The 47,323-nt window shown below is 65.7% G+C and carries 48 protein-coding genes and 1 pseudogene; 24 read left to right on the top strand and 25 right to left on the bottom strand.

Going from position 1 to position 47,323, the window contains the following annotated elements:
- A pseudogene (locus tag GEU84_RS18705) lies at window positions 1-470 on the bottom strand (heparinase); the annotation flags it as partial.
- A 109-nt stretch (window positions 471-579) separates the two neighbouring features.
- Window positions 580-1,845: an RsmB/NOP family class I SAM-dependent RNA methyltransferase gene (locus GEU84_RS18700; protein WP_152825325.1), complete on the bottom strand. Its 1,266-nt coding sequence runs from the start codon at window positions 1,843-1,845 to the stop codon at window positions 580-582.
- A gap of 71 nt (window positions 1,846-1,916) precedes the next feature.
- Here GEU84_RS18700 and GEU84_RS18695 point away from each other — a divergent pair, with 71 nt between their 5' ends.
- Window positions 1,917-2,096 (top strand): DUF1674 domain-containing protein, encoded by a 180-nt coding sequence (locus tag GEU84_RS18695; RefSeq protein WP_152825323.1) that lies wholly within the window; start codon window positions 1,917-1,919, stop codon window positions 2,094-2,096.
- A 184-nt stretch (window positions 2,097-2,280) separates the two neighbouring features.
- On the opposite strand, the gene GEU84_RS18690 is transcribed toward GEU84_RS18695, so the two are convergent.
- Together GEU84_RS18690 and dapB are read right to left on the bottom strand one after the other, a co-directional pair.
- Entirely contained in the window at window positions 2,281-2,637 is a 357-nt protein-coding gene (locus GEU84_RS18690) for a dihydrodipicolinate reductase (protein WP_152825321.1), read from the bottom strand.
- A gap of 118 nt (window positions 2,638-2,755) precedes the next feature.
- Complete coding sequence (gene dapB, locus GEU84_RS18685) at window positions 2,756-3,571, bottom strand: 4-hydroxy-tetrahydrodipicolinate reductase (protein WP_152825319.1); 816 nt, start codon at window positions 3,569-3,571, stop codon at window positions 2,756-2,758.
- A gap of 99 nt (window positions 3,572-3,670) precedes the next feature.
- On the opposite strand from dapB, the gene rbfA reads away from it, so the two are divergent.
- From rbfA to GEU84_RS18660, 5 genes are all read left to right on the top strand, one after another.
- The gene (gene rbfA, locus GEU84_RS18680; protein ID WP_152825317.1) at window positions 3,671-4,099 is read left to right on the top strand and encodes a 30S ribosome-binding factor RbfA; all 429 of its coding nucleotides are present in this window, start codon (window positions 3,671-3,673) and stop codon (window positions 4,097-4,099) included.
- Entirely contained in the window at window positions 4,080-4,826 is a 747-nt protein-coding gene (locus tag GEU84_RS18675; RefSeq protein WP_152825315.1) for a phosphodiester glycosidase family protein, read from the top strand. Before rbfA ends, GEU84_RS18675 begins: the two co-directional genes overlap by 20 nt.
- 51 nt (window positions 4,827-4,877) lie before the next feature.
- On the top strand, window positions 4,878-5,783 hold the full coding sequence (truB, locus tag GEU84_RS18670; protein WP_152825313.1) for a tRNA pseudouridine(55) synthase TruB: 906 nt from the start codon (window positions 4,878-4,880) through the stop codon (window positions 5,781-5,783).
- Window positions 5,784-5,965: 182 nt separating this feature from the next.
- On the top strand, window positions 5,966-6,472 hold the full coding sequence (locus tag GEU84_RS18665; protein ID WP_152825311.1) for a DUF1643 domain-containing protein: 507 nt from the start codon (window positions 5,966-5,968) through the stop codon (window positions 6,470-6,472).
- 77 nt (window positions 6,473-6,549) lie between these two features.
- Entirely contained in the window at window positions 6,550-7,440 is an 891-nt protein-coding gene (locus GEU84_RS18660; RefSeq protein WP_152825310.1) for an alpha/beta fold hydrolase, read from the top strand.
- 26 nt (window positions 7,441-7,466) lie between these two features.
- Here GEU84_RS18660 and GEU84_RS18655 read toward each other — a convergent pair whose 3' ends face one another.
- Window positions 7,467-8,540: a calcium-binding protein gene (locus tag GEU84_RS18655; protein WP_174539992.1), complete on the bottom strand. Its 1,074-nt coding sequence runs from the start codon at window positions 8,538-8,540 to the stop codon at window positions 7,467-7,469.
- A gap of 295 nt (window positions 8,541-8,835) precedes the next feature.
- On the opposite strand from GEU84_RS18655, the gene rpsO reads away from it, so the two are divergent.
- From rpsO to GEU84_RS18625, 6 genes are all read left to right on the top strand, one after another.
- Window positions 8,836-9,105: a 30S ribosomal protein S15 gene (rpsO, locus tag GEU84_RS18650; RefSeq protein WP_152825306.1), complete on the top strand. Its 270-nt coding sequence runs from the start codon at window positions 8,836-8,838 to the stop codon at window positions 9,103-9,105.
- Between the two features lie 171 nt (window positions 9,106-9,276).
- Window positions 9,277-11,415: a polyribonucleotide nucleotidyltransferase gene (gene pnp / locus GEU84_RS18645; RefSeq protein ID WP_152825304.1), complete on the top strand. Its 2,139-nt coding sequence runs from the start codon at window positions 9,277-9,279 to the stop codon at window positions 11,413-11,415.
- A gap of 83 nt (window positions 11,416-11,498) precedes the next feature.
- Window positions 11,499-12,731, top strand: a complete 1,233-nt coding sequence (locus tag GEU84_RS18640; RefSeq protein ID WP_152825302.1) for an AAA family ATPase — start codon at window positions 11,499-11,501, stop codon at window positions 12,729-12,731.
- 166 nt (window positions 12,732-12,897) lie between these two features.
- Window positions 12,898-14,343: a D-amino acid dehydrogenase gene (locus GEU84_RS18635; RefSeq protein ID WP_338144835.1), complete on the top strand. Its 1,446-nt coding sequence runs from the start codon at window positions 12,898-12,900 to the stop codon at window positions 14,341-14,343.
- Between the two features lie 124 nt (window positions 14,344-14,467).
- On the top strand, window positions 14,468-15,664 hold the full coding sequence (locus GEU84_RS18630; RefSeq protein WP_152825299.1) for a GTP-binding protein: 1,197 nt from the start codon (window positions 14,468-14,470) through the stop codon (window positions 15,662-15,664).
- Entirely contained in the window at window positions 15,661-15,939 is a 279-nt protein-coding gene (locus GEU84_RS18625) for a DUF6525 family protein (RefSeq protein ID WP_152825297.1), read from the top strand. Before GEU84_RS18630 ends, GEU84_RS18625 begins: the two co-directional genes overlap by 4 nt.
- On the opposite strand, the gene GEU84_RS18620 is transcribed toward GEU84_RS18625, so the two are convergent.
- The gene (locus tag GEU84_RS18620; RefSeq protein ID WP_152825296.1) at window positions 15,915-16,268 is read right to left on the bottom strand and encodes a hypothetical protein; all 354 of its coding nucleotides are present in this window, start codon (window positions 16,266-16,268) and stop codon (window positions 15,915-15,917) included. The two genes, GEU84_RS18625 and GEU84_RS18620, sit on opposite strands and share 25 nt — an antisense overlap.
- Before the next feature lie 122 nt (window positions 16,269-16,390).
- Window positions 16,391-17,047, bottom strand: coding sequence for a redoxin domain-containing protein (locus tag GEU84_RS18615; RefSeq protein WP_152825295.1), 657 nt, complete (start codon window positions 17,045-17,047; stop codon window positions 16,391-16,393).
- A gap of 251 nt (window positions 17,048-17,298) precedes the next feature.
- Here GEU84_RS18615 and GEU84_RS18610 point away from each other — a divergent pair, with 251 nt between their 5' ends.
- The 3 genes from GEU84_RS18610 (at window position 17,299) to GEU84_RS18600 (ending at window position 20,526) form a co-directional block, all read left to right on the top strand.
- Window positions 17,299-18,204: a glycosyltransferase gene (locus tag GEU84_RS18610; protein WP_174539991.1), complete on the top strand. Its 906-nt coding sequence runs from the start codon at window positions 17,299-17,301 to the stop codon at window positions 18,202-18,204.
- Window positions 18,205-18,207: 3 nt separating this feature from the next.
- The gene (locus GEU84_RS18605) at window positions 18,208-18,987 is read left to right on the top strand and encodes a sulfotransferase family 2 domain-containing protein (RefSeq protein WP_152825293.1); all 780 of its coding nucleotides are present in this window, start codon (window positions 18,208-18,210) and stop codon (window positions 18,985-18,987) included.
- Between the two features lie 84 nt (window positions 18,988-19,071).
- Window positions 19,072-20,526 (top strand): aldehyde dehydrogenase family protein, encoded by a 1,455-nt coding sequence (locus GEU84_RS18600; protein ID WP_152825292.1) that lies wholly within the window; start codon window positions 19,072-19,074, stop codon window positions 20,524-20,526.
- A 289-nt stretch (window positions 20,527-20,815) separates the two neighbouring features.
- On the opposite strand, the gene GEU84_RS18595 is transcribed toward GEU84_RS18600, so the two are convergent.
- Genes GEU84_RS18595 through GEU84_RS18580 form a run of 4 tightly spaced genes read right to left on the bottom strand, consistent with a single transcriptional unit; the run spans window position 20,816 to window position 23,611 of the window.
- Window positions 20,816-21,475 (bottom strand): pseudouridine synthase, encoded by a 660-nt coding sequence (locus GEU84_RS18595; RefSeq protein ID WP_152825291.1) that lies wholly within the window; start codon window positions 21,473-21,475, stop codon window positions 20,816-20,818.
- Window positions 21,468-22,361 (bottom strand): homocysteine S-methyltransferase family protein, encoded by an 894-nt coding sequence (locus GEU84_RS18590; protein ID WP_152825289.1) that lies wholly within the window; start codon window positions 22,359-22,361, stop codon window positions 21,468-21,470. Before GEU84_RS18590 ends, GEU84_RS18595 begins: the two co-directional genes overlap by 8 nt.
- Before the next feature lie 30 nt (window positions 22,362-22,391).
- Window positions 22,392-23,159 (bottom strand): GFA family protein, encoded by a 768-nt coding sequence (locus tag GEU84_RS21500; RefSeq protein WP_174539990.1) that lies wholly within the window; start codon window positions 23,157-23,159, stop codon window positions 22,392-22,394.
- A complete protein-coding gene (locus GEU84_RS18580) occupies window positions 23,159-23,611 on the bottom strand; it encodes a GAF domain-containing protein (RefSeq protein WP_152825287.1) in 453 nt (150 codons plus the stop codon). The genes GEU84_RS21500 and GEU84_RS18580 overlap by 1 nt, the downstream gene beginning before the upstream one ends.
- Before the next feature lie 225 nt (window positions 23,612-23,836).
- Here GEU84_RS18580 and GEU84_RS18575 point away from each other — a divergent pair, with 225 nt between their 5' ends.
- The 3 genes from GEU84_RS18575 (at window position 23,837) to GEU84_RS18565 (ending at window position 26,394) form a co-directional block, all read left to right on the top strand.
- On the top strand, window positions 23,837-24,172 hold the full coding sequence (locus GEU84_RS18575; RefSeq protein ID WP_152825791.1) for an STAS domain-containing protein: 336 nt from the start codon (window positions 23,837-23,839) through the stop codon (window positions 24,170-24,172).
- Window positions 24,162-24,599: an ATP-binding protein gene (locus tag GEU84_RS18570; RefSeq protein WP_152825285.1), complete on the top strand. Its 438-nt coding sequence runs from the start codon at window positions 24,162-24,164 to the stop codon at window positions 24,597-24,599. The genes GEU84_RS18575 and GEU84_RS18570 overlap by 11 nt, the downstream gene beginning before the upstream one ends.
- A 217-nt stretch (window positions 24,600-24,816) precedes the next feature.
- Window positions 24,817-26,394 carry a gamma-glutamyltransferase family protein gene (locus GEU84_RS18565; RefSeq protein WP_152825789.1) on the top strand — a complete coding sequence of 526 codons (1,578 nt, stop codon included), beginning with the start codon at window positions 24,817-24,819 and terminating at the stop codon, window positions 26,392-26,394.
- Between the two features lie 164 nt (window positions 26,395-26,558).
- Here GEU84_RS18565 and hspQ read toward each other — a convergent pair whose 3' ends face one another.
- Entirely contained in the window at window positions 26,559-26,885 is a 327-nt protein-coding gene (hspQ, locus tag GEU84_RS18560; RefSeq protein WP_152825787.1) for a heat shock protein HspQ, read from the bottom strand.
- A 228-nt stretch (window positions 26,886-27,113) separates the two neighbouring features.
- Between hspQ and GEU84_RS18555 the strand changes: the two genes are divergently transcribed.
- On the top strand, window positions 27,114-27,695 hold the full coding sequence (locus GEU84_RS18555; RefSeq protein WP_152825283.1) for a transglycosylase SLT domain-containing protein: 582 nt from the start codon (window positions 27,114-27,116) through the stop codon (window positions 27,693-27,695).
- 33 nt (window positions 27,696-27,728) lie between these two features.
- Here the strand turns inward: GEU84_RS18555 and GEU84_RS18550 are convergent, their stop codons facing one another.
- The 4 genes from GEU84_RS18550 to GEU84_RS18535 form a co-directional block, all read right to left on the bottom strand.
- Window positions 27,729-28,331, bottom strand: coding sequence for a LolA family protein (locus GEU84_RS18550; RefSeq protein WP_420899293.1), 603 nt, complete (start codon window positions 28,329-28,331; stop codon window positions 27,729-27,731).
- 350 nt (window positions 28,332-28,681) lie between these two features.
- Complete coding sequence (locus tag GEU84_RS18545) at window positions 28,682-31,948, bottom strand: DNA translocase FtsK (protein ID WP_152825281.1); 3,267 nt, start codon at window positions 31,946-31,948, stop codon at window positions 28,682-28,684.
- Window positions 31,949-31,960: 12 nt separating this feature from the next.
- A complete protein-coding gene (locus GEU84_RS18540) occupies window positions 31,961-33,139 on the bottom strand; it encodes an aminotransferase class I/II-fold pyridoxal phosphate-dependent enzyme (RefSeq protein ID WP_152825783.1) in 1,179 nt (392 codons plus the stop codon).
- A gap of 136 nt (window positions 33,140-33,275) precedes the next feature.
- Window positions 33,276-34,604 (bottom strand): amidase, encoded by a 1,329-nt coding sequence (locus GEU84_RS18535; RefSeq protein ID WP_152825279.1) that lies wholly within the window; start codon window positions 34,602-34,604, stop codon window positions 33,276-33,278.
- A gap of 79 nt (window positions 34,605-34,683) precedes the next feature.
- On the opposite strand from GEU84_RS18535, the gene GEU84_RS18530 reads away from it, so the two are divergent.
- Window positions 34,684-35,910: a UbiH/UbiF/VisC/COQ6 family ubiquinone biosynthesis hydroxylase gene (locus tag GEU84_RS18530; protein WP_152825277.1), complete on the top strand. Its 1,227-nt coding sequence runs from the start codon at window positions 34,684-34,686 to the stop codon at window positions 35,908-35,910.
- A 184-nt stretch (window positions 35,911-36,094) separates the two neighbouring features.
- Here the strand turns inward: GEU84_RS18530 and GEU84_RS18525 are convergent, their stop codons facing one another.
- From GEU84_RS18525 to trxA, 3 genes are read right to left on the bottom strand one after another with little or no spacing between them, the layout of a single operon-like run.
- Window positions 36,095-36,274, bottom strand: coding sequence for a Trm112 family protein (locus GEU84_RS18525; protein WP_152825275.1), 180 nt, complete (start codon window positions 36,272-36,274; stop codon window positions 36,095-36,097).
- A complete protein-coding gene (locus tag GEU84_RS18520) occupies window positions 36,271-36,933 on the bottom strand; it encodes an LON peptidase substrate-binding domain-containing protein (protein ID WP_152825273.1) in 663 nt (220 codons plus the stop codon). Before GEU84_RS18520 ends, GEU84_RS18525 begins: the two co-directional genes overlap by 4 nt.
- Window positions 36,934-36,993: 60 nt before the next feature.
- A complete protein-coding gene (gene trxA, locus GEU84_RS18515; protein WP_152825271.1) occupies window positions 36,994-37,908 on the bottom strand; it encodes a thioredoxin in 915 nt (304 codons plus the stop codon).
- A gap of 258 nt (window positions 37,909-38,166) precedes the next feature.
- Between trxA and GEU84_RS18510 the strand changes: the two genes are divergently transcribed.
- Window positions 38,167-39,012 (top strand): fumarylacetoacetate hydrolase family protein, encoded by an 846-nt coding sequence (locus GEU84_RS18510; RefSeq protein WP_152825269.1) that lies wholly within the window; start codon window positions 38,167-38,169, stop codon window positions 39,010-39,012.
- Window positions 39,013-39,127: 115 nt separating this feature from the next.
- Window positions 39,128-39,766: a GDSL-type esterase/lipase family protein gene (locus tag GEU84_RS18505; RefSeq protein WP_152825267.1), complete on the top strand. Its 639-nt coding sequence runs from the start codon at window positions 39,128-39,130 to the stop codon at window positions 39,764-39,766.
- A gap of 105 nt (window positions 39,767-39,871) precedes the next feature.
- Here GEU84_RS18505 and GEU84_RS18500 read toward each other — a convergent pair whose 3' ends face one another.
- The 5 genes from GEU84_RS18500 to GEU84_RS18480 all read right to left on the bottom strand — a co-directional run bounded on the left by GEU84_RS18500 (window position 39,872) and on the right by GEU84_RS18480 (window position 43,950).
- Window positions 39,872-40,162 carry a hypothetical protein gene (locus tag GEU84_RS18500; RefSeq protein ID WP_152825265.1) on the bottom strand — a complete coding sequence of 97 codons (291 nt, stop codon included), beginning with the start codon at window positions 40,160-40,162 and terminating at the stop codon, window positions 39,872-39,874.
- Window positions 40,152-41,204 carry a hypothetical protein gene (locus GEU84_RS18495; RefSeq protein ID WP_174539989.1) on the bottom strand — a complete coding sequence of 351 codons (1,053 nt, stop codon included), beginning with the start codon at window positions 41,202-41,204 and terminating at the stop codon, window positions 40,152-40,154. The genes GEU84_RS18500 and GEU84_RS18495 overlap by 11 nt, the downstream gene beginning before the upstream one ends.
- The gene (locus GEU84_RS18490; RefSeq protein ID WP_338144834.1) at window positions 41,201-41,605 is read right to left on the bottom strand and encodes a DUF4383 domain-containing protein; all 405 of its coding nucleotides are present in this window, start codon (window positions 41,603-41,605) and stop codon (window positions 41,201-41,203) included. Before GEU84_RS18490 ends, GEU84_RS18495 begins: the two co-directional genes overlap by 4 nt.
- Window positions 41,602-43,074, bottom strand: a complete 1,473-nt coding sequence (locus GEU84_RS18485) for an FAD-binding protein (protein ID WP_152825263.1) — start codon at window positions 43,072-43,074, stop codon at window positions 41,602-41,604. The genes GEU84_RS18490 and GEU84_RS18485 overlap by 4 nt, the downstream gene beginning before the upstream one ends.
- Before the next feature lie 87 nt (window positions 43,075-43,161).
- Window positions 43,162-43,950, bottom strand: coding sequence for an exodeoxyribonuclease III (locus GEU84_RS18480; protein WP_152825261.1), 789 nt, complete (start codon window positions 43,948-43,950; stop codon window positions 43,162-43,164).
- Between the two features lie 71 nt (window positions 43,951-44,021).
- Here GEU84_RS18480 and GEU84_RS18475 point away from each other — a divergent pair, with 71 nt between their 5' ends.
- Complete coding sequence (locus GEU84_RS18475; protein WP_152825259.1) at window positions 44,022-45,248, top strand: MFS transporter; 1,227 nt, start codon at window positions 44,022-44,024, stop codon at window positions 45,246-45,248.
- A 146-nt stretch (window positions 45,249-45,394) separates the two neighbouring features.
- Here GEU84_RS18475 and GEU84_RS18470 read toward each other — a convergent pair whose 3' ends face one another.
- Window positions 45,395-46,081: a response regulator transcription factor gene (locus GEU84_RS18470; protein WP_152825257.1), complete on the bottom strand. Its 687-nt coding sequence runs from the start codon at window positions 46,079-46,081 to the stop codon at window positions 45,395-45,397.
- A gap of 151 nt (window positions 46,082-46,232) precedes the next feature.
- Here GEU84_RS18470 and ribA point away from each other — a divergent pair, with 151 nt between their 5' ends.
- Window positions 46,233-47,321: a GTP cyclohydrolase II gene (gene ribA / locus GEU84_RS18465; RefSeq protein ID WP_152825255.1), complete on the top strand. Its 1,089-nt coding sequence runs from the start codon at window positions 46,233-46,235 to the stop codon at window positions 47,319-47,321.
- The last annotated feature ends 2 nt before the right edge of the window (window positions 47,322-47,323 follow it).

Raw genomic sequence — 47,323 nt, 5'->3', positions numbered from 1 at the left:
CGGGCCAGCGCGCGCAAGAAAACCTCTTCCGCCGCCGCATCCTTGGCCGTCAGCAGCAGCGTGGCGTGGTTGATCCAGCGGATCACCCGCCGCCCGGCCAGATCGGGCGTCCAGCCCGGCCCCCGGCCCGCGCCATAGCGCGCGATCCAGTCCCAGGTCCAGGTCTGCGCGCAGATCCGCGCCGCCGAATCGCCCAGCGCCGCCAGATCATCCAGCCAGGCAAAGCCCTGCGCCTCGACGCCAAAGGCGCTGCCCGGCGGGGCCACCGCCCATAGCGTTTCACCCCGGGTCTCGATCATCTGGCCTGCCAGCAGCACATGCCCGGCCACAAGCTGCTTGCCGCGTGCAAAAAGCCCGATGGTGCGCGGCTCGGGAGGTCGGTCAAACGCGGTCATCGGGCGCGCAATGCCCGCGCGCCGCGCCTCCCACCGGTTCAGCAGCCGGGTTTTCCGCGCTGCAAACCCTGTCATCTGGGTTACGCCTGCCATGCCTTACCCGCCCTGCCCGATCCTCGCCCGGTTCCGGGTCGCTGCGGCAAAACCATAGCGCCCGTGGGGCAGACTGTCACCCAAAACCGGGCTACAGGGGCTTTTGCAGGCAAACCATGAAAAATCCGTCCATCCCGCCCCGGTCAGCCCAGTAATCGGGCCGCAGCCGCAACCCGCCGCCCGCGCCCGCCCATTCCGGCGGCACAAAGGGCAGCGCCACAGGCTGCACCACAAGGCCGGGATGCCTGGCCAGAGCGGCCGCAAGCTGCGCCTCGCCCTCCTCCGGCAGCAGGGAACAGGTGCAGTAAACCAGTCGCCCGCCCGGGCGCAGCAGCACCAGCGCCCGGTCGATCATCTGCGCCTGCAAAGCCACAAGGTCAGGCAATTCGCTGCCGTCCTTCACAAAGGGCAGATCGGGGTGGCGGCGAATCGTGCCGGTGGCCGAACAGGGCGCATCCAGCAGCACCGCATCAAACAGCGCATCCGGCTGCCAGTGCAGCACATCGGCGGCGATGACCGTCGCTGAAAGCCGGGTCCGCGCCAGATTCTCGCGCAGCCGCGCCAGACGCGGCTCGGATATGTCCACCGCTGTGACCACCGCCCCCGCCGCCGCCAGTTGCAGCGTCTTGCCACCCGGCGCGGCACAAAGATCGGCCACCGCCTCGCCCGCCTGCGGTGCCAGCAGCCGCACCGCCAGCGCCGCCGCCGCATCCTGCACCCACCACGCGCCCGCATCATAGCCCGGCAGTTGCGACACCTGCGCATGGCCCGACAACCGCAGGCTGCCGCTGGGCAGCAGCTCCGCCCCTTCAATCTCCACCGCGTCTTTCACCGTCAGATCCAGCGGCGCGGGGCGGGCCTGCACCGCCTCGATCGCGCTGACCACATCGCGCCCGTATTGCCCGACCAGCGGCTTGCGCAGCCACAAGGGCAGGCGCTGCGGCGGCAGGGCGGCAAAGGGCGCGGGCAGATCGACCACCTTGCGCAGCACGGCATTCACCAGCCCGGTCAGATGCCCGGTGCGGTTGCCGTGCCGCGCCAGATCAACCGCCGCATTCACCACGCCATGCGCGGCGGCACCGTCCACCACACGCTCCACCAGCGCCAGCCGCAGGATGTTGCGCACCGTCAGCGGCGGTTTCTTGCGCAGATGCGGGTCAAGCAGCCGGTCCGCCTGTTCGACATGGCGCAGCACCGCCAGGGCCAGCCGCTGCGCCCGGGCGCGTTCCTGCGGCGGAAGGGCCACCAGCGGGCCGTGACTTGCCGTCAGCAGTTGCGCCAGCAGCGCGCCCTCGCCCAGCACGGCATCCAGCAGCGCCACCGCCGCCGCCCGGGCCGACATCACTTCACCCGCCATTGCCGCACCGCCTTGTCCATGATCCCGCGCGGCGTATATCATGACCCGCACCGGCACAAGGAAACCCTGCCATGACGGACCAGACCCAAGCCCCGCTGCCCGCCGCCGCCCTGCGCGCACTGGCCGAGGCCGAGGAACGCCGCAAACAGGCGCAAGAACCGGCCATGCCCAAGGAACTTGGCGGGCGCAACGGCCCCGAGCCCGTGCGCTACGGCGACTGGGAAAAAAAGGGCATCGCCATCGACTTCTGATGCCGGGGCCACGCAGACGTGCAAGGCACCCGGCCTGCGCCGCCTTTTTCTGTCCCTAAATATCCCACGGGGGGGCCGGGGGGCGTGAAGCCCCCCGGCCTTTGCCCGGATCGCCGCAAAGGCAGTCCCGCCGCGCCCCACAATGCGGCACGGCAAGCCACCCCCGGCAAGCGACCAGACCGGCCTACTTCAGCCGCAGGTCGGCATAGTCGCCCTCGCCCTCGTCAGAGATGAACCGCACTGTGGCGCCATCGGTCTGAACCACCTGGCAATTCGGCCCCAGATCCTGCTTGCCGAAGTAAAGATCACGGCAGAACAGGCCCGCGTTCCAGCGCCATGCGCCGGTCACGGGCTTGCCGAAGGCGCTGCCCGTGATGGCACCGTCGGGCGTGACCTCCAGCGTGATGCCCATGCGGGTCAGCGCCTTGCCGCCCACCAGACCCACGAAATCCGACTTGTCCTGCACCCGCGCCAGCCCCTCGGCGGCGACCGGGGCCGCAAGCCCTGCGCAAATAGCTACAACAACAGCCGTTCTGATCATGGCGCACCCGCTTTGGTTCCGGCACTGACGACGCAGCGCGCATTCGAGTGGTTTTTACGCAAGACAAGCATCACTGGATGAAGGCGGGGTTAAAATATCCCGCCAGATCACGCCGAGTTTACTCCGAAAGCCCCAGCACATCCAGCATGTCGTATTCGCCGGGCTTCTGCCCCTGCCCCCACAAAGCCGCCCGGAGCGCGCCGCGCGCAAACACGCTGCGGTCGGTGGCAATGTGGCGCAGCACGACCCGCTCGCCATCCGCGGCAAAGATCACGTCATGCTCGCCCACGATGTCACCGCCCCGGATGCTGGAAAAGCCGATGTCGCCCAGCCGCCGCACCCCGGTGATGCCGTCGCGCCCCGCATCGCGCACCGCCGCCAGATCGACACCGCGCCCGTCCGCCGCCGCCTGCCCCAGCATCAGCGCGGTGCCCGAGGGCGCATCCACCTTTCTGCGGTGATGCGCCTCCACCACCTCGACATCCCAGTCGGCATCCAGCGCCTGCGCCACCTTTTTCGTCATCTGCACCAGCAGGTTGACCCCCAGGCTCATGTTGCCCGCCCGCACGATCACCGCATGATGCGCGGCCCATGCGATCTTGTGCAGATGCTCGGCCTCCAGCCCCGTGGTGCCGATCACATGCACCGCGCGGGCCTGCGCCGCCAGTGCGGCAAATTCCACCGTCGCGGCGGGTGCGGTGAAATCAAGCACCGCCTGCGCCCGGGCAAAAGCCTCCAGCGGGTCATCGGTTGCCACAACCCCCACGGCCGCCCCGCCCATCGCCTCGCCCACGTCACGGCCGACCCAGGCATGGCCCGCCCGTTCGACGCAGCCCACCAGCCGCGCCCGGTCTGATGCCAGAACGGTGCGGATCAGCATCTGCCCCATGCGCCCCGAGGCCCCGGTGATCACGATACCCGGCAGATCAGTCATCACGCACCCTTTCGCTGTTTCCGCCGCTTTAGCCGGTTCCCGCGCGCGGCGCAAAGCCCGCCGTTGCACCGGCCCCGCAAACACCCTACATGGCTGCGCATGGCACAAAACCGCACCACCCCCGGCCCCGGCACCACGCAGCGCCAGCTTCGCGTCGGCGAACTGATCCGTCGCACGCTGTCTGACCTGCTGATCCGGGGCGAGATTCACGACCCCGACCTGAACCGCTTTTCGATCACCGTGGGCGAGGTGCGGCTGTCGAACGATCTGAAGATCGCCACCGTGCATGTGATGCCGCTGGGCGGCAAGGATGTCGATCTGGCCATCGCCGCCCTCAGCCGCAACAAATACGAATTGCGCCGCGCCGTGTCGAAATCGCTGACGCTGAAATACGCCCCCGACCTGCGCTTTCGCCCCGATGACACATTCGACCGGCTGGACGAAACCCGCCGGCTGTTCGCCGATGAGACCGTGCAGCGCGACCTGAAGGCCGGGCAGGATGATGACGATGCGGCGGCTGACAGCTAAGCTGCTGCGCGCGCTGCTGTTGTGTCTGCTGCCTGCCGCTGCCGCCGCGCAATCGCCCTGCCGCGACATGGCGTTTGAGGGCGCGTCCTACACGATCTGCACCGTTCAGGCGGGCGATGACCTGCGCCTGTTCCAGACCGCCCCCGACGGCAGCCCCTATGGCACGTTCGACCGGGTGAATGACGCGCTGGCCGCCAGTGGCCAGACGCTCGGCTTTGCGATGAACGCGGGCATGTATCACCCCGACCGCGCCCCGGTGGGGCTGATGGTCGAAAACGGCCAAAGCCGCGCGGGGCTGGTCACGGCAGCAGGCCCGGGGAATTTCGGCCTGCTGCCCAACGGGGTGTTCTGCATCGCCACCCGCTTCAGCGTGACCGAGTCGCGCCGCTTTGCCAGCGATGCGCCTGCCTGCCGCTTCGCCACGCAGTCCGGCCCCATGCTTGTCATCGACGGAGCCCTGCACCCGCGCTTTCTGCCCGACTCGGATTCGCGCCATATCCGCAACGGCGTGGGCGTGGGCGCCGGGGGCAATATCGCCATGTTTGCCATCTCCAACACCCGCGTCAGCTTTCACCAGTTCGCCCGGCTGTTCCGTGACGGGCTGGGCCTGCCCGATGCGCTGTATCTCGACGGCAGCATTTCGCGGCTCTACGCCCCGGCGATGAAGCGCTTTGACCGGGGCTATCCGATGGGGCCGATAGTGGGGCTTGTCACCCCCGCCGGTTGACGGCCCGCCCGTGCTTCGCTAGCAGACGCTCTTTCGCTGCAAGGGTGCATCATGGGACGCAAACGCAAGGGCCGCGCGGTATCGGGCTGGCTGGTGGTCGACAAACCCGCCGGCATCACCTCGACCTCGGTGGTCAACAAGGTCCGCTGGGCCTTTGACGCGGCCAAGGCCGGGCATGCGGGCACGCTGGACCCTGCCGCCACCGGCGTTCTGGCCGTGGCCCTGGGCGAGGCGACCAAGACCGTGCCCTACATCACCGACGCGCTGAAATGCTACCGCTTCGTCGTCACCTTCGGCGCGGCCACCACCACCGACGATGCCGAAGGCACGGTCATCGCCACCTCCGACGCCCGACCCACGGATGACGCGATCACCGCCGCCCTCACCGCCTTCCGGGGCGAGATCATGCAGACCCCGCCGCAGTTTTCCGCCGTCAAGGTCGATGGCGAACGCGCCTATGACCTGGCGCGCGAGGGTGAGGATTTCGAACTCGCCGCCCGCCCACTGTGGGTCGAAAGCCTGGAACTGACCGCCCGCCCCGATGCCGACCATGCGGAGCTGGAGATGGTCTGCGGCAAGGGCGGCTATGTGCGCTCCATCGCCCGCGACCTCGGGGCCGCACTGGGCTGCCTCGGCCATGTGCAATGGCTGCGCCGCACATGGTCAGGGCCTTTTGACGCCGCACAGGGCATATCCCTGGAAACGCTGGACGCATTGGCGAAAACCGAGACGCTGGATGCCTATCTGCACCCGCTGGAAAAGGGTCTGGCCGACCTGCCCGAACTGCCTTGCACCCCCGAAGGCGCGGCCCGCCTGAAGAACGGCAACCCCGGCATGGTCATCGCCTCCACCGCCGAGTATGGCGACGAGGCCTGGGCCAGCTATCAGGGCCGCGCCGTGGCTGTAGGCATCTACAAGGCGGGCGAGTTGCACCCCTCCCGCGTGTTCAATGACTGACAGCGCCCCTCGTGATGGCAGAGGCCTGCGGCGCGGATATTTTTGCCAGTAAGAATGGGCTTTTCGGCTCGCCCCCCAGAAAAGGGGTGCATGACCCCATACCATGCAGAACGCCCTGTCGATTTCTTGCTGGCCCAAATATCCTCGCCGAAGGCCAGCAACGCCAACAACCCGAGACACAGATGATCACCCGCAGCCACACCAAGGGCGACGCCCCCTCCACCGCCGTCTATTCCGATTGCGAGCGGTATCGCTACTTGCTGACGCGGGTGTGGGACGCCGCGGGGCCAAAGGCGCTGTTCGTGATGCTGAACCCCTCGACCGCCACCGAATACCAGAACGACCCCACGGTGGAACGCTGCGAGCGGCGGGCGCGGGCGCTGGGGTTCGGGGGCTTCCGCGTGACCAACATCTTTGCCTGGCGCGACACCGACCCGAAAAAGATGCGCGCCGCAGCCGATCCGGTGGGTGCGGACAATGACGCGGCGATTGCCGATAGCGCACTCTGGGCCGACCGGATCATCTGCGCCTGGGGCAGCCATGGGGCACATCTGGGGCGGGGTGCCGCCGTCGCGGCGCTGCTGCGCGCCACCGGGCGGCCGCTGCACCATCTGGGGCTGAACCGGGATGGCCAGCCGAAACACCCGCTGTATATCGGCTATGATCGGCAGCCCGAACGCTGGATCTGAACGCTTTCCCACTGCGCGGCCTTGCCTGCGCAGCGCGCCCCGGTCCATCCTCGGGCCATCGCAACGAAGGCGCTCGCATGACCACGATCCCCGGCTTTACCCGCCACCGCATCGCCACCAACGACATCCACCTGTCGGTGCAGGAGGCGGGCCTTGGCCCACCGCTGATCCTTCTGCATGGCTATCCGCAGAACGGCCTGTGCTGGAGCCGCGTCGCGCCCGAATTCGCCCGGCATTTCCGCGTGCTGATCCCCGATCTGCGCGGCTATGGCCACAGCGACGCGCCGCCCGACGATGCAGGCCATACCGCCTATTCGAAACGGGAAATGGCGCGCGACATCATCGGGCTGCTGGACGCCCGGGGCATCGGCACCTCCATGGTCCTGGGCCATGACCGGGGCGCGCGCGTGACCTACCGGCTGGCGCTGGATCATCCCGCCCGCGTCAGCCGCATCGGCATCATCGAGATTGCCCCCACCGCCGACTACTGGGCCGCCTGGAATGCCGAAATGGCCATGGCCGCCTATCACTGGACCTTTCTGGCGCAGCCCGCGCCGCTGCCCGAACGCATGATCAACGCAGATCCGGTGGCCTATCTGGACTGGACGCTGCAAGGCTGGACACTGGCGAAATCGCTGGATGCCTTTCCGCCCGAGGCGCTTGCAGCCTATCGCGCGCAGGCCCGCGACCCCGCCCGCATCGCCGCCATGTGCGCCGACTACCGCGCCGGGGCCACGACCGACCGCCGCCATGATCAGGCCGATCTGGCCGCAGGCCACCGCATCGCCGCCCCGCTGCGCTTTCTCTGGGGCCGCCACGGCTTTCCCGCCCGCACCGGCGACCCGGCCGGCATCTGGCGCAAATGGGCCAGCGATGTCACCGATGCCGCCTGCGAAAGCGGCCATTTCGTGATGGAGGAAAACCCGGCTGCGGTGCTGGATACATTCGTGCCGTTCTTCCAAGGCTGATGCGTGGCCGGGCCGCCTGATGCGCCTCAGGCCGCCGCCAGCCGGATCAGCCCCGGCGTCAGCCCCGCGCCGCCCTGCACCAACGCCAGCGGCAACCCGTCCAGCAGTACTGTCACGTCATCCGACCCCGGCTCACTCAGCAGCGTGACCACGGGGTTGGGGTGGGCCGCAGCATCATAAAGCACCAGAATCTCATCCTGCGCCGCGTCGAAATCGTCGATCCGCGCCACATCGCCCGAAGTGTCGCCCAGCGTGAACACATCAGCCCCGCCGCCACCCGACGCAATGTCGCCCGCGCCCAGCACAAGCCAGTCGTCACCCGCGCCGCCATTCAGATAATCCACCGCCGCTTGACCGTCAGGGTCCAGCCCCGACAGCGTGTCATCGCCGTCATTGCCATCCAGCGTGTCAGTCCCCGCGCCGCCTGTCAGCAGGTCATCGCCAAAGCCCCCCGCCAGCCAGTCATCACCGGCATCGCCGCGCAGGCTGTCATCGCCGGAGCCGCCCAGCAGCGAATCATCCCCGCCACCGCCCGCCAGATCGTCCCGCCCGGCATGCCCCGCAAGCTGGTCATCGCCCAGGTTGCCGCGCAGCCGGTCATCGCCCGCATTGCCATCCAGCACATCGTCGCCGCTGCCGCCGCGCAGTGTGTCTTGCCCCGCGCCGCCATGGGCATGGTCCTGCCCCGCGCCGCCGATGATGCGGTCATCGCCGCCCTGCCCGGCCAGCAGATCGTTGCCCACACCGCCGCGCAGCGTGTCCTGCCCGCCGCCAGCGGTCAGCACATCGTCGCCCTCGGTGCCATTCATGCGCCTGTCAGGGTCAGGCCTGTCGGGCAGGTCATCCGACCGGGGCTGACCGTCAAAACCCGAAGCCTGACTGGTATCAACGGCTTGCACAGGCGCATGCGGCGTGGTTCCGGCGCTGTCGGCCCCGGCATCAGTCAGGTCGCCCGCCGGGGGGGCGTCTTCGGTTTCGGTCTCCGGGGCATCGGTTTCGGTGCTGTCGTCAGCCTCTGCACCCTTGCCAGCGCGCACCAGCACCGCATCGGCCGCGACACCGGCAAACAAGGCCCCCAGCAATCCCAACATGCCCAGCATCGCAACCCCTTCCCCGCGCAACCGGCGCATACCACTGCGCCGTTAACCATGAAACGGCCTAAGCCTTTGCCTTCAAACAAGATTATTCACAACATCATGGCAGAAAAACGGCACGAGCGCCAGCCCCGCCTGTGGGCCGCCACCATCCGGCCGCCCGGGCATGCGGCGGAATTGGCGCTTTTCTTTTCGGGCGGTTTCTCCTATACGCGCGCATCCGGTAGACCTGCCGGATGCTCAAGGGCCCTGCTGGACGACATCCCGGCTTGTGCCGTCACACCCAACCATGGAGATCCCGATGTCGATCACCGTCGAAGAAAAAGCCCGCCTGATTTCGGAATACGCGACCAAGGAAAACGACACCGGCTCGCCCGAAGTGCAGGTGGCTATCCTGTCCTCGCGCATCGCCACGCTGACCGAGCATTTCAAAAGCCACAAGAAGGACAACCACTCGCGCCGTGGCCTTCTGATGATGGTGGCCCAGCGCCGCAAGCTGCTGGACTACCTCAAGGGCAAGGACGACGCCCGCTATGCCGCGCTGATCGCGCGTCTGGGCCTGCGCCGCTAATCTGACAGGACGCGCCCCCTCGGGCGCGTCTTTCCTTTCGGGCCGCAGGATGCGGCATGTTCCCCCAGCGGGCTTCATGGGGCGGGCAGACGGCAACAGCGAAGCCACGGGCATGCGGCCCGTACGAAACCCGGGTTGGCGGAGGGTCCGTCAGCCAAGCTAGGAAAAGCAATGTTCAACGTTACGAAAAAATCGATCGAATGGGGCGGCGAGACGCTGACCCTGGAGACGGGCAAGGTTGCCCGTCAGGCCGACGGTTCGGTCATCGCCACTCTGGGCGAGACCTCTGTGATGGCCAACGTCACCTTCGCCAAATCGGCGAAAGCCGGGCAGGATTTCTTCCCGCTCACCGTGCATTATCAGGAACGCTACTATGCTGCCGGCAAGGTGCCCGGCGGCTTTTTCAAGCGTGAAGCCCGCCCGTCCGAAAAAGAAACCCTGACCTCGCGCCTGATCGACCGTCCGATCCGCCCGCTGTTCGTCGATGGTTTCCGCAACGAAGTGCTGCTGATCGTCACTGTGCTGTCGCATGATCTGGTGAACGAGCCCGACATTCTGGCCATGATCGCCGCATCCGCCGCGCTGACCATTTCCGGCGTGCCCTTCATGGGCCCCATCGGTGCGGCCCGCGTCGGCTTTGTGAACGGCGAATATGTGCTGAACCCCGATGTCGATGACATGCAGAAACTGCGCTCGAACCCCGACCAGCGGCTTGATCTGGTCATCGCCGGCACCAAAGACGCCGTGATGATGGTGGAATCCGAGGCTTACGAGCTGTCCGAGGCCGAAATGCTGGGCGCCGTGAAATTCGGCCATGCCGCGATGCAGCCGGTGATCGACCTGATCATCGACTTTGCCGAAGACGCCGCGAAAGAGCCCTTCGATTTCCAGGCTCCCGATTATTCGGCGCTTTATGCCAATGTGAAGGCCGCGGGCGAAACCGCCATGCGCGCCGCCTTCGCCATCCGCGACAAGCAGGAACGCACCAACGCCATCGACGCCGCTGCGGATGTCATCAAGGCCGCCCTGTCGGACGAAGACCGCGCCGATGCCAACCTTGGCGACGCGATCAAGAAGCTGGAAGCATCGGTGCTGCGCGGCGACATCATCAACGGCGGTGCGCGCATCGACGGGCGTGATACCAAGACCGTCCGTCCCATCGTCTGCGAAACCGGCATCCTGCCGCGCACCCATGGCTCGGCCCTGTTCACCCGTGGCGAAACGCAAGGTCTGGTCGTGACCACGCTGGGCACCGGCGAGGATGAGCAGATCATCGACGCCCTGCACGGCAACAGCCGGTCGAACTTCCTGCTGCACTACAACTTCCCGCCCTATTCAGTGGGTGAAGTTGGCCGTTTCGGCCCGCCCGGCCGCCGCGAAATCGGCCATGGCAAACTGGCATGGCGCGCGTTGCAGGCGGTTCTGCCCGCTGGCACCGATTTCCCCTACACGATCCGTGTGGTGTCGGAAATCACCGAGAGCAACGGTTCCTCCTCGATGGCATCGGTCTGCGGCGGTTCGCTGTCGATGATGGATGCCGGTGTGCCGCTGAAAGCGCCGGTCGCCGGTGTGGCCATGGGCCTGATCCTGGAAGATGACGGCCGTTTCGCCGTGCTGACCGACATTCTGGGCGACGAGGATCACCTCGGCGACATGGATTTCAAGGTGGCAGGCACCGCTGCGGGCATCACCAGCCTGCAGATGGACATCAAGATTGCGGGCATCACGCCCGAAATCATGGAACAGGCGCTGGAACAGGCCAAGGATGGCCGCATGCACATCCTGGGCGAGATGGCCAAGGCGCTGACCTCGGCGCAGGCCTTCAGCGAATACGCCCCCAAGATCGAAACGCTGACCATCCCCACCGACAAGATCCGTGAAGTGATCGGCTCGGGCGGCAAGGTCATCCGCGAGATCGTGGAACTGTCGGGCGCGAAAGTGGACATCAACGACGACGGCATGATCAAGATCGCGTCCTCCTCGGCGGAAGCGATCAAGAAGGCCTATGACATGATCTGGTCGATCGTGGCAGAACCCGAAGAAGGCCAGGTTTACACCGGCAAGGTGGTGAAACTGGTCGATTTCGGCGCTTTCGTGAACTTCTTCGGCAAGCGTGACGGTCTGGTGCATGTGTCGCAGATCGCCAACAAGCGCCTGACCCACCCGAACGAGATCCTGAAAGAAGGCCAGGAAGTGAAGGTGAAACTTCTGGGCTTCGACGACCGCGGCAAGGTGCGCCTTGGCATGAAGATGGTCGATCAGGAAACCGGGCTGGAAATCAGCGAAAAGAAAGAAGAAGCCGAAGCCTGAGGGCTACAACGGTTGTAACGAAAGGCCCCGGTGGAAACACCGGGGCCTTTCTGTTATCATTGATTTGATACCGGGAGACAGAGATGAAGTTCAACCCTTTTGTGCCCAATGGAATAGCTTACACCGGGATGTTCACCGGTCGCTACGATGAAATTCTGACTATCGAGCAAGCTCTGTTCCAGACCAGAAATGGCAACCCGCAGCATTTGCTACTGACAGGGGAGAGAGGTATTGGTAAATCTTCTCTGCTATTTTATGCTGACTTAGTGGCTCGGGGTGAGATTGAGAGCGATGGCGTAAAGTTCAACTTTCTGACTGTTTCGACTGATCTGGCTGGTATCTCCAGTCAAGCTGGCCTAATTAAGCAAGTTGCACGAGAGCTTCGGTCAAAGCTACGTCAGCATAAAAGCCTTCAAGAAAAGGCGAAAAAAGTTTGGGACTTTCTCTCAAGCTGGGAAGTTCTTGGCGTTAAGTATAATGGTCGCGAAGATGAACTGGACTCCGATGAACTACTTGACGATCTGGTAAGCATCACAGATCAGCTCATTGAAAGTAAAGAGTTTGACGGTGTTGCATTCCTGCTCGACGAGGCGGACAGTGCGCCTTCTTCAGCCAATCTGGGTGAGTTCGTAAAGGTGTTTACTGAGAGGTTGGCGAAACGTGGTCAATCCAAGCTACTGCTTGTCTTGGCAGGACAATCGCTGATCGTGAATCGGCTTCGTGAAAGTCATGAATCCTCGCTGAGGGTATTTCAAATAGTTCAAATGCACCCGCTAGAGCAGGCAGAGCGGGAACTGGTAGTCAAGCGTGGTTTGGAAATTGCAAATGAGAAAAATGAATCCCAAACCGACATATCTTCTGATGCGCTTGAGCTTATCGCCTCCCTTTCTGAAGGTTATCCCCACTTTGTTCAACAGTTCTCTTTTTCTGCTTTTCAATCTGACAGAGACAACTTAATTGACCATGATGATGTTTCATCGGGTGCCTTCAATGAGAACGGTGCGATTTCTCAACTTGGCGCAAAGTATTTCAGCAAGATGTATTATTCGAAGATTTTGTCCTCGGAATATAGAAAGGTGTTGGATTATATGGCTAATCATGGCGATCAGTGGGTTTCCAGGAAGGACATCGTTAGTAACTGTGGAGTATCCGCAACAAATATTGATAACGCGCTGATGGCATTGAAAAGTCGCGAGATCATTCTGTCTGACGACGCAAGGCGTGGCTTCTATCGACTGCCCACACGCTCTTTTGCGACGTGGATCTTGGCGATTGGAAGAGCCGACCGCGAAGATCTCTTCGGCGAGGGAGGATAGCCAACTGGCCTTCAGTAGCCTTCAGTGGCCTTCAGTAAGCTTCAGTAGGCATCAGTGACCTTCCTTAGCGTTCAGTCTAGTTCGCACCACGTCATCATCTAGAATCAGCAAACGGTCAAAACCGCTCAGATGCTGAGCATTTCACAAACCGCCTTATCTTCGCGCGATTCACCCCATAGCCGCAGCTTCTTCGGCCTTATCGTGCAATCACCGCAGAACCTCCGCCAAACACCCGAATCTACCGTCCATTTCCCCAAGAAATCCCGCCCGGAATCCGTATCCTGCCGCACAGCAGCAAACGGAGGCCCCCATGCGTGTCGTGATTCTCGGTGCAGGCGTCATTGGCGTCACCTCGGCCTGGTATCTGGCGCAGGCGGGGCATGAGGTGACGGTGATCGACCGCCAGCAGGCCCCCGCGCTGGAAACCTCTTTCGCCAACGCGGGCGAGATCAGCCCCGGCTATGCCTCGCCCTGGGCCGCGCCGGGCATTCCGCAAAAGGCGGTGAAATGGCTGTTCATGCACCATGCGCCGCTGATCATCAAAGCCCGCCCCGATCTGGCCAAGATCGAATGGGTGGCGCGGATGCTGACCAACTGCACCTCGGCAGCCTATGCCATCAACAAAAGCCGCATGGTGCGGCTGGCCGAATATTCGCGCGACTGCCTGATCGCGCTGCGGCGCGACACCGGCATTTCCTATGACGAACGCATGCAGGGCACGCTGCAACTGTTCCGCACGCAAAAGCAGGTCGATGCCGCCTATAAAGACATCAAGGTGCTGAAGGCCGATGGCGTGCCGTTCGAGGTGCTGGACCCCGCGCAATGCGTGGCCGCCGAACCGGGTCTGGCGACATCGCTGCACAAGATCGCGGGCGGGCTGCGCCTGCCGGGGGATGAAACCGGCGATTGCTTCAAATTCACCAACACCTTGGCCGACATGGCAAAAGCGGCGGGTGTGACCTTCCGTTTCGGCGTCGCCATCAACCGGCTGGAAAAACAGGCCGACCGCATCACCGCCGTCCACACCTCGGAAGGGCGCATCACGGCCGATGCCTTTGTGGTGGCTCTGGGTGCCTATTCCCCGATGATGGTGCGCGAGTTCGGCATGCGCCTGCCGGTCTATCCGGTGAAGGGCTATTCCATCACCGTGCCGATCATCGACGCATCCCGCGCACCCGAATCCACCGTGATGGACGAAACCTTCAAGATCGCCATCACCCGGCTGGGCGACCGCATCCGCGTGGGCGGCATGGCCGAGATCTCCGGCTTCAACAACACCTTGCACGAACGCCGCCGTGCCACGCTACAACACTCGGTCGAGGATCTGTTCGGCGGCGCGGGCGACCAGTCGCGCGCAACGTTCTGGAGCGGGCTGCGCCCGATGACCCCCGACGGAACCCCGATCATCGGGCGCTCCACCGTGGCGAACCTGTATCTGAACACCGGCCATGGCACGCTGGGCTGGACGATGGCCGCAGGCTCGGGCCGCGCGCTGGCCGACATCATCTCGGGCCGCGCACCCCAGATTGAAACCGCCGATCTGGCCTATGCCCGCTACCAGCGCGGGGGGTTGCGCTCCTCGCGACCCGCGCTGGCTCCGGCAGCCGCCTGATTTCGCCACCAGAACTGCCAACAAGGCGCGCGGTTCTGTCCGGCCGCGCGCCTTGCCCACAACAACCCTTGCAGCCCTCATCGCGCGCCGATATAGTTATAGTATAACATATCAAGAGGCCGCCATGACCCCCCGCCTTCCCGTCACCGTGCTGTCCGGCTTTCTCGGCGCGGGCAAGACCACGCTGCTGAACCACATCCTCAACAACCGTCAGGGCCGCCGCGTCGCCGTCATTGTCAACGACATGTCCGAGGTGAACATCGACGCCGACCTGATCCGCGAAGGCAGCAGCCTGTCGCGCAGCGATGAAACGCTGGTCGAGATGTCAAACGGCTGCATCTGCTGCACCCTGCGCGATGACCTTCTGGCCGAGGTGCGCCGTCTGGCCACCGAGGGCCGGTTTGACTATCTGCTGATCGAATCCACCGGCGTCAGCGAACCTTTGCCCGTCGCCACCACCTTCGATTTCCGCGATGCGGATGGCGACAGCCTGTCGGACGTGGCCCGGCTGGATACGATGGTCACGGTGGTCGATGCCATCAACCTGCTGCGCGACTTTTCCAGCCATGATTTCCTGTCCGACCGCGATCAGGCGCCCGAGGGCGACACCCGCAGCCTTGTCACCCTGCTGACCGAACAAATTGAATTCGCCAATGTCGTGGTGCTGAACAAGGTGCGCGATGCCGGGCCGGAACGCGCCGATGCCGCCCGCAAGATCATCCGCGCGCTGAACCCCGACGCGCGGCTGATCGAGGCGGATCATTCCCGCATCGACGCAGACGCCATATTCGACACCGGCCTGTTCGACTTTGACCGCGCGCAGGAACACCCGCTTTGGGCCAAAGAGCTTTACGGTTTCGCCCACCACACCCCGGAAACCGAGGAATATGGCATCACCAGCTTTGTCTACCGCGCGCGGATGCCGTTCCACCCGGCCAAAATCCATGCCCTGCTGAACGGTGATCTGCCCGGCGTCATCCGCGCCAAGGGGCATTTCTGGCTGGCGACCCGCCCCAACTGGGTGGCCGAGTTTTCGCTGGCCGGTGCGGTATCCTCTGTCACGCCGCTGGGCGGCTGGTGGGCCTCGGTGCCGCGCGAACGCTGGCCCACCCACCCCGATGCGCTGGCCGAGGTGGCGGGCAAATGGGCCGAACCCTGGGGCGACCGGCGGCAGGAACTGGTGTTCATCGGCACCGGCATGGATGAACCCGCGCTGCGCGCCGCGCTGGACGCGGCACTTGTCCCGGCCCTTGGCTTCACCCCCGCGCTGTGGTCCAGCCTGCCCGACCCGTTTCCCTCATGGCGGCGCGCGGCGGCATGAGCAACCTTGCCTCACCCCGCGCGCGCTGGCGCAACACCCGCCCCATGACGGCGCATGACCGCCTGCCCCCCGCGCTGCGCCAATGGGTGGCCGGGGCCGCCCTGCCGTGGAGCGCGCAATCCGTGCTGGCCATCTGGCAGCGGGCCCTGCGCGACACCGGCTGCCCAGACGCCGCCCGCGCCCGGCTTGACGCCGCCGAGGCGCGGATGCTGGCGCGTGAGGCGCCGCAGGTCTGGGGCCCCGCCTATCCCTACCGCGGCACCAGCACCTCATAGCCCGCGCCCGGCTGGCCCGCGATGGTCCATGACCCGTCCAGCACGCCATCGGGCAGCACGCGGTAGATCACCAGCCCCACCTTGCCGCCCAGTTCATAGCCCGCCACGAACACATTCTCACCCACCATGCAGATCCCGCTGGAGGTGGTGGTGCCCGTGGTCCAGAAAATCTCGCAGTTTTCGGCCGTCAGGGCGATTTCCGCCGTGCCGGCATAGGGGCTGCCATTCATGTTGGCCCCCTCGACCGTATAGCTGCCGCCGATCATCTGTGCCGAAGCGGCGCTTGCGGTGATCAGCACGGCGGCAAAGCAGGCCAGACATATGCGCATGTGGTCCTCCCGGGGTTGCACCACATCTATACCAGCCGCGGCGGCAATCGGAATGAAATCCACCGCCAGACAAAAACGGCCCCGCAACCGGGGGCCGTTCCTGCCGTTTCACAAACCGTCGTTCAGACCGGTGCCTTGGCAAACCGCAGATAGGGCAGCTTGATGTCCAGCGGGCCGAACTTGGCCTCGGCCTGTTCGTTGTTCAGGCTCAGCGCCACGATAACATCCTGCCCGGGCACCCAGTTGGCGGGTGTGGCGATCGGAACGCCATCGGTGGCCTGCACCGCATCCAGCGCCCGCAGGATCTCGGCAAAGTTGCGGCCCACCGACATGGGATAGGCCATCGTCAGCCTCACCTTCTTGTCCGGCCCCACGATGAACACCGTCCGAACCGAGGCGGTATGCGCGGGCGCGCGCCCTTCGGTCGGCAGGTAATATTCTGCGGGCAGCATGTCATAGGCCTTGGCCACTGTCAGCGAAGTGTCGTCGATGATCGGGAAATCGGCATCGGCCCCGGCAAAGGCCGCAATGTCGCGCTGCCATTTCAGATGCTCATCCACCTTGTCCACCGACACGCCGATCACCTTGGTCTTGCGCTTGGCGAATTCCGGCACCAATTGGGCCACCGCACCGAATTCGGTGGTGCAGACCGGGGTGAAATCCTTGGGGTGCGAAAAGATGATGGCATAACCGTCACCCACCCAATCGTGGAAATGTATGGTTCCGGCGGTGGATTCGGCGGTGAAATCCGGCGCGACATCATTGATGCGAACAGACATGGGATCCTCCTGTCATGGCTCTTGCACCCCAGATAAGCCAGACGGAACGAAATTGCATCCCTTCGCCCGCGTTGTGCGGCAAATTGGAAAGCCGTTGTCGCGCAGGCACGTGGGGCAGAACGCCTTCCCGCAACAGCAGCCATCGCGGCAATACCGGCCCACGCCCGGCAGCCCCGCAAAACGCCTGTTCCCCTCTGGTTGAGAGGGCACGGCATTCACGCTACAGTCGCCCGGCAACCCCGGAGGCCTATGTGACCGTGCAGACAGACGTGACCTATGTGCTGGACCGGGGCTTTGTGCAGCCCACGGTCATTTCCGCGTTTTCTCTGCTCACGCATCGCCCCGCCAACATCACCCTGCGCTTTCTGCTGACCGAAGACGCCCCGGCCCTTGCCGCAGCCACCACCCGGTTGCAGCACCTCTTTCCCGGGGCCAGTATCGAGTGCCGCGTCGAACCCGCGCTTGACCACGGCATGACGACGCGCGGCCATGTGTCTGCCGCCACGCTGGCGCGCCTGATGTTGCCAAGGCTGGTCGAACAGCCCACGCTCTATCTTGATGGCGATACGCTGGTCTGCCGCGACATTGCCGCCGCTTTCGCCACCCCATTGCTCGGCCTGCCCATCGCCGCTTGCCGCGACCCCGGCATCCAGAAGGCCCTGCACCACCGCGATCATGGCGGATTTGCCTCGCGCAAGTCGCAGCAACACCTGCGTGACATGGGCAAGATCGGCCATCTGGTCGATGTGCCGAATTATTTCAACGCCGGCGTCATCCTGTTCGACCTGCCCCGCATCCGGGCCGAGGGGTTTGACAGCCAGATGCAGGATATTGCCGCTGCCGTTGCCCTGCGCGAAACCTACAAGCTGCGTTTCAATGACCAGAACTGGCTGAACCATGTTTTCAAGGGCCGTGTGGCCCCGATGGACCCCGCATGGAACGCCTTCTGGGGCAACCGCATGACCAACCGCGCCCCGTTCCCGCCCGATGCGCGTGCCGCCTACGCCCCGTCGCGTGCGGATCCTGGCCTTGTCCACTTCACCGGGCGCACAAAGCCCTGGCTGGTGCGTCACCCCTGGGCCTACCCGAAACGCTGGCCCTGGATCTTCCGCTACAAGGCTGTGCAGCGCGCCTGCGAAGCCGCGATGGCGGGCTGACCGATGTTGATCCCCAACCGTCATTTCAGCCCGTTCAAACTTTTCCTCGACAAGCCCACGCGCACGGCGGTGATGCTGAACCCCAAGGTTCTGACCACCTTCACCCGGCATTTCCTGACCGACGGCTTCGCGCAGCACCACGGCCGCACCGACCCGTCCGAAGGCCGCTACCGCCTGCTATCGGTGCCGCGCCGCTTTCCGGTCGCGCCGCTGACCCATTTCGCGGGCTTCATCGCGGATCCCGGCCGGTATGCGCTTTATGCCCTGGTGCGCAATCCCTATGGCCGTCTGCTGTCGGCCTGGCGTAACAAGTTTCTTGACGGCCATTCACGCAGCCCCGACCACAGCGATGCCGCCTATTCGCGCGGCATCCGCCGGAACGAACTCCAACCCCTGCGCCGCTATGCCGCGACACATGGCCTGCCCGGGGGCGCGCCCGCCACGCTGATCCCGTTCTCCACCTTCCTTGCCTATGTCGCCAGCCATCCGCCCGGCCAACGCGACCATCACTGGGATGCACAGACCCGCGTGCTGATGACCGACCGGCTGCGCTACACCCGCATCTGGCGCATCGAGGATGAACTGCCCGAGGGTTTCCTGACCCTTGGCCAGCGCCTGAGCTTTCCCGAAACCTGGATCCGCCACCGCCTTGAAACCCCGGTGAACCCAAGCAAGGGCCGCGCCAGCAGCTATACGCCCGAACTCGCCACCCTCGCACAGCGGATCATCGCCGAAGACCTGGCGCATTTCGGCTATTCCGCCGACAGCTGGCAAGATTACTGATGCCTTTTGCGACATGCTCTGTCGCCCCCGCCCTTGCCATGCCATGCCTGCAATGCCACCTTCCTTCCTAACCCGGAGGTTCCCATGATCGAGAAACGCGACTTCTACATCAACGGCCAATGGGTCGCCCCCGCCGCCCCGCGCGACTGCCTGGTGATCGACCCCTCGACCGAAGATCCCTGCGCGGTGATCAGCCTTGGCGATCAGCCCGATACCGACGCAGCCGTCGCCGCCGCCAAGGCCGCCTTTGCCACCTGGTCCGTCACCCCACCCGCCGAACGCGCCGCAGTCGTGCGCCGCATCCTCGACCAATACGAGGCGCGGGTCGAGGATATGGCCGCCGCCATCAGCCTCGAAATGGGCGCGCCCATCGACTTTTCCCGCGATCAGCAGGCCCCCTGCCTGCCCTGGCACCTGCAAAACCTCCTGACCGCGTTCGAACATTTCGAATGGGTCCGCCCGCTGCGCGCCGACACGCCCAATGACCGCATCGCGCTGGAACCCATCGGCGTCGTGGGCCTGATCACGCCCTGGAACTGGCCGATGAATCAGGTCACGCTCAAGGTGATCCCCGCGCTGCTGGCCGGCTGCACCTGCGTCTTGAAACCCTCCGAGGAATCGCCGCTGTCCTCGCTCCTCTTCGCCGAATTCTGCCATGATGCCGGCGTGCCCCCCGGGGTGTTCAATCTGGTGAACGGCGACGGCATGGGCGTTGGCGCGCAGCTTTCCACCCACCCGGATGTCGAGATGATCTCCTTCACCGGCTCCACCCGCGCGGGCAAGGCCATCTCCAAGGCCGCCGCCGAAAGCCTGAAACGCGTCACGCTGGAACTGGGCGGCAAGGGCGCCAACCTGATTTTCGCCGATGCCGATGACCGCGCCGTCGAACGCGGCGTGCGCCACATGATGAACAACTCCGGCCAGTCCTGCAACGCGCCCTCGCGCATGTTGGTCGAACGCCCCGCCTATGACCGCGCGGTTGAAATCGCCGCCACCGTGGCGAATTCCATCAAGGTGGGCTCCGCCCACGAGCCCGGCAAACACATCGGCCCCGTGGTCAACAAACGCCAGTGGGACCAGATCCAGGGCTACATCCAGAAAGGCATCGACGAGGGCGCGCGCCTTGTCGCCGGTGGCCCCGGCCTGCCCGAGGGCTTCAACCGCGGCTTCTACGTCAAGCCCACCGTCTTTGCCGACGTGACCCCCGGCATGACGATCGAGGCCGAGGAAATCTTCGGCCCGGTCCTGTCGATCATCCCCTTCGACTCTGAGGCCGAAGCGGTGGCCATCGCCAACAACACCCCGTACGGCCTGACCAACTATGTGCAATCGCAGGACGGCCCCCGCCGCAACCGCCTCGCCCGCCAGCTCCGCTCCGGCATGGTGGAAATGAACGGCAAAAGCCGCGCCGCAGGCTCCCCCTTCGGCGGGGTGAAATCCTCGGGCCGCGCCCGTGAAGGCGGCCATTGGGGCATCGAGGAATTTCTCGAGGTGAAGGCGATTTCGGGCTGGGATGACGCAGACATCGCGGCCGAGTAACAAGACGCAAGCCACGCAGGCGGTCCGGTTCTCTGCCGGATCTTCTCTGCCGCGATGCGCGCAGCAAAGACCGCTGCAACGCCTCTGATCTTGCCAGACACAAATATCCTCCGGGGGTCCGGGGGTGGAAAACCCCCGGCGGTTGCCGACCTTCGCATCGGCAACCCGCAGGCGCACCACACCCACCCACCAAACCGACACGGCCAGACCGCAAGCACCCGCTTCTCCGGCCTGCATGCGCACGCGCATGCCCTGTGCATCGCCCGTGCATCAGAATCACACCCGCTTTTCAGAACGGGCAGACCGCCCGCCATGTCTCGCTTTTCCCCGAATCCGGGTGGCGGAAGCGCAACGATTCCGCATGCAGCATCAGCCGCGGATGCGCCCGTGCCGCGCCCTCCGCATACAAAGGGTCGCCCAGTATAGGATGCCCCAGCGCCGCCATATGCACCCGCAACTGGTGGCTGCGCCCGGTCAGGGGTTGCAGCCGCATGCGGGTTTCGCCCGGCCCATGTTTCACCACTGCCCATTCCGTCTGCGCCGGGCGGCCGTTTTCATGGTCCACATGCTGCCGGGGCCGGTTCGGCCAATCGACGCACAAGGGCAAATCCACCAGCCCCGCCTTCGGCTCCACTAGCCCGGCAACCCTTGCAATATATATCTTTTTCGTCTGACGCTTTTCGAACTGCTGCCCCAGCGCGCCCTGCGCCGCCTTTGTCAGCGCGAACACCATCACCCCCGACGTGTCCAGATCAAGCCTATGCACCAGCAAAATCTCGGGGAACACGCCGCGCAGCCGGGCGATCAGGCAATCGGCGCGGTCCTCGCCCTTGCCCGGCACGGAGAGCAGGCCCGCAGGCTTGTTCACAACAACCACCTGCGCATCATGGTGGATCAGCGTCAGCGGCACATCCGGCGGCGCGTAAACGAAGTCTGAAACCTCAGACAATCTGATGCCCCGCCGCCCGCAACACCCCCGCCAGATGGGCGATATGGGCCGGCCCCACCTCGCAGCACCCCCCCACGATCGTGGCACCTTGCGCGATCCAACCCATTGCGAAATCTGCGTATTTCTGGGGCGTCAGGTCATGGCGGTGGTGCAGAACATCCACCTTGGGCGCATCCGCCTTGAACGCATCCGAGATATGGGTGAACCCGTTGGCATAGGCGCCAAAGGGCAGGCCGAACCGGGCCACCTCGGCCAGCGCCGCCGCCATCGCCTCGGGCACCGAACAGTTGACCAGCAGCGCCTCGGGCCGCAATTCGGCCAGCAGCGGGGCCAGATCGGCCCAGGGCTCGCCTGACCGCAGGCGCGACCCGTCGGCATCATCCACTGTCATCGACAGCCAGACCGGCCGCCCCGCCGCCTGCGCCCCGCGCAATGCCCCCTCGGCTTGCAAGACAGAAGCCATTGTTTCCAGCAGGATAAGGTCCACCTCCGGCCCCAGCAGCCGGGCAATCTCGGAATATTTCGGCTGGGCTTGGGCCACCGGCAGAGCCACATCGGTGCGGTAGCTGGCCACCAGCGGCCCCATCGACCCCGCGATGCGCCCCGACCCGTGCGCCACCCGCGCCTCATTGGCCTGTGCCAGCGCCTTGCGGTGCAACGGCTCAAAAAGGTGATCCAGATCAAAGCGTTCCAGCCGGTCATGGTGGATCGCATAGGTGTTGGTCGTGGCAATCGTGGCCCCGGCGGCAAAGTAATCGGCGTGGATCGCGCGCACCACATCGGGATGGTCAAGCATCACCTGCGTGGCCCAAAGCGGCGTGGGCGCATCGCCGGTGCGGGCCAGCAACTCTTGCCCCATGCCGCCGTCAAGAAGCGTGATCTGCATGCTTTTTCCTTTCAATGTCAGGGCCATGCCCTACCAGCGGTCTGCCTGCGGCAGGCCATCGGCAAGGACATAGTAATCGCCCTTGTCGGCCACAAAGATATGTTCCGCAAGCCGTCCGCCGCCGGGGCCATCCACCACCCCCGCCTCGACGGAAAAGGCCCCGTCCTGCGCGCGAAACCACAGATTTGACCCACAGGTGCTGCAAAACCCGCGCCGCCCGCCACCCGGGGTTTCAAATTCTGCCAGCGTGGCGCTTGCGCTGTAAACCACCCCCGCCTCATCGGCATCGAACGACGCCGAATAATGCCCCGACAGTTTGCGGCATTGCGTGCAATGGCAGGCGTGAACCTCACCCGCCGGGCCGGGCAGCGCAAAAGCCACGCCACCGCAAAGGCAAGAGACGGAAAGCTGTTTTGGTTCAGTGCCTTGCGCTGATGGTGGTGGCCCGTCGGGGCTGTAATAATCCCCGGCATGTTCTGTCAGGATGTGTTCCGCCACATGCAGACCCGTTTCCCCGTCCAGCGCGCCCGCGGCAAAGCTGATGCGGTCTTCGCCCTGGGGCTGCCAGAACAGGCTGGCCCCGCAGCCGAAGCAGAACCCGCGCGTGGCACGGTCGGATGACCGGAACCACCGCAGGCCATCTTCATGGATCAGGCGAAACCGCGCCAGCGGCACAGAGGACGCCGCCCAGAAATGCCCCGACACCTTGCGGCATTGCGTGCAATGGCAGGCGATCACGTCGCGCAGCGGCTCGTCCACCACGAAAAGCACCTGGCCGCACAGGCATGACCCCTGCATCACCGGGCATCCCTGAATGTCGCGGCCAGAATCTCCGCCAGCCGCGTGGCGTCTTCTTCGGTAAAGGCCGCCTCGGTGTTGCTGTCCAGGTCCAGCACCCCCAGCAAGGTGCCCGCACCGTTCCACACCGGCAGCACCAGTTCCGACCGTGTGGAGGAGGAACAGGCGATATGCCCCGGAAAAGCCTCCACATCCGGCACGATCAGGGCGGTTTCGGTGCGCGCCACGGCCCCGCAGACCCCACGCGAAAACGGGATGACAAGGCAGCCATGCCCACCCTGATAGGGCCCGATCTTCAGCAACTCCGGGGCGACCACCCGATAGAACCCGGTCCAGTCCGACAGCGGATGTGCGGCGTGCAACTCGCAGGCAAAGGTGGCCATCAGGGAAACCGTATCAGTCTCGCCGTGGCACAGGGCGTCAATCTGGGCGGCGAGGTGGTCATAATCCATCGGCAATCCTCCATGGCAGGCTTTTGCCCCCTCTGCGCCCTCGGCGCAGTCCCTGCAAAGGTTATTTGGGCCAGCACGAAAGGAAAAGGGTGCACAGCCGCTGATCGCAATCACAGTGCCAATACCCTCCAGAACAACATCTGCATCGCGGGCTTTGCGCCAGTTACCGGATGCTAACCAATCGCCACTAGGGTGCAGACACCGATGGCAGAATGGGGCGGGCATATGAACCTTGTGGCGGAACCGCGCGGCGAACTGTTGATTGTGCGCGCGCTGGAAGATCGGATAGATGCGGCAGGCGCCATCCAGTTCAAGGACCGGATGCGTCTGCTGGTGCAGCACCCGGCGCAGCGGGTGTTGCTGGATCTGTCGCGCGTGCGCTTTCTGGACAGTTCGGGTCTGGGTGCGGTTGTCGCGGTGATGAAACTGATGGGCCCTGACCGGCGGCTGGAACTGGCGGGGTTGACCCCGGCGGTGGACAAGGTGTTTCGCCTGACGCGGATGGATTCGGTCTTTACCATCCACGCATCGCTGCCCGACGGCCTCCGCGATGCGGGCTGAGGGCACGGCCCGCATCACCCTGCCCGGCGACCCGCTGGCGGTGCGCGACGGGCTGCGCCAACTGTTCACTATGCGCGCCCTGCGCCATCTGACCGAAGATGAGCGCGGCACCGCCGAACTGGTGCTGGCCGAGGCGCTGAACAACATCGTCGAACATGCCTATGCCCGCGCCCCGGGCGAGATTGACCTGTGGCTGCACCTGACGGGCACCGGCATGCTGTGCCGGATCACCGACCGCGGGGCTCCGATGCCCGCGGGCACCTTGCCCCCCGGCCTGCCGCCCTGCATCGGCAAGGGTGCCGATCTGCCCGAAGGGGGCTTTGGCTGGTATCTGATTCGCACCTTGGCGCGCGATCTTGACTATCGCCGGATCGCCGATCGCAACGAACTCAGCTTTCGGCTGGATGTGCAACAATCGGCACCTTGAGGGGTTATTGTTTCTTCTGCGGCAGAACTGACGCAACTCCGCCAGAATTTCCCCCTGAATGCGCCCCAAGGCTCTGCGATAGGTCGGGCGTAGCTGCATAAAGCTTCCCTCGGCGCTGCGATCGAAAGCCCCCACCCAGTTCGTGGCGCCGAGGTTCTCTTTCCCTTGGAAATCCGCCCCTGCCGCCCTAGGCTTTGTGCCAACAGGGGAGAAGATGATGCGCGATTTCCAGATGCCGGGCCGTTCGGCGGTTTTTGCCACCAACGGGATGTGCGCGACATCGCATCCGCTGGCCGCCGCCGCCGCCATCGACATTCTCAAATCGGGCGGCAATGCGGTGGATGCCGCCATTGCCGGGGCCGTGCTGCTGGGCATCTGCGAGCCGCAGATGACCGGCCTTGGTGGTGATTGTTTCGTGCTGCTGAAGCCCGCGGGCGAAGAGCGGGTGGTTGCGCTGAACGGCTCGGGCCGCGCGCCTGCGGGCCTTTCGGCGGCAGCATTGCGCGAACGGGGCCTCGCCGCGGTGCCGCTGCACGGGGTCGAGGCTGTGACCCTGCCGGGTGCCGTCGATGCGTTTTGCCGCCTGTCTGCCGACTGGGGCAGACTGGGGCTGGCCGAAACCCTGGCCCCCGCGATCCGCTATGCCGAAGAAGGCGTGCCGGTCGCGCCCCGCACCGCCTTTGACTGGGCGGCGGCGGCGGATGACCTGCAAGGGGCAGCACGCGAGTTCTATCTGCTGAACGGTCAGGCCCCGCGCCCCGGCCAGATCTTCCGCGCCCCGGGCCAGGCCGAGGTGCTGCGCCGCATCGCGCACGAGGGCCGCGCCGGATTTTATGAGGGTGAAGTGGCCGAAGACATGGCAGCCTCGTTGCAAGCCCTTGGCGGCACGCACACTCTGGCGGATTTTGCGGCAACCGCCTGCGATTACACCACGCCGGTCAGCGGCACCTACAACGGCATCGAACTGCTGGAACACCCGCCGAACGGGCAGGGTGCGACCGCCATTTTGCTGCTGAACATCCTGAAACATTTCGACATTGCGGCGATGGACCCGTTCGGTGCCCCCCGCGCGCATGTCGAGGCCGAGGCGGCAAAGCTGGCCTATGACGCGCGCAACCGTTTTCTGGCCGATCCCGCGCATACCACGCGGCTCGATCACATGCTGTCAGCCGATACAGCCGCCGCCCTTGCCGCACTGATCGACCCCGCGCGCGCCATGGCATCCCCCGCCGCCCTGTCCGAGGCGGTGCACCGCGACACGATCTACATCACCGTGGTGGACCGCGACCGGATGGCGGTTTCGCTGATCTATTCGGTGTTCTGGTCCTTTGGCGCGGGGCTGGCCTCCGGCCGGTTCGGCATCGGGTTCCAGAACCGGGGCGCGGGCTTTACCCTGACGGCAGGCCACCCGAACGAGGCCATGGGCGGCAAGCGCCCGATGCACACCATCATCCCCGGCATGATCCGGCAGAACGGCCGCGTCACCATGCCCTTTGGCGTGATGGGCGGGGCCTATCAGCCCAACGGCCACGCCCGTTTCGTCAGCAACATGGTGGATTTCGGGCTTGACCCGCAGGCAGCCATCGACGCGCCGCGCAGCTTTTCCGGGGCCGAGGGCATGCAGGTTGAACGCGGCTATTCCGATGCGATCCGCGCCGAACTGGCCGCCATGGGCCACAGTGTCAGCATTCCCGACACGCCGATCGGCGGCGCGCAGGCGATCCTCATCGGCGCGGATGGCGTTCTGCAAGGCGGATCAGACCCGCGCAAGGATGGCTGCGCGCTGGGGTATTGACGGTGGCCCGCGACAATACGCCAAGGCGTTGCACCACACAGCCTGTCATCTCCCGGCGCAATATGCCGAAACGCCGCTTCGCCCGCCGACCGGTTGCAGGCTCTTTCCAGACGCAAATATCCCACGGGGGTCCGGGGGTGTGAAACCCCCGGCGCTGGCCAGCCTCAGTTCATCTGGAATTGCAGCGGATAGCGCCCGTCCTCGAAATCACCGAAAAGGTCGGGCAGGTCGGGGTGATCCACCGGCTCGCCAGTCTCATCCGGCACCAGGTTCTGTTCCGACACATAGGCGACGTAATAACTTTGGTCGTTTTCGGCCAACAGGTGATAGAACGGCTGATCGCGCGAAGGGCGGCTGTCTTCGGGGATCGCCTCATACCAGTCTTCGGTATTGGAAAACATTGCGTCCACGTCGAACACCACGCCACGGAACGGGTGCTTGCGATGGCGCAGCACCTGTCCGATATGGTATTTGGCTTCGGTTTTCAGCATCATGTCGCGGCCCTCATGCCGGTAAATAATCGCTCGCGCGGGGGCTGTCCATCAGACAGGTTGCGAATCAGGGAAACAGTCTGTGGACCCGCGCCCCACAGTGATGCAAGCGCCGGATGCCCAAGTTCCGCCTGCTCGCGCATTTCTGATGCGAATTGGTGCCCGTGCCCATTTCCCCGCCCCCGTTTTTGCCCTATTGTTGAAAAAAAACAAACGTGCGAGGGGCAGATGAGCAGACTTCTCCGTGCGTCGATCCTGTTGATGTTTCTGGCCTCGTGTGGCGGCGGCAACTTTTCCGCGCCACGTGATCTGGAGAATGCGTGCAGCATCGTCGCCGAACGACCGCAGTATTTCCGCGCCATGAAGGCGACCGAACGCAAATGGGGCGTGCCGGTGCATGTGCAGATGGCGACGATCCACCAGGAATCGAAATTCATCGGCAACGCCCGCACGCCGCACCAGTTCGTGCTGGGCATCATTCCGGTGGGCCGCCAAAGCTCGGCCTATGGCTACAGCCAGGCGCTTGACGGCACATGGGAAGAATATCAGCAGGAAGAGGGCGGTCGCCGCGCACGGCGTGACGACATTGGCGATGCCACCGATTTCATGGGCTGGTATATGGATCAGACCGAACGGGGCCTGGGCATCTCCAAGACCGACGCCCGCAATCAGTATCTGGCCTATCACGAGGGCCGCACAGGCTTTGCCCGCCGCAGCTATGAAAGCAAGCCCTGGCTGGTCGAGGTGGCGTCGCGGGTTGGCGGGCGGGCCGAACGTTACCGGGTGCAACTGGCGTCTTGCGGGCGCTGAATTTGCCCGCGTTCGGCTAAACTTTGCTGCGCGTCAGTTCTGCCGCTTGCTGGTCTCGTTGGCGATGCTGAACAGCGAGGGCGCCAGGTTGCCGCCCTTGCGCAATTCACCCAGGATCACCGTGGTCTGGCCACCCACATCATCGGTGATCACCCATTGCCGCAGTTCCACCGGGTTGGCGGTGAACACCATTTCGATGCTGCCATATTCCGGGTTTTCCGGGTCTTGCGCCACGACGCGGGTGGAATTGCCATCCTCGACATGGCCCACCACCATCCGGGCGCGGCCCAGATCGACATTCTCGGCCAGGATCAGGCTCAGCGGTGTGCGGCTGAGCGGGTATTGCTCGGGCGGCTGGTTGGATTTCGCGTCGAAAATCGCCACCTGCCCGCCCCCGGCCATCACCAGACTGTCATCCGGCGCGGCATATTCAAAACGCACCCGGCCCGGGCGGCGGATGAAAATCTTGCCGGTGGAGATCGAGCCATCGGCATTCACCTGCGTGAAATCCGATTCGGCGGTGGTCAACCCGTTCAGATAGGCCGACAGTTGCGACAGCGGAATTTTCTCAGCCATCGCCGGAAGGGCGAGGGCGACAAGGGCGAGCGGGGCCAGCAGGGCGGTCATGCGGTTCATTTGCCCAATATAGGCGAGTGGAGGGCCACGCGCATCCCCCCCGCTTTCACTTCGGGGAGAGGCGCATTTCAGGCGCGGCGGCGAAGTGGGCAGCAGAAAATCTGAATTGCACCAACGGATTGGATGGCATCATGCCAAGACATCCACCCCGGAACCCCGGCGGAATGCCGCCACAGGGCGGGGCCTGACATGATGCGTGATCGGCACACCTGCTGGCCGTTGATCGAAGCCGGACCCGCGCGGCTGTCGCTGTTTCGGCAAGGCGCGCTCGGCGGCTGCGCTTTGCGGCACGGATGCGCCATCATGGTTTACGAAAGCGCATTGGCGAACCCGCGCCGGATCGCCCAGCCTCACTGCTCCGGCAGCAAAATCTCGCGTTTGCCCACGTGGTTCGCCGTAGTGACCACATGGTTTTCCTCCATCTGCTCCACCAGGCGCGCGGCCTTGTTGTAACCGATGCCCAGTTTGCGCTGGATGTAGGAGGTGGAGCATTTGCGGTCTTTCGCCACCACCGCCACCGCCTGATCATACAGCGCATCATCGCCGCCGTCGCCGCCGCCAAGGCCCAGCACGGCGTCAATGTCATCGGCCTTGTCATCCTCCGGCCCTTCGACCACGCCCGACATATAGGTGGGCGGGCCAAAGGATTTCAGGTGGTTGACGATTTCCTCAACCTCTTCATCCGAAACAAACGGCCCGTGGATGCGGGTGATCTTGGCCCCGCCCGCCATATACAGCATGTCACCCATGCCCAGCAGTTGTTCCGCCCCCTGTTCGCCCAGGATAGTGCGCGAGTCGATCTTTGACGTGACCTGAAACGAGATCCGCGTGGGGAAGTTGGCCTTGATCGTGCCGGTGATCACATCCACCGAAGGCCGCTGCGTGGCCATGATCAGATGGATTCCGCTGGCCCGCGCCATCTGCGCAAGCCGCTGGATACAGGCTTCGATCTCTTTCCCGGCCACCATCATCAGGTCGGCCATCTCGTCCACCACCACCACGATATAGGGGATGGTGACGGGCTGGTATTCATCGGTCTCGAACACTGGCTCGCCGGTATCCTCGTCAAAGCCGGTCTGGATGGTGCGCTTGAACATCTCGCCTTTTTCAAGGGCTTCGCGGACGCGGCCATTGTAGCCCTCGATGTTGCGCACGCCGAGTTTCGACATCTTGCGATAGCGTTCCTCCATCTCGCCCACGACCCATTTCAAGGCGACGACCGCCTTTTTCGGGTCGGTCACGACGGGCGACAGCAGGTGCGGGATGCCGTCATAAACGGAAAGTTCCAGCATCTTGGGGTCGATCATGATCAGGCGGCATTCCTCGGGCGTCAGCTTGTAAAGCAGGCTGAGGATCATGGTGTTGATCGCCACCGATTTGCCCGAACCCGTGGTCCCGGCAATCAAGAGGTGGGGCATCTTGGCCAGGTTGGCGATGATCGGCTCACCACCAATGTCCTTGCCCAGGGCCAGCGGCAGACGCATGGCAGAATCGCCAAAGTCGCGGGCCGAGAGAATCTCGCGCAGCACCACCTTTTCGCGGGTGGCGTTGGGCAGTTCGATGCCAATGACAGTGCGGCCCGGCACGGTGGACACGCGGGCGGAAAGCGCCGACATCGACCGCGCGATGTCATCGGCCAGACCGATCACGCGGCTGGCCTTCAGCCCCGGCGCGGGCTCCAGCTCATACATGGTCACGACAGGGCCGGGGCGGACCGACACGATCTCGCCCTTCACGCCGTAGTCATCCAGCACCGATTCCAGCATCCGCGCGTTTTCTTCCAGTGATTCCACGGATTGCGGGTTGCGGATGATGTTCGCAGGGTTCGACAGCAGGCCCAGCGGCGGCAGTTCATAGGCCGGGGCGGCATCCTCGAACCGCAGGCGCGGGTTCGCCTCGGCTACCGCCTGACGCGAGGGCGCTGCGGGCTTCTTGGCCACTTGCTGCACCACACTGCGCGGTTCGGGGCTGCGGAGTTCCGGGGCCGCGCGAACAGCGGCGGGGGCGGGCTGAAAGCTGGGCTCGGGCTGCCACACAGGCTCTTCCTGCCATTCCGCCTCTTCCGCCTCATAGCGTTCATAGGCCGCCACGTCCTCCCATTCCGGTTCTTCCCAGACCGGGGCGGCTTGCAGGGCCGACACGCCCAGCGGTGCAACCGGGGCGGCCGCGGCGCGGCTTGCGGTCAGCCCGGCCCAGGCCGGTTTGGGTTTCGGCGGCGGGGCCACCACGGGGGGCTCGGGCGGCAGTTGCATCGGCATGCCGCGTCTTGTGTCGGCGATCAGTGGCAAGGGGCCACCACGGCGCTTGGCGACAGGCGGCTCACGCCGGGCAATGGCGGCGGCGATCGGATTGGCGGGCGGATTCGAATGATGCGCCCGCGACCGGATCACATCATTTATGCGCGCCTTTATGCGGTCCTCGGATGGCAGATCGGCATGGGCGGCACCCCAAGCCAAGGCAGGCTCCACCAGTTCCGGTTCCGGGTCCATCGCGCGGCGCATGATCTGCGGCACGCGGGCCAGCAGGCCGACACGCTCTTTCGGAGGGGCGGCAAGCGGCGGGGCTTTCAGCGCAGCGGGGCGGGGCATGGCCCGGGGGGCGGCCTGCGGTTGGGCCTCTGGCTCGGCAAGGCGGGGCGTGGCGCGCAAGGTGGCGGGGCGGCCATAGGCCGGGGCATCCGCGCGCAAGGGTGCGGGGGCACCGGCACGCAAAGGCGCCGGTTCGTCGGGCTCGGCAGCGGCAGGGGCGGCCACCAGACGGCTGAGAAAGCCGCGCGCCGCATTTTTCAGCGCGGGGCCGGCCACAGCAACCATCGACGCCGCAGCAGCAGCCTGCGGGCGCACCACCACGGGGCGCTTTTCCACCACGGGGGCGTTTTCGGCGGCCCAGGCGGCGGCCTCGGCCTTTGCCGCGCGGCGTTCGCGCAGATGCGCTTGCGTGGCCTGCGCCAGTTGCGCCGAACCTGCCGCGCCGCGCCCCAGCAGGGTCACAAGCCCGGTATAGGTCACGATCATGCCCACCAGCAGAAACTGCACGATGGCCCGGATCTCGCGCAGGTCAAACCCGGTGACGAAGAAACCCATGGCCAGCAGCGCACATCCCGCCAGCAGCGACATGATTTTCAGCCCGAACCCCGCGTCGATGGGCGACACGCCCAGCATCGCGCCCAGCACGGTATCGCCGAACAGCCCGCCCAGACCAAAGGCATGCGGCCAATCGGCCCCCGGCACATGGGTGGCGGCAAAGACCGACCCCAGCGCAATCGCGATGACAGCGAACACCACGCGGCCCAGCGCGCGTTCCTCGCCCCGGTGCAGCACGAAGCGCACACCCCAGGCCAGAAACACCACCGGCAGGCCCCAGGTGCCCCAGCCGCCGATGATCATCAGCGTTGATGCCACAGCCGCGCCAAAACGGCCCAGCGCGTTCTGCGCAGGCTCATCCGTCGCCACCATCCAGCCCGGATCCTCGGGCGAATAGCTGCCCAGCATCATGGCGAAAGCCAGCGCAAGGCCGATCAGCGCCAGGCCCAGCAATTCGCGCCCGCGCCGTTCCAGCATCGCCTGCATGTTCTGATCCAGAAGCGGATCACGCTGCCTGACGTGATAGGATGCCATCTTGCCCTGTCCTCACCCGTATAGGCAGTCGCGCAGCTGTATCAGCCCGCGCTGCATTTCTTCTTTTGGGGCCACAAGCGCGACCCTTATGTAACCATGGCCGGGATTCTGCCCGGCCGCATCGCGGCTCAGATAGGCGCCGGGCAGAACCCGCACGCCCGTTTCGCGCCAAAGTCTCAGCGCCGCCGCCTCGCCATCATCAACCGGCAGCCACAGGAAAAAACCGCCCTCGGGGCTGGCATAGCCCTGCATGCCTGCAAAGATCTGATCCGCCGCCGCGAATTTTTCCTGATACAGCGCGCGGCTGGCCTCCACATGCGCCTCGTCCTGCCAGCAGCGTTCCGACACGCGCTGAATGGGCAGCGGCAAGGGTGCCCCGGCAAACGACCGCAGCTTGCGGATACGGGCGATGCCCTCGGGGCCACCCGCCACAAACCCCGACCTGAGGCCGGGCAGGTTTGACCGTTTCGACAGCGAGTGGAACACGAACACCCGTTCGGGGTCGGTGCCGGTATCCTGCGCCACGGTCAGCGCACCCACCGGGGGGGAGGTGCGCCAAATCTCGGAATAGCATTCATCGGCGAAAATGCGGAAATCGTGCTTTTCCGCCAGCGCCATCAGCGTGGCCCAGTAGGCACGGTCTGCCACCGCGCCCTGCGGATTGGCGGGCGAGCACAGATAGGCGATCGCCACCCGGTCCAGCACATCGGCGGGCAGGCCCGCGTAATCGGGCAAATGGCCGGTCGCGGCGGTGGCGGGCACATAGACAGGTTCCGCCCCCATCGCCAAGGCCGCCACGGCATAGACCTGATAGAACGGGTTCGGCATCAGCACCACGGGGCGCTGGCCGTTCTTGACCTCGGGGCACAGGGCCACGGCGGCGTTGAACAGCCCCTCGCGCGTGCCGTTCAGCGCCATGATCTGCGCTTCCGGCATCGCAACGCCATAGCGCCGCCCGATCCATCCCGAAATCGCGGCCAGCAGTTCGGGCGAGCCGTCATTGGGCGGATAGACGCCAAACCCCGCCAGCGATTCGGCCAGCACAGGCCCCACGAAAGCGGGCATGGCATGGCGCGGCTCGCCGATGGTCATGGCAATGGGCTCGCCCCCGGGGGCGTGCGCGTCGAGCAATTTCCGCAGGCGCGGAAATGCGTAATCTGGCAGGTTCGAAAACCGCTCGGGAAACGCCATTGCTGCCTCATGCATCGGGGTCGTATCGCCCCGTTTTCACCACGATAGCCAGCATTTCGGGCGCGGTCCAGAAAAACGCTGCAATGCCTGCGGCTTGTAAGCCGACATTGTGGCGTTTTTGCCCGAATTTCCCAGCCTAGCCCAGTGCCCGTTCGGCGGCATGGGCCAGACGCAGCAGCCGTTCCTCGGCCCTCGGCCCGCCCATAAGGCTGATCCCGCACGAGGGCTGGCCGGTGGGCAGCGTCACGGCACAAAGGCCAAACAGGTTGCCGATGCGGGTGTTGCGCAGCGCCAGCAGGTTTTCGGTGACATAATAGGTGTCGTCGGTCATCAGCCGGGCCGCATCGGGTGGCAAGATCGGCGCGGTGGGCAGGATCACGGCATCATAGCCCGCCGTCGCCTCGGCCCAGACCGCGCGCAATTCGCGCAGCCTGCGCCAGCCCGCGATGTAATCGGCAGCGGTGGCCGTGGCCCCTGACCGGAAGCGTTCCAGAATGCGGGGGAACATCAGGCCGGGGTTGGCCTCGATCACCTCGCGCCATGTGCCATAGGCTTCGGTGCTGAACAGCAGCGCGGCCATCGCCATCGCCTCGGACACCGCCGGAATGCGACCGTGTTCAATCACCGCGCCAGCGGCGACAAACCGCGCCACGGCGCCCTCGAAACCCTTGGCGGGCGCGTCGCGCAGCCCGTCCATCGCCACGGTATCCAGCACCAGCAGCCGCGCGCCGCTGAGGCTGGCCCCGCGCAGATCGGCGGGCGTGCCCCCCTCCAGCGCGGCCAGCAGCAGCGCGCAATCCTCGGTGCTGCGGGCCAGCGGGCCGATGGTGTCAAACGCCTCGCACAGCGGCACCGTGCCCGCCACGGACAGCCGCCCTGCCGTGGTCTTCAGCCCCACCAGATCGTTCCAGGCCGCCGGTATCCGCACCGACCCCCCGGTATCCGACCCGATGGCCGCCGCCGCCAGCCCGAAAGCGACCGAGGCCGCCGCCCCGGAAGATGACCCCCCCGGCACCGCCGCCGGATCATTCACGCAAGGCGGCGTCGCCGTGACCGGGTTCAGCCCCAGCCCCGAAAATGCCAGCTCCGACATGTGGGTCTTGCCCAGACACACCAGCCCCTGCCCCGTGGCATTGGTCAGCACCCCGGCATCGCGCAGCGGAACCCGGCCTTTCAGCAGCGCCGAACCGGCCTCGGTCGCCGCATCCGCCGTGTCGAACAGGTCTTTCCACGACACCGGCACACCATCCAGCACGCCCCGCCGCCGCCCGTCCTTGGCGCGCGCCGCCGCCGCCATCGCCTCGGCCCGCGCACGGCCTTCGGTCAGCCGGGCATATATGCGCCCGCCATCGGGATGGGCCGCTGCCGCATCCAGAAACGCCTCGGTCAGTTCCACCGGGTGAATCCGCCCGGCCCCGATGTCACGCCCCAGATCGCCCGCCGTCCGGTAAAGCCAGTTCGTCATGCCCCATCCCCCCGTTTTGCCTGACGCTAGCGGCACTCCGGCGCATGGACAATCCCGCGCGGACCACCATATTTGCACCATGACACAGGATGCCGATATTCTCATCGCCGGGGGCGGGCTGAACGGCCCGGCGCTGGCACTCGCGCTGGCGCAGGCGGGGCTTTCCGTCACGGTGATCGACGCGCGCCCCGCACCCGACCGGACCGAACCGGGGTTCGACGGGCGCGCCTATGCGCTGGCCATCGCCTCGCAACGGCTGCTGGGCATGCTGGGGGTCTGGCCCGCGGTGGGCCACAGGGCGCAGCCGATCCTGCAAATCAAGGCCAGCGACGGCCGGGCGGGCGAACGCCCCGCGCCGTTCTTCCTGACCTTCGACCATGCCGAGATCGAGGAAGGCCCGATGGGCTTCCTGCTGGAGGACCGGTTCCTTTACACCGCCTTCCGCAACGCCATGGCGGAGGATCCGCGCATCACGTTGCTTTCAGGCGAGACCGTGGTGGCGCAGGCGGTAACGGCCACCGGGGCTTCTGTCACACTCGCCTCGGGGGCCAGCCTGTCGGGCAAACTGCTGGTGGGCTGCGACGGGCGCGGCAGCGGCACCGCCACCCGCGCGGGGATCGGCCGCAGCGGCTGGGCCTATGGCCAGACCGCCCTTGTCACCGCCATCGCCCATGAACGCCCGCACCACGGCATCGCGCACCAGTATTTCATGCCCGCGGGGCCGCTGGCCATCCTGCCTCTGCCCGGCAACTTCAGCTCGATCGTATGGGCCGAGCCCGACGCACAGGCCGCCGCAATTCAGGCCCTGTCTGACACGGATTATCTGACCGCCCTGCGCCCCCGCTTCGGTGACTTTCTGGGCGACATTGCGCTGGCGGGCACGCGGTTCACCTATCCCCTGTCGCTCAGCCTTGCCAACAGCTTCATCGCGCCAAGGCTCGCGCTGGTGGGCGACGCCGCGCATGGCGTGCATCCGCTGGCAGGTCAGGGGCTGAACCTGGGCCTGCGCGACGTGGCGGCTTTGGCCGAGGTGGTGACACTGGCCCACCGGCGCGGCGAAGACATAGGCGCGCCCGACGTGCTGAACCGCTATCAGCACTGGCGCCGGTTTGACGCGACCGCGCTGGCACTGGGGATGGATGCGGTGAACCGGTTGTTTTCCAATGACAACCCCCTGCTTCGGCTGGGCCGCGATCTGGGCCTTGGCGCGGTCAACGCCTTGCCGCCCCTGCGCCGCGCTTTCATGCGGCAGGCGGCGGGGCTGACCGGCGATCTGCCGAAACTCTTGCAGGGCAAGCCGATCTGATCTGCGGTCAAGCGGCGCAGGGTTCGCTCCGAACCACCCTCCTGACATTTTCTGCCACCAAATGTCCCACGGGGGGTGATGAGCGACAAGAAATCGTCCGGTGGACGATTTCCGCGAAGAACGCCCGGCCGTGGCCGGGCTTGGGGGTGCAAAGCCCCCCGGCCTCGGCCCCATACGCCCCGCCTCAGATCTCGCGCGCTTCCGACACCAGCATGATCGGTATCCCGTCGCGTATCGGAAACGCCAGCCCCGCCGCACGTGATACCAGCCGGCCCACCTCGGCATCATAGGAAAGCGGCCCCTGCGTCACCGGGCAGACCAGCGCCTCCAGCATCCGCCTGTCGAACACCGCCCCTTCGGTCATTGCATCACCTCGTCGCCCGATCCGCCGCGCAGGGCGAATTCGATCAGCGTCACCAGCGTTTCGCGCCGGGTTTCCAGCGAGGGCGCCTCCAGCAGCGCCTGCTTGTCCTCAGGCGCAAAGGGGCACAGCATCGACAGCGAGTTGATCAGCAGCTCCTCCTCCGCCTCTTTCAGGCTGCCCCAGTCGGTCGAAAGCTCCATCGCCGCGAAATAGCGCCCCAGCAGCGCCAGAAATTCGCTGCGGTGAAACCCGCTGTCGGCCTCGACGCCACCCAGATCGCGGGCAAAGGGCGCCCAATCGACCAGACAGCGGCGGTAGGGGGTGAAGCCCTGCACTTCGGACAGCACGCGAAACCGCGAGATGCCCGACAGCGTGATCATGTAACGCCCGTCCTCGGTTTCGGAAAATCCGGTCAGCCGCCCGGCACAGCCAATGGCTTGCAGCCGCTTTTCGCCCGGCTGGCCAGCGGGATGCCCGCCCGGAACCTCGCGCGGCTGCACCATGCCGATCAGCCGGTGCCGCGTCTTCATCGCGTCTTCCAGCATCTGCAGATAGCGCGGCTCGAAGATGTGCAGCGGCAGGCGCGCACGGGGCAGCAGCAGCGCCCCCGGCAGGGGAAAGACCGCGATCGTCTCGGGAAGGTCGGCTGATTTTATCATGCCCTGCAACCTAGGCCGCGACCGGGGCCGGGCAATGACCCGGCCCTGCGACTTTGCCATTCATGCAAAGATCATCGACGACAGGCGGCGGCGGCCCTTCAGCACGATGGGATCCTGCGGCTTCAGCGCCTCGAAGATGGTCATCAACTGCGCCCGGGCCGCGCCACCGTTCCATTCGCGGTCACGGCGGAACAGGTCAAGCAACTGGTCCACCGCCTCGTCCACCTTGCCTGCGGCATGCAGCGCCAGCGCCAGATCAAACCGCGCCTGATGGTCGGCGGGGTCAGCCTCGACCGCCGCGCGCAACTCGGTTTCCGGACCCGCATTGGCGGCCTGCCGCGCCAGTTCGATCTGGGCACGCGCCGCCTCGATCTCCTTGGCCTTGGCAATGGGGGCCGGGGCGGCATCGGCAAAGGCCTGCGCCTGATCCAGTTCGCCCAGCGCCAGATGGCAACGGATCAGCCCGGCATAGGCGGGGGCATTGCCCGGCTCTTCGCCCAGGATGGCGGCAAAGGTTTCGGCGGCATCCACCACAGCACCCTCGGCCAGCATCTGTTCCGCGGCTTCCAGCGCCTCGCCCAGCCCGCCGTCACCGGCCAGCGCCGCCAGTTTTTCGACGAATTTCTTCAGGTCTGACGCAGGCAGCGCGCCCTGAAACGCATCAACCGGCTGACCCTGCCAGAAGGCAAAGACGGTGGGGATGGACTGCACCCGCAACTGCGCCGCAATGCGCTGGTTCTCATCCACATTCACCTTGACCATGCGCACCTTGCCGCCGGTCGCCTTCACCGCTGCCTCCAACATGGGGCCCAGCGTCTTGCAGGGGCCGCACCAGGGCGCCCAGAAATCGACAACCACCGGCGCCTCGCGGCTGGCCTCGATCACATCGGCCATGAAGGTGGCCTCGGATGTGTCCTTGATCGTGGCGGATGCCGCCGCTGGGGCTGCCGGAGCCTTGTCACCAAACCCGAACATGCCTGTCTCCCTCGGCTGAAAATCCTGTCCGGTATATGGCATCGGAGGGCGAAAGGCCAAGGGGCTTCGGGCCATGGGGATGACGCCATCCACCTTGCGCCCGATATTGCGCGGCATGCCGGGCAAATTTCCGTCCGGCGGTTCTTGCAGCCGAACGGGGCAACCGCCATGATCCGGCGCATTGCTTCACGACCACTTCCTTTCCCACTGGCGCATGCCCGGTCAAACGGCACCCGCGCCACCGACCGAGGACCGACCATGAAACTTCTCCGCCACGGCCCCGCAGGCGCCGAGCGCCCCGGCCTGCTGCATTCCGACGGCACGATCCGCGACCTGACGGGGCTGGTGCCCGACATCGGCGGCGCGATCCTGTCGGATGCGGGTCTGGCCATGCTGCGCGGCCTTGATGCCGCCAGCCTGCCAGTGGTCGATCCCGCCAACCGGCTGGGCCCCTGCGTGACCGGCACCGGCAAATTCATCTGCATCGGCCTGAACTATGCCGACCATGCGGCGGAATCTGGCATGGCCGTGCCACCCGAGCCCGTGATCTTCATGAAGGCCACCTCGGCCATCGTCGGCCCCAACGATCCGATCGTGATCCCCCGCGGCGCCGTCAAGACCGACTGGGAGGTGGAGCTTGCCGTCATCATCGGCACCCGCGCCAAATATGTGGCCGAGGCAGATGCTCTGGCCCATGTGGCGGGCTATGCCGTGACCAATGACGTCAGCGAGCGCTCCTTCCAGAACGAGCGTTCCGGCCAGTGGACCAAGGGCAAAAGCTGCGACAGCTTCGGCCAGATCGGCCCCTGGCTGGTGACACGCGACGCGGTGGCCGATCCGCAGGATCTGGCCATGTGGCTGACCGTGAACGGCGAGACGGTGCAGAACGGCTCCACCCGCACCATGGTCTACGGCGTGGCCCATATCGTCAGCTACCTGTCGCAGTTCATGACGCTGCACCCCGGCGACATCATCTCCACCGGAACCCCGCCCGGCGTGGGCATGGGCTTCAAGCCGCCGCGCTTTCTGAAACCGGGCGATGTGGTGGAACTGGGCATCGCTGGCCTCGGCCAGCAGCGCCAGGATGTGCTGGCCGACGCCTGACCCGCGCACCTGACGCCCGCGCCCGGCCCCGCCATTTTCGGCGGCCGGGCGCACACCGCGCCTGCCCCTTTCCCGCGCCGCCGCCGGCGGCCCATGACCAGCAACGAGGTCCGCCATGCCCTTCCTTCTGACCTTCGGCGACAGCAACACCCACGGCACCCCGCCCATCGTCACACGTGGCGACTACCACCGCTTTGATGCCGCAACCCGCTGGCCCACCCGCGCTCATGCGGCGCTTGGCCCGGGCTGGGAACTGGCCGAGGCGGGCCTGCCGGGCCGCACCGCGCAATTCGCCGATCCGGTGATGGGCGACCACATGAATGGCCAGTGGGGCCTGAAAATCGCCCTGCAAAGCCATGGCCCTGTCGATGTGATGACACTCATGCTGGGCACCAATGACGTGAAAACCCGCTTCGGCGCCTCGCCCGACATGGTCACGGCCGGCATCGCGGGCCTGCTCGACATCGCGCTGGGGCAAGAGATGCAGACCCGCCACGGCGGCTTCAAGGTGCTCCTGATCTGCCCGCCCCCGGTGCAGGAGCTTGGCCCCATCGCCAGCGAATTCATCGGATCGGCGGCCAAATCGCAGGCACTGGCCCCGCTTTACGCTGCCCTCGCCGCCGCGCGCGGCATCGGTTTCCTGAATGCGGGACAGGTGATAAAGACCAGCCCGGTGGACGGTATCCACTATGACAAGCTGGCGCATGCCGCACTGGCAGATGCCGTGGCTGGGGCCATCAAAGCCATGATCTGAAGGCATTTTCTGTCTTCAAATATCCCCCGCGGAGCGCCCCGGCCCGTGGCGACCGGCACCGCCGGTGGCGTTCCGCACCAAATTTTTTCCTGCAAAAAATTTGGCCTAGCCCGCATCCTGCGGCAAACAGCCGGTCAGCCCGGCGGGCAGCACCAAGAGCGCCCCCGCGCCATAAAGCGCCGCCACCAAGCCTGCGCCGCCCGACACCGTCACGCTGAACGGGCCGCGCGACAGCACCGCCACGCCTGCGGGCAGGTCCGCCAGCCCGCCCGGCGGCACAATCACCAGCGCCGCCGGGGCCGCGCCCGACAGCCGCATCACCAGTGCCAGCACGCCGATCCAGCCCAGCAGAACCAAAGTCAGGCCAGCCGCCCACAGCCGTCCGTCAATAGTCATGCACATGCTCCAGCCGCGCCGCACCATCCGCCAGCCCGCGCAGCGCATCAGCCAGACCGGCGACCTTGACCACCAGCAAGTGCCGCGTGCCAGAATGGCCCTGCCGGGGCAGGCTCAACAGCGCGCCGGCATACAACGGCGCATCCGCGATCACGCTGAGCATGATGTCGTCATTCCCGGCAATCTCCACGAAATCCGCGCCTTCAGCCGCCAGCAGCACCGCCAGTTCGGTAAAGGCGCGGTAGCGCGGCGTTTCCACCTCCACCCCCTCGGGGCGGGTGCCGATCACCGTCACGCCAGGCACAGCCGCCAGCGCCTCGGGCGTCATCCCGCCGATCACCGCCCGCAGGGTCAGCGCATCGCCCCCCACACCTGCCACCGCCGCCGCGATCAGCCCCGCATAGGCGGCCTTGGCGTGGTATTCCAGCCCCAGCGCCAAACGCCGCTCGCGGTCGCGGAACACGCCGCTGCTGCCCGCCGCCAGCGCCGCCGCATCGGCGCGGAAATCCCATTTGTACCACGGCACCTGTTGCAGAAACCGTGCGTATTCCGCCGCTTGCTGCGCCGAAAGATCATCCAGCGGCGCATGCGCCCTGCCACGTATCATGGTCGCCATCCGGCCCAGCGTTTCCTCATACGCCGCCTTCAGCAACAGTTCGGCGGTAAAGGATACACCGATGACATAGACCATCTGCTTGGTCTGCCATGTCGCGCCACCATGCCCCGACGCTACCTGGTTCAGAGTGCACAGCGACGACCAGAACCCCCCGATGCTGCGCAGGAAACCGAAATCATGCGGATTGCCCGCCGCGATCACCGCCGCATAATCGTCATAGGCATGCACGATATGCCATTCAGGCCAGGTCAGGAATGTGCGCGATTCCGCGCGCCGGTCCGCCTCTGGCAGAATGGGCGCATAATCATCAGCCGCCACCGCACCACGGCAGGCAGTTTCGGTATAGGCCACCGGTGCAAGCACGACCGCCAGCAGCAGCGCGGCCACCAGCAGCACCCGCCCCAGAATGCGCCCGAACACCCTCACCGCCGCAACCCCGCCACCAGCGCCACACCGCCCAGCCCGATATGTGGCAGGTTGGCCAGTATCTTGAACCCAAAGGGCAGCGCCACCACGCCGTTGGTGAATATCCCGAAATCCAGATAGCCGGACCCGAACGCCAGCCCCATCAGCCCATCCGCCAGATACAGCGCGCCGAACAGCACAAGGAACATCCGCGCCGCCCGGGCCGAGATCAGCGCCGCCGCCAGCGCCCACAGGGCCGAGGCCAGATGCAGCGCATCGTCAAACAGATCCAGCGCAAAGATGCCGAAGGCGCGGCCATCGGCATCGGTCAGCCCGGGAATGTAGTTCAGCGCCGCCGCCCCCAGCAGCACCACGAAATACCCCAGCGCGATTTTCTGATGCCCGCCCATCCTGCCCCTCATATATCCGCCATGTATCTGTCCCACAGCGCGTTGCGCAGTACCAGCCCCGGGTCAAGCTGCCGCTTCAGCGCCACGAACTCTGCCGCCCGCGCATAGCCCTGCCGGAATTGCGCCTGCGTGGCATGCAGCCGGTAGGGCAGGTAATAGCTGCCGCCGATGCCCTGCACCGCCCCGATCAGCGCGGCGGTCATCCGCGCCATGTCGGCCTCGGCCCGGGCGGTCATTTCCTGGCTGAACAGCATGACGGCGGCGATGCGCGGCCCGTCGGGGGCATAGGACAACAGGCTTTCGGCGTCCTGCGCCACCCAGCGCAGCGTCACATTCAGCAGATCCTGATAGGACGCCGGGATGATCGCGCGGCAGACCTCCAGAAAGGCCGGAAACGCCTCGGGTGCCACGAAATATTCGTGCAATATGTCGGTGCGCGTGGGGTCGCGGTCATCCAGCGTGATGACAGGCTCGTTCAGCAGGCTGTTGCGGGTGGCGGCCCCTGCCAGCCGCGCGCCGATGCCGGTCTCGATGCCCCATCGGCGGCGCTTCACCCAATCCGACCCCAGCTGCGCGCGGAAGATATGCCGCGAGGCATGCGACAGCGCACCCGAGCCGGAAGCAGGCGGCAGATCGCCCTGATCCGCCGCCGCGCGGTATGTGACCAACATAGCCTCGGTGAAAAACCCCGCGCGGTCCACGTTCAGCCGGCCATAGGCCATGGGCACATCCGGCCCCATCGCCCCGGCAAAGGCGGTGCTGAAATCCCGGGCCTGCATCACGGCGAATGTGGGTTCCAACAACAGGTTCGGCGCGGCCTGCACCTCCAGATCGGTGATCAGGCCGATCAGGCCATAGCCGCCCATCGCCGCATTGAAGATCGCGGTGTTTTCGTCGCGCGAGGCGCGGATCGCACTGCCATCGGCCAGCACCATGCCAAGCGACAAAACGGTTGCCCCCATCGGCCCCAGCGGCGCGGGCCAGCCATGGGCGTTGACGCTGAACGTCGCCGCCACGCCGAAATCATGGTTCGATTGCATCACTTTGGGCGACAGGCCCAGCGGATCAAGCGCCGCGATCACCTGCCGCCAGCGCGCCCCCGCCTGCACCCGGTAGGTATCACCGCTGACCACCACAGCGGCATTGTCCAGCGACAGCGCATGGCCATCGCGCGGAATGGCCTGCCCGCCCATCGAATGCCGCGCCGCCCCGATGTTCACCGCCCGGCCCTCGGCCCGCGCCGCCGCCAGTTCGGCCCGCAGCGCATCAACCAGCGCCGTATCGGTGTCATTGAAACCGGCCTGCCGGAACACCGGGGTTTCGCTCAACAAACTGGCGTCGTTCAGCAGGCCGTCGCCACCGCCCGGCACGATCAGCCCCGCGCCCGTGGTGGAAAAGCCGTCCGGTGCCAGCGCCCGCGCGCCATAGGCACCCAGCGCAGCCCCGCCCCCCAGCAACAACGCCCGCCGTGTCAGCGCCATATCCGCCCCCGCTCAGCCGCCCATCCGGTCAGGTTTGCGGCGAAGCCTTGTGCGGGGCAAGTGCGGATTTCAGACGCGCGCGGGCGATCACAGATCAAACGTCGCAAACACCGGCGCGTGGTCGGATGGCTGTTCCCACCCCCGCACGGCGCGAAGGATGCGGCTGGAATGGGCGGCCCCGGCGATGTCGGGCGTGGCCCAGATATGGTCCAGCCTGCGGCCCTTGTCTGCGGCATCCCAGTCGGGCGAGCGGTAGGACCACCACGAATACAGCAGGCCTTCGGGAATGTCCTTACGCGTCACGTCCACCCAGGCCCCCGATTCCATGGCGGCCAGCAGATGCTCCACCTCCACCGGCGTATGGCTGACGATCTTCAGCAGCGCCTTGTGGTTCCACACGTCATCCTCGCGGGGCGCGATGTTCAGATCGCCCACCAGAATGGCGCGGTCGGGCCGCTCCCACCGGAAATAATCGCGCAGTTCGGTCAGGTAATCCAGTTTCTGCCCGAACTTCTCGTTCAGCGCGCGGTCGGGGATGTCGCCCCCGGCGGGCACATAGCAGTTGTGGATGGTCACGCCGTTTTCCAGCCGCGCCGCCACATGCCGCGCATGGCCAAGCTGGGCGAAATCCTTGTCGCCCGCATCCATGATCGGCAGTTTCGACAGGATGGCGACGCCGTTGTAACCCTTCTGCCCCCGCGCCACGAGATAGCGGTAGCCCAGCCCATGAAACGCCTCCAGCGGGATCTTGTCCACCGGGCTTTTGCATTCCTGAAGGCACAGGATGTCGGGCGTTTCCTCACCCAGAAGCCGCAGCACCAAAGGTTCGCGCAGCCGCACCGAATTGATGTTCCAGGTGGCGAGGGTGAAGGGCATGGCTGTCTCCGGGTTGACTTGGCCGCACGATAGCGGGAGCGTGGCCTGCCTGCCACCCGGAAAGGGCTGCCATGACCGCATCCTTGCTGCGCACCAACCGCAACTTCCGCCTGCTGTTTTCCTCCAGCATTGTGACCAATCTGGGCGATGGCGTGTCGGCACTGGCGCTGCCGTGGTTTGCCACGCTTCTGACCCGCGACCCGGTGCTGATCGGGCTGGTGGCGGCGGCGCAGCGCCTGCCATGGCTTCTGTTTGCCCTGCCCGCGGGGGTCTGGACCGACCGTGCCGACCACCGCCGCCTGATGGCGCGGGCCGATCTGCTGCGCTGCGGGCTGACACTGGGCATCGTGGCGCTGGCGCTTTCCGCCCCGGCGCAGGGGCAGGTGATCTGGCCGCTGGCGCTGCTGGCCTTCCTTCTGGGCAGCGCCGAGGTGCTGCGCGACAACGCCGCCCAAACCATCCTGCCCCGCGTGGTGGCTCCGCAGGATCTGGAGCGTGCCAATGGCCAGATGTGGAGCGCGGAACAGGTGACGGGCCAGTTCATCGGCCCGCCCCTGGCCGGGGTGCTGATCGGGCTGGGCATTGCCGTGCCCTTCGGCTTTGATGCCGCCACCTTTGCGCTGGCCGCGCTGTTGGTCTGGCTGATGGTGCTGCCACCCCGCGCGGCCCCCGCCCCGCAGCGGTTCTTCGCCGCGCTGCGCGAGGGGGCGCTGTGGATCTGGGCGCACAAGACAATCCTGCATCTGGCGCTGATGCTGGGCTGCGTGAATTTCCTGCATATCGGCTGCTTCACCATTCTGGTGCTTTACGCGCAAGAGGTGCTGGGGCTGACCGCCCTTGGCCATGGCCTTTTGCTGACCTGCGGGGCGGCGGGCGGTGTCATCGGCGGGCTGGTGGCGCCCCGGGTGGCGGCAAGGCTGGGCATGCGCGCCAGTCTGGTGGCAGCAATGGCGGTGTTTCTGGGCGGCTATCTGCTGCTGGCGCTCTGGGCCTCGCCCGTCGTGGCCGGGATCGCGCTGTTCATCGAGGCGGCGGCGTCGATGCTGTGGAACGTGGTCACGGTGTCCTACCGCCAGCGGAAGATCCCCGGCGAAATTCTGGGCCGGGTCAACAGCATCTACCGGTTCTTCGGCTGGGGCTCGATGCCCTTGGGGGCGCTGTTCGGCGGCGCGATGGTGGCAATGGCGGCCGAGCCGCTGGGCCGCGATCTGGCGCTGCGGCTGCCGTTTGTCGTGGCGGCGGCAGGGATGGCGGTGTTGTGCCTTATCGTGGCCTTCCGCCTGCGGCTGGACCGCTGAGGGCAAAAAAAGGCCGGGCACAAGGCCCGGCCAGGTCCAACAGGGAGGTGCCGTGTCATGACCCCGACACGGCGAGGGGAACTCGTGGGCGAAACAGTTGCGCCATAATTACCATATACCGTGCAATTAGGGCAACAATACGACCATCAGGCAACAAGGCGGTAGCCACCGCTTTCGGTCACCAGCAGCCGCGCATTCGACGGATCGGGTTCGATCTTCTGGCGCAACCGGTAGATGTGGGTCTCTAGCGTGTGGGTTGTAACGCCAGCATTATACCCCCAGACCTCGTGAAGCAAGATATCCCGTGCCACCACACCTTGCGATGCGCGGTAAAGATACTTCAGGATGTTCGTCTCTTTCTCGGTCAGGCGGATTTTCTTTTCCTTTTCGTCAACCAGCATTTTCTGCGCGGGTTTGAACGTATAGGGGCCCAACTGGAACACGGCATCTTCGGATTGTTCATGCGTGCGCAGCTGCGCCCTGATGCGCGCCAGCAACACCGGAAACTTGAACGGCTTGGTCACATAATCATTCGCGCCCGCGTCCAGCCCCAGAATCGTGTCGGCGTCCGAATCATGGCCCGTCAGCATCAGGATCGGGCATTTGACGCCCTGCTTGCGCATGCGGCGGCACAACTCGCGCCCGTCGGTATCGGGCAGGCCCACATCAAGGATCACCAGATCGTAAAGCGCGGCCTTCGCCTTTTCCATGCCCTCGGCGCCCGACCCGGCTTCGAACACGTCGAAATCCTCGGTCATCACCAATTGCTCGCTAAGCGCCTCGCGCAGGTCGTCATCATCGTCGACCAGCAGAATTTTCCGTAAGGATGCCATTGTGTTGCTCCTCTTCCTGTGATCCCAGATGCGCGCCCCTGACCATTTCGGCAAGCTATGCGACAGTTTACTCACGCGGACGTGTCGCCTGGCGGGGATATGTTTCAATTTCCGACAGCCAAGGCTAGACAGGCGGGGAAAGGAAGCCCGCATGACCCTTGCCCCCAGCATCGTCGAACGTCTTGCCCGCGCGCGCGGCGATCTGCGCATGGGCGTGCCGGTGGTGCTGACCGATGCGGGCCGTGCCGCGCTGGTCGTGGCGGTGGAATCGCTGGAGGCCCCGCGTCTGGCCGAATTGCGCGCCATGGGCCAGCCGGAACTGGCGATCACCGTGCGGCGGGCGGAAACGCTGAAGGTGCGCGCCTATGACGGCGATCTGGCGCGCATCGCCCTGCCCCCCGATGCCGGGCTGGACTGGCTGCATGCCATGGCCGACCCGGTGGATGACCTGCGCGTGCCGATGAAAGGCCCGTTCCAGTCGTTGCGCGATGGCCCCGCCGACCTGCACCGCGCCGCGATTGCGCTGGCCAAATCGGCGCATCTGCTGCCCGCCGCACTGGTGTTGCCAGTGCCTGACGGGCTTGCCTTGGCCGGTCGCCACGGCCTGACGCTGATCCCGCTGGCCGAGGCTGCGCCCGAACTGCTGCGCGCATCCCCGCTGCATCCGGTGGTGTCGGCCCGGCTGCCCATGGTCGCCTCCACCGCAGGCCGCGTGCATATCTTCCGCCCCGAGGATGGTGGCGAGGAACATTACGCCATCGAGATCGGCCGCCCAGACCGTTCCGCCCCCGTGCTGGCCCGGCTGCATTCGGCCTGTTTCACCGGCGATGTGCTGGGATCGCTGAAATGCGATTGCGGGCCGCAACTGCGCGCGGCTTTGGCGCAGATGGGCGCGGCGGGCGCGGGCGTGCTGCTGTATCTGAACCAAGAAGGGCGCGGCATTGGCCTTGCCAACAAGATGCGCGCCTATGCCTTGCAGGATCAGGGGTTCGACACGGTGCAGGCCAATCACCGGCTGGGATTCGAGGATGACGAGCGTGATTTCCGCCTTGGCGCGGGCATCCTGCGGCAGATGGGCTTTTCCGCCGTGCGGCTTTTGACCAACAACCCGCGCAAGCTGGCGATGATGGAAAGCAACGGCATCCATGTTGCCGAACGGGTGCCGCTGCATGTGGGCCAGACCGCGCAGAACGCGGATTATCTGGCGACCAAGGCCGCCAAATCGGGGCATCTGCTGTGAAG

This window comes from Fertoeibacter niger (assembly GCF_009380135.2).
Taxonomy (GTDB): domain Bacteria; phylum Pseudomonadota; class Alphaproteobacteria; order Rhodobacterales; family Rhodobacteraceae; genus Fertoeibacter; species Fertoeibacter niger.
The sequence above is the reverse complement of the archived record's forward strand: the minus strand, read 5'-3'. Positions and strand labels throughout refer to the sequence as shown.

Bases quoted from the DNA above. Each gene is read 5' to 3' on its own strand.
- GEU84_RS18480 (WP_152825261.1), bottom strand. From the start codon at position 43,950: ATGCCCTTCACCCTCGCCACCTGGAACATCAATTCGGTGCGGCTGCGC.
- ribA (WP_152825255.1), top strand. From the start codon at position 46,233: ATGACCCTTGCCCCCAGCATCGTCGAACGTCTTGCCCGCGCGCGCGGC.
- truB (WP_152825313.1), top strand. From the start codon at position 4,878: ATGGGACGCAAACGCAAGGGCCGCGCGGTATCGGGCTGGCTGGTGGTC.
- GEU84_RS18470 (WP_152825257.1), bottom strand. From the start codon at position 46,081: ATGGCATCCTTACGGAAAATTCTGCTGGTCGACGATGATGACGACCTG.
- GEU84_RS18625 (WP_152825297.1), top strand. From the start codon at position 15,661: ATGAGCAACCTTGCCTCACCCCGCGCGCGCTGGCGCAACACCCGCCCC.
- GEU84_RS18660 (WP_152825310.1), top strand. From the start codon at position 6,550: ATGACCACGATCCCCGGCTTTACCCGCCACCGCATCGCCACCAACGAC.
- GEU84_RS18605 (WP_152825293.1), top strand. From the start codon at position 18,208: ATGTTGATCCCCAACCGTCATTTCAGCCCGTTCAAACTTTTCCTCGAC.
- GEU84_RS18615 (WP_152825295.1), bottom strand. From the start codon at position 17,047: ATGTCTGTTCGCATCAATGATGTCGCGCCGGATTTCACCGCCGAATCC.
- GEU84_RS18540 (WP_152825783.1), bottom strand. From the start codon at position 33,139: ATGGCGTTTCCCGAGCGGTTTTCGAACCTGCCAGATTACGCATTTCCG.
- GEU84_RS18690 (WP_152825321.1), bottom strand. From the start codon at position 2,637: ATGATCAGAACGGCTGTTGTTGTAGCTATTTGCGCAGGGCTTGCGGCC.
- hspQ (WP_152825787.1), bottom strand. From the start codon at position 26,885: ATGCTGAAAACCGAAGCCAAATACCATATCGGACAGGTGCTGCGCCAT.
- GEU84_RS18510 (WP_152825269.1), top strand. From the start codon at position 38,167: ATGAAACTTCTCCGCCACGGCCCCGCAGGCGCCGAGCGCCCCGGCCTG.
- trxA (WP_152825271.1), bottom strand. From the start codon at position 37,908: ATGTTCGGGTTTGGTGACAAGGCTCCGGCAGCCCCAGCGGCGGCATCC.
- GEU84_RS18620 (WP_152825296.1), bottom strand. From the start codon at position 16,268: ATGCGCATATGTCTGGCCTGCTTTGCCGCCGTGCTGATCACCGCAAGC.
- GEU84_RS18525 (WP_152825275.1), bottom strand. From the start codon at position 36,274: ATGACCGAAGGGGCGGTGTTCGACAGGCGGATGCTGGAGGCGCTGGTC.
- GEU84_RS18675 (WP_152825315.1), top strand. From the start codon at position 4,080: ATGCGGCGGCTGACAGCTAAGCTGCTGCGCGCGCTGCTGTTGTGTCTG.
- GEU84_RS18555 (WP_152825283.1), top strand. From the start codon at position 27,114: ATGAGCAGACTTCTCCGTGCGTCGATCCTGTTGATGTTTCTGGCCTCG.
- GEU84_RS18630 (WP_152825299.1), top strand. From the start codon at position 14,468: ATGACCCCCCGCCTTCCCGTCACCGTGCTGTCCGGCTTTCTCGGCGCG.
- GEU84_RS18640 (WP_152825302.1), top strand. From the start codon at position 11,499: ATGAAGTTCAACCCTTTTGTGCCCAATGGAATAGCTTACACCGGGATG.
- GEU84_RS18545 (WP_152825281.1), bottom strand. From the start codon at position 31,948: ATGGCATCCTATCACGTCAGGCAGCGTGATCCGCTTCTGGATCAGAAC.
- GEU84_RS18570 (WP_152825285.1), top strand. From the start codon at position 24,162: ATGCGGGCTGAGGGCACGGCCCGCATCACCCTGCCCGGCGACCCGCTG.
- GEU84_RS18490 (WP_338144834.1), bottom strand. From the start codon at position 41,605: ATGAGGGGCAGGATGGGCGGGCATCAGAAAATCGCGCTGGGGTATTTC.
- GEU84_RS18485 (WP_152825263.1), bottom strand. From the start codon at position 43,074: ATGGCGCTGACACGGCGGGCGTTGTTGCTGGGGGGCGGGGCTGCGCTG.
- GEU84_RS18520 (WP_152825273.1), bottom strand. From the start codon at position 36,933: ATGATAAAATCAGCCGACCTTCCCGAGACGATCGCGGTCTTTCCCCTG.
- GEU84_RS18590 (WP_152825289.1), bottom strand. From the start codon at position 22,361: ATGCAGATCACGCTTCTTGACGGCGGCATGGGGCAAGAGTTGCTGGCC.
- GEU84_RS18535 (WP_152825279.1), bottom strand. From the start codon at position 34,604: ATGACGAACTGGCTTTACCGGACGGCGGGCGATCTGGGGCGTGACATC.
- GEU84_RS18580 (WP_152825287.1), bottom strand. From the start codon at position 23,611: ATGGATTATGACCACCTCGCCGCCCAGATTGACGCCCTGTGCCACGGC.
- GEU84_RS18530 (WP_152825277.1), top strand. From the start codon at position 34,684: ATGACACAGGATGCCGATATTCTCATCGCCGGGGGCGGGCTGAACGGC.
- pnp (WP_152825304.1), top strand. From the start codon at position 9,277: ATGTTCAACGTTACGAAAAAATCGATCGAATGGGGCGGCGAGACGCTG.
- GEU84_RS18565 (WP_152825789.1), top strand. From the start codon at position 24,817: ATGCGCGATTTCCAGATGCCGGGCCGTTCGGCGGTTTTTGCCACCAAC.
- GEU84_RS18665 (WP_152825311.1), top strand. From the start codon at position 5,966: ATGATCACCCGCAGCCACACCAAGGGCGACGCCCCCTCCACCGCCGTC.
- GEU84_RS18550 (WP_420899293.1), bottom strand. From the start codon at position 28,331: ATGAACCGCATGACCGCCCTGCTGGCCCCGCTCGCCCTTGTCGCCCTC.
- GEU84_RS21500 (WP_174539990.1), bottom strand. From the start codon at position 23,159: ATGCAGGGGTCATGCCTGTGCGGCCAGGTGCTTTTCGTGGTGGACGAG.
- GEU84_RS18475 (WP_152825259.1), top strand. From the start codon at position 44,022: ATGACCGCATCCTTGCTGCGCACCAACCGCAACTTCCGCCTGCTGTTT.
- rbfA (WP_152825317.1), top strand. From the start codon at position 3,671: ATGGCACAAAACCGCACCACCCCCGGCCCCGGCACCACGCAGCGCCAG.
- GEU84_RS18700 (WP_152825325.1), bottom strand. From the start codon at position 1,845: ATGGCGGGTGAAGTGATGTCGGCCCGGGCGGCGGCGGTGGCGCTGCTG.
- GEU84_RS18655 (WP_174539992.1), bottom strand. From the start codon at position 8,540: ATGCTGGGCATGTTGGGATTGCTGGGGGCCTTGTTTGCCGGTGTCGCG.
- GEU84_RS18695 (WP_152825323.1), top strand. From the start codon at position 1,917: ATGACGGACCAGACCCAAGCCCCGCTGCCCGCCGCCGCCCTGCGCGCA.
- rpsO (WP_152825306.1), top strand. From the start codon at position 8,836: ATGTCGATCACCGTCGAAGAAAAAGCCCGCCTGATTTCGGAATACGCG.
- GEU84_RS18600 (WP_152825292.1), top strand. From the start codon at position 19,072: ATGATCGAGAAACGCGACTTCTACATCAACGGCCAATGGGTCGCCCCC.
- GEU84_RS18575 (WP_152825791.1), top strand. From the start codon at position 23,837: ATGAACCTTGTGGCGGAACCGCGCGGCGAACTGTTGATTGTGCGCGCG.
- dapB (WP_152825319.1), bottom strand. From the start codon at position 3,571: ATGACTGATCTGCCGGGTATCGTGATCACCGGGGCCTCGGGGCGCATG.
- GEU84_RS18505 (WP_152825267.1), top strand. From the start codon at position 39,128: ATGCCCTTCCTTCTGACCTTCGGCGACAGCAACACCCACGGCACCCCG.
- GEU84_RS18500 (WP_152825265.1), bottom strand. From the start codon at position 40,162: ATGACTATTGACGGACGGCTGTGGGCGGCTGGCCTGACTTTGGTTCTG.